This is a genomic window from Streptomyces eurythermus (assembly GCF_014649115.1).
Classification (GTDB): Bacteria; Actinomycetota; Actinomycetes; order Streptomycetales; family Streptomycetaceae; genus Streptomyces; species Streptomyces eurythermus.
The window spans coordinates 477248-532444 of sequence record NZ_BMSK01000002.1 but is presented as its reverse complement, the minus strand read 5'-3'; the positions used below and the strand labels follow the sequence as shown (position 1 = coordinate 532444).

The 55197-nt window shown below is 72.6% G+C and carries 26 protein-coding genes and 4 pseudogenes (1 of these 30 running past the window's edge); 17 read left to right on the top strand and 13 right to left on the bottom strand.

What is annotated here, in order from left to right; all coding sequences use genetic code 11:
• Positions 1-5943: pseudogene (locus IE251_RS40755) on the bottom strand (type I polyketide synthase); the annotation flags it as partial.
• A gap of 44 nt (positions 5944-5987) precedes the next feature.
• Positions 5988-28745 (bottom strand): type I polyketide synthase, encoded by a 22758-nt coding sequence (locus IE251_RS40750; protein WP_229896599.1) that lies wholly within the window; start codon positions 28743-28745, stop codon positions 5988-5990.
• A gap of 900 nt (positions 28746-29645) precedes the next feature.
• On the opposite strand from IE251_RS40750, the gene IE251_RS04965 reads away from it, so the two are divergent.
• Positions 29646-30815, top strand: coding sequence for a cytochrome P450 family protein (locus IE251_RS04965; protein WP_189751652.1), 1170 nt, complete (start codon positions 29646-29648; stop codon positions 30813-30815).
• Positions 30816-30936: 121 nt separating this feature from the next.
• Here the strand turns inward: IE251_RS04965 and IE251_RS04960 are convergent, their stop codons facing one another.
• The 3 genes and pseudogenes from IE251_RS04960 to IE251_RS40745 all read right to left on the bottom strand — a co-directional run.
• Entirely contained in the window at positions 30937-32136 is a 1200-nt protein-coding gene (locus IE251_RS04960; protein ID WP_189751651.1) for a helix-turn-helix domain-containing protein, read from the bottom strand.
• Positions 32137-32325: 189 nt separating this feature from the next.
• Positions 32326-32718 carry a hypothetical protein gene (locus IE251_RS42035; protein WP_373301971.1) on the bottom strand — a complete coding sequence of 131 codons (393 nt, stop codon included), beginning with the start codon at positions 32716-32718 and terminating at the stop codon, positions 32326-32328.
• Between the two features lie 56 nt (positions 32719-32774).
• Positions 32775-32990, bottom strand: a pseudogene (locus IE251_RS40745) (sugar phosphate nucleotidyltransferase); the annotation flags it as partial.
• Between the two features lie 172 nt (positions 32991-33162).
• Here IE251_RS40745 and IE251_RS04950 point away from each other — a divergent pair.
• Positions 33163-33585, top strand: coding sequence for a TipAS antibiotic-recognition domain-containing protein (locus tag IE251_RS04950; protein ID WP_189751650.1), 423 nt, complete (start codon positions 33163-33165; stop codon positions 33583-33585).
• Positions 33586-33736: 151 nt separating this feature from the next.
• On the opposite strand, the pseudogene IE251_RS04945 reads toward IE251_RS04950, so the two are convergent.
• From IE251_RS04945 to IE251_RS04935, 3 genes and pseudogenes are all read right to left on the bottom strand, one after another.
• Positions 33737-34375 (bottom strand): annotated as a pseudogene (locus IE251_RS04945) (aldo/keto reductase); the annotation flags it as partial.
• A 192-nt stretch (positions 34376-34567) separates the two neighbouring features.
• Entirely contained in the window at positions 34568-34726 is a 159-nt protein-coding gene (locus tag IE251_RS04940; RefSeq protein WP_229896598.1) for a S1 RNA-binding domain-containing protein, read from the bottom strand.
• A gap of 79 nt (positions 34727-34805) precedes the next feature.
• A complete protein-coding gene (locus tag IE251_RS04935; RefSeq protein ID WP_189751647.1) occupies positions 34806-35258 on the bottom strand; it encodes a VOC family protein in 453 nt (150 codons plus the stop codon).
• A gap of 693 nt (positions 35259-35951) precedes the next feature.
• On the opposite strand from IE251_RS04935, the gene IE251_RS04930 reads away from it, so the two are divergent.
• The gene (locus IE251_RS04930; RefSeq protein WP_189751646.1) at positions 35952-36110 is read left to right on the top strand and encodes a hypothetical protein; all 159 of its coding nucleotides are present in this window, start codon (positions 35952-35954) and stop codon (positions 36108-36110) included.
• 148 nt (positions 36111-36258) lie between these two features.
• On the top strand, positions 36259-36822 hold the full coding sequence (locus IE251_RS04925) for a LysE family translocator (RefSeq protein ID WP_189751645.1): 564 nt from the start codon (positions 36259-36261) through the stop codon (positions 36820-36822).
• A gap of 211 nt (positions 36823-37033) precedes the next feature.
• Here IE251_RS04925 and IE251_RS04920 read toward each other — a convergent pair whose 3' ends face one another.
• Entirely contained in the window at positions 37034-37393 is a 360-nt protein-coding gene (locus tag IE251_RS04920; protein ID WP_189751644.1) for a hypothetical protein, read from the bottom strand.
• 880 nt (positions 37394-38273) lie between these two features.
• Here IE251_RS04920 and IE251_RS04915 point away from each other — a divergent pair.
• From IE251_RS04915 to IE251_RS04900, 4 genes are all read left to right on the top strand, one after another.
• Complete coding sequence (locus IE251_RS04915) at positions 38274-39500, top strand: MFS transporter (RefSeq protein WP_189751643.1); 1227 nt, start codon at positions 38274-38276, stop codon at positions 39498-39500.
• Positions 39501-39512: 12 nt separating this feature from the next.
• Complete coding sequence (locus tag IE251_RS04910; RefSeq protein ID WP_189751642.1) at positions 39513-40007, top strand: GNAT family N-acetyltransferase; 495 nt, start codon at positions 39513-39515, stop codon at positions 40005-40007.
• 575 nt (positions 40008-40582) lie between these two features.
• Positions 40583-40999: an NUDIX domain-containing protein gene (locus IE251_RS04905; protein WP_189751641.1), complete on the top strand. Its 417-nt coding sequence runs from the start codon at positions 40583-40585 to the stop codon at positions 40997-40999.
• Positions 41000-41264: 265 nt separating this feature from the next.
• On the top strand, positions 41265-42164 hold the full coding sequence (locus tag IE251_RS04900) for an aminoglycoside phosphotransferase family protein (RefSeq protein WP_189751640.1): 900 nt from the start codon (positions 41265-41267) through the stop codon (positions 42162-42164).
• A gap of 101 nt (positions 42165-42265) precedes the next feature.
• Here the strand turns inward: IE251_RS04900 and IE251_RS04895 are convergent, their stop codons facing one another.
• On the bottom strand, positions 42266-43912 hold the full coding sequence (locus IE251_RS04895; protein ID WP_189751639.1) for an amidohydrolase: 1647 nt from the start codon (positions 43910-43912) through the stop codon (positions 42266-42268).
• A 55-nt stretch (positions 43913-43967) separates the two neighbouring features.
• Complete coding sequence (locus IE251_RS04890) at positions 43968-45464, bottom strand: APC family permease (protein WP_189751638.1); 1497 nt, start codon at positions 45462-45464, stop codon at positions 43968-43970.
• A 193-nt stretch (positions 45465-45657) separates the two neighbouring features.
• On the opposite strand from IE251_RS04890, the gene IE251_RS04885 reads away from it, so the two are divergent.
• Complete coding sequence (locus tag IE251_RS04885; protein WP_229896597.1) at positions 45658-46305, top strand: TetR/AcrR family transcriptional regulator; 648 nt, start codon at positions 45658-45660, stop codon at positions 46303-46305.
• On the opposite strand, the gene IE251_RS04880 is transcribed toward IE251_RS04885, so the two are convergent.
• Positions 46302-46862, bottom strand: coding sequence for a hypothetical protein (locus tag IE251_RS04880; RefSeq protein ID WP_189751636.1), 561 nt, complete (start codon positions 46860-46862; stop codon positions 46302-46304). The two genes, IE251_RS04885 and IE251_RS04880, sit on opposite strands and share 4 nt — an antisense overlap.
• A 184-nt stretch (positions 46863-47046) precedes the next feature.
• Here IE251_RS04880 and IE251_RS40735 point away from each other — a divergent pair.
• A pseudogene (locus IE251_RS40735) lies at positions 47047-47121 on the top strand (mycothiol-dependent nitroreductase Rv2466c family protein); the annotation flags it as partial.
• A 4-nt stretch (positions 47122-47125) separates the two neighbouring features.
• On the opposite strand, the gene IE251_RS40730 reads toward IE251_RS40735, so the two are convergent.
• Entirely contained in the window at positions 47126-47362 is a 237-nt protein-coding gene (locus IE251_RS40730; protein ID WP_200692143.1) for an NUDIX hydrolase, read from the bottom strand.
• A gap of 145 nt (positions 47363-47507) precedes the next feature.
• Here IE251_RS40730 and IE251_RS04870 point away from each other — a divergent pair, with 145 nt between their 5' ends.
• The 7 genes from IE251_RS04870 to IE251_RS04840 all read left to right on the top strand — a co-directional run.
• The gene (locus tag IE251_RS04870) at positions 47508-47747 is read left to right on the top strand and encodes a hypothetical protein (protein WP_189751635.1); all 240 of its coding nucleotides are present in this window, start codon (positions 47508-47510) and stop codon (positions 47745-47747) included.
• Between the two features lie 405 nt (positions 47748-48152).
• A complete protein-coding gene (locus tag IE251_RS04865) occupies positions 48153-50153 on the top strand; it encodes an ATP-binding cassette domain-containing protein (protein WP_189751634.1) in 2001 nt (666 codons plus the stop codon).
• 151 nt (positions 50154-50304) lie between these two features.
• Complete coding sequence (locus tag IE251_RS40725) at positions 50305-50601, top strand: hypothetical protein (protein WP_229896596.1); 297 nt, start codon at positions 50305-50307, stop codon at positions 50599-50601.
• Between the two features lie 114 nt (positions 50602-50715).
• Positions 50716-52197, top strand: a complete 1482-nt coding sequence (locus IE251_RS04855; RefSeq protein WP_189751633.1) for an NUDIX domain-containing protein — start codon at positions 50716-50718, stop codon at positions 52195-52197.
• Between the two features lie 147 nt (positions 52198-52344).
• Positions 52345-53556, top strand: coding sequence for a methyltransferase domain-containing protein (locus tag IE251_RS04850; protein WP_229896595.1), 1212 nt, complete (start codon positions 52345-52347; stop codon positions 53554-53556).
• Between the two features lie 89 nt (positions 53557-53645).
• The gene (locus IE251_RS04845) at positions 53646-54113 is read left to right on the top strand and encodes a hypothetical protein (RefSeq protein WP_189751632.1); all 468 of its coding nucleotides are present in this window, start codon (positions 53646-53648) and stop codon (positions 54111-54113) included.
• A protein-coding gene (locus IE251_RS04840; protein WP_229896594.1) for a phosphotransferase crosses the window boundary here: on the top strand, positions 54110-55197 show its 5' portion. 307 nt of this gene lie beyond the right edge of the window; only the first 1088 of its 1395 coding nucleotides appear in the window; its start codon is at positions 54110-54112; its stop codon lies off the right edge, out of view. Before IE251_RS04845 ends, IE251_RS04840 begins: the two co-directional genes overlap by 4 nt.

Below are 55197 nucleotides of genomic sequence, written 5' to 3'. Positions count from 1 at the left end.
GTCCACCCCACCCGACACCACACCCCACAACTCCTCCGCCGACCCCACCCCACCCGGATACCGGGCCCCCAACCCCACCACCACCACCGGATCACCCGACACCGCGAGCGGAGCCGACGCGGACGCGATCGTCCGGCGCTCCTTACCGAGAACCACCTCACGCAGGTGCTCGGCCAGCCGGACCGGAGTCGGATGGTCGAAGATCATCGTCGCCGGCAGCCGGGTCCCGACCGCCGCGGACAGCCGGTTGCGCAACTCCACGCCGGTCAGCGAATCGAAGCCCAGGTCCTTGAAGGCCAGGTCGCCACCGATCTCGTCGCTGCGGCCCAGCACTGCCGAGGCGTGGGTGCGGACCAGGTCGAGCAGGATCTCGCGTTGCCGGGCCTCGGGGAGCGAGCCCAGCTCGCCCACCAGTCCCGTGGTCCGCACCGGTTTGCGGGCGCGTGCCAGTGCACGCAGCACCGGCCGGTCGCCCAGTGCGGACACCTTGAGCCGGGCCGCGACCACCGCCGGTTCCGCGGTGTCCAGGCCCCCGTCCAACAGCCCGAGTGCGTGGTCGGTCGCCATCGGCAGCAGCCCCGCGCGGGCGAGGCGTTCGCCGTCGGCCTCGGACATCCGCCCGGTCAGTCCGCTGACCTCGGCCCACTGGCCCCAGGCCAGCGACACCCCGGGCAGGCCCTGGGCACGCCGGTAGGCGGCCAGGCCGTCGAGGTAGGCGTTCGCCGCCGCGTAGTTCGCCTGCCCCGCCGCGCCCAGCGTCCCGGCCGCCGAGGAGAAGAGGACGAAAGCCGCCACGTCCCGTCCGAGGGTGAGTTCGTGCAGGTTCCACGCCGCCCGTGCCTTGGGCTCCCAGACCGCGGCGAGGCGTTCGGGGGTCAGGTTCTCGACCAGGGCGTCGTCGAGCACACCGGCGGCGTGGACGACCGCGGTCAGCGGATGCTCGGCCGGGATCGAGTCCAGTACGGCCGCCAGCGCGTCCCGGTCGGCCACGTCGCAGGCGGCCACGGTCACCTCCGCGCCCAGCCCGGACAGTTCCCCGCGCAACGCCGCCCCGCCACCGCTCCGGCTGACCAGCAGCACGTGCCGCACACCCCGCTCGGCCACCAGATGCCGGGCCACACGGCCCCCCAGCACCCCCGTACCACCGGTGATCAGCACCGTACCGGCCGCATCGAGATCCGCGGGAACAGTCAGGACGATCTTCCCGATGTGAGCGGCCCGGCCCATGAACCGGAACACGTCGACCGCGTCCCGGACCCCACGCACGTCGATCGGCAGCGGTGTGAACTCGCCGTCGGCGAAGGCCCGTACGACGGCGTCCAGGATCTCGCCGAGCCGTTCCGGCCCCGCGTCGGCGATGTCGAACGCCCGGTAGAGGATGTCGGGACGGTCGGCGGCGTCGCGGATGTCGGTCTTGCCCATCTCCACGAACCGGCCGCCGGGTGCGAGCAGCCGCAGGGAGGCGTCGACGAACTCGCCGGACAGCGAGTCCAGGACCACGTCCATGGGCGGGAACTTCCGCTCGAACTCCAGGGTGCGTGACGAGGCGATGTGGTCCTCGTCCAGCCCCAGGGCGCGCAGGATGTGCCATTTGGCCGGACCGGCGGTGGCGAAGACCTCCGCCCCGAGCCGCCGGGCCAGCTGGATCGCCGCCATGCCGACGCCGCCGGTGCCGGCGTGGATCAGGACCCGGTCGCCGGCCTTCAGGCCGCCCAGGTCGCGCAGGCCGTACCACGCGGTCAGGAACACCACGGGTACGGACGCGGCCCTGGCGAACGACCAGTCGTCGGGCATCCGGACCAGCAGCCGCTGGTCGGCGACGGCGACCGGGCCGAAGGCGCCGGGGACCAGGCCCATGACGCGGTCGCCGGGCCGGAACCGGGTGTCCGGGCCGGTTTCGAGGACGACGCCCGCACCTTCGCCGCCCATCAGGGCCGCGCCGGGGTAGACGCCGAGGGCGATCAGCACGTCCCGGAAGTTGAGCCCGGCCGCCCGCATGGCGATCCGGGCCTGCCCGCGCCCCAGCGGCTCCATGAGCTCCGGGCGGGGCACCAGCGCCAGGTCGTCGATGCTGCCGGTGCCCGTGTCCTCCAGTCGCCAGGGTCCGTCCGGCGGGGTGAGGCTGGCGCCGACGCGGACCAGGCGGGGGACGCGCAGCGTCCCTTGGCGTACCGCCAGTTCCGGCTCGTCCGTGCCGGCGATCAGTGCGGGGTCCCAGGTCGGGTCGGCGTCGACCAGGACGAACCGGCCGGGGTGCTCGGCCCGCGCGCCGCGGACCAGGCCCCAGACCATCGAGTGGTGGAGGCCGACCACGTCGCCGGGCGCGGCGGCGACGGCGTCGCGGGTGACGACCGCCAGCCGCGTCCGCTCGCCCGCCAAGTGGTCCTGGATCGCGGCGAGTACGCTCCGTGCGCTCTCGTACGCCGCCTCGACGGTGTCCGCCTCGGGCTCCGGTCCGGGCACCTCGTAGACGACCAGGTCGGCGGGACCGCCGCCGGTCGGCGCCGGTGCGAGGGGGATCCAGTCGAGTGTGTACAGGCTGTCCGGGACGGCGGTGGCGTCCCGGACGGTCAGCGACGTGACGACCGCGACCGGGGTGCCGTCGGGATCGGCCACGGCCACGGTGTACGTGTCCGGCCCGGTGGCGGACAGGCGTACGCGCAGCGTCCGGCGGCCCGCGGGTCGTATCGCCACTCCGGTGAACGCGAACGGCAGGCCGGTGCGGTCGGTGAGGAACGCCATGGGGTGCAGTGCGGCGTCGAGCAGCGCGGGGTGGAGGGGAAACGATTCCTCGGCGGGAAGCTCCACCTCGGCGTAGATGGTGTCGCCGACCCGCCGGGCCGCCGTGACACCCTGGAACGCCGGCCCGTACTCGTAGCCGAGCACGGCCAGCGAGTCGTAGAGCCCATCGATGTCGAGGGGCTCACCGGCCGATGGCCAGTCCCAGGCGCTCAGCACCGGCTCCTCGCCCAGGGTGCCGGTGGCGTGCCGCACCCACTCCTCGCCGGCACGCGAGTACACCGTGAGCGGGCGGCGGCCGTCGTCCTCGGGGCCCACGACGACCTGGAGGTACACCGGGGTGTCGTCGAGGACGAGCGGCGTTTCGAGCACCAGCTCCTCGACCGCGTGGCCGAGCCGGCCGGCGGCGTAGGCCGCCATTTCCGCGAACGCGGTGCCGGGCAGGAGGACGGAGCCCCGCACGGCGTGGTCGGCCAGCCACGGGTGGGTGGCGAGCGAGATCCGTCCGCTGAGCACCGCGCCGTCGGGCAGTTCCACGAACGTGCCGAGCAGGGGGTGGTCGCCCGACGCCGCCGGGACGGGCCGCAGCCAGTACGGCCGGCGCTGGAAGGCGTACGTCGGCAGGCTGACGGGCTCGGTGTCGTCCGGGAACCGCCAGTCGACCGGGACACCGTGCACGTGCAGGCGGCCGAGCGAGGTGAGGAAGTCGTCCTGGTCGCGCCGGAGCGTGCCGGTGACGAGGAGGTCGGAGCCGTGGTGGTGGCCGGTCTCCTCGACGGCGGAGACCAGGACCGGGTGCGGGCTGACCTCCACGAAGACGGCGTGGCCGTGGTCGAGCAGCAGCCGGGTGGTCTGGTCGAACAGCACGGGTTCGCGGAGGTTGCGGTACCAGTAGGCGGCGTCGAGGGCGGAGGTGTCGATCTCCTCGCCGGTCACCGTGGAGTAGAACGGGATCGCCGCCGGACGCGGTGTGATGCCGGCCAGGTCGGTGAGCAACTGCTCGCGGATGGCCTCCACTTGGGCGGAGTGGGCGGCGTAGTTCACCGGCAGGCGGCGGGCGCGGATGCCGTCGGCCTCGCAGGCCGTCAGCAGTTCGTCCAGCGCGTCCAGATCACCGGAAACCACCACGCTGTCCGCTGAGTTGACCACCGCCACGGTCAGCCGGCCGGTCCAGCGGGCCGCGAACTCGGCGGCCTGCTCGTGCCCGAGACCGACCGACACCATCCCGCCCTGGTCGGCCAGCACCGCCAGCGCTCTGCTCCGCAGCGCCACCACCTTGGCGGCGTCTTCCAGGGACAACGCGCCCGTCACACAGGCCGCCGCGATCTCGCCCTGCGAATGCCCGACGACCGCGTCGGGTTCCACACCATGAGCGCGCCACAGCTCCGCCAGCGCCACCATCACCGCGAACAGGGCCGGCTGCACCACATCCACGCGCTCCAGCGGGGTGCCGCCGGTCAGCGCCTCCACCAACGACCAGTCGGTGTACGGCGCCAGCGCCGCGTCACACGCGTCGACCGCCTCCCGGAACACCGGCTCCGAGCCGTACAACTCCCCGCCCATACCGGCCCACTGCGCACCCTGCCCCGGAAACACGAACACCGACCGGCCCAGCGGGCGGACGGTCCCGGTGACCAGGTCCGGCGCCGACCGGCCCTCCGCGAGTGCCTCCAGCGCCTCCGCACCGCTCAGCACCGCGCGGTGCTCGAAACGCGACCGCCCCGCCAACGCCCGGCCCACCGCGACCGCGCCGGCTTCCGGATGCCCGGCCAGGAACGCCCCCAGCCGGCGCGCCTGCTCCCGCAACGCCGCATCCGACTTCCCCGACAACACCCACGGCACCACCCCGCCCGCGGGTCCCGGGGAAACCCGGACCGGCTCTTCGGCGGCCGCCTCGATCACCACATGCGCGTTGGTGCCGCTGATGCCGAACGCCGACACGGCGGCACGGCGGGGACGCCCCGTCTCCGGCCACGGCCGGGCCTCGGTCAGCAGTGAGACACGGCCCGCCGACCAGTCGACGTGGGAGGTCGGCGCGTCCACGTGGAGGGTGCGCGGCAGTTGCCCGTGCCGCATCGCCATGACCATCTTGATCACACCAGCAACACCGGCCGCCGCCTGCGTGTGCCCGATGTTCGACTTCACCGACCCCAGCCACAACGGCTCGTCCCGCCCCTGGCCGTAGGTCGCCAGGAGCGCCTGGGCCTCGATGGGGTCGCCGAGGGTGGTGCCGGTGCCGTGGGCCTCCACCGCGTCCACGTCCGCCGTCGACAGTCCGGCGTTCGCCAGCGCCTGCCGGACGACGCGTTCCTGGGACGGACCGTTCGGCGCCGCGAGGCCGTTCGACGCGCCGTCCTGGTTCACCGCCGAGCCCCGCACCACCGCCAGCACCCGGTGGCCGTTGCGGCGGGCGTCGGACAGGCGTTCCAGCAGCAGCAAGCCGGCGCCCTCGCCCCAGGCCGTACCGTCAGCCGCTTCGGCGAACGCCTTGATACGGCCGTCGGCCGCAAGTCCCCGCTGCCGCGAGAACTCGACGAACCCCGCCGGTGTGGCCATCACCGTCACACCGCCCGCCAGGGCCAGCGAGCACTCCCCGGCCCGCAGCGCCTGCGCCGCCAGGTGGATCGCCACCAGCGACGACGAGCACGCTGTGTCCACCGACACCGCCGCGCCCTCCAGCCCCAGCAGGTACGACACCCGCCCGGACGTGGCGCTGGTGGCTGTTCCGGTGGCGAGGAATCCTTCGAGGTCCGGCGGCGGCTGGTTGCCGTAGCCGGAGGACCACAGGCCGGTGAACACGGCCGTGCGGCTGCCGCCGAGCGTGGTCGGGTCGATGCCGGCGTGCTCGAAGGTCTCCCAGGCGGTCTCCAGCAGCACCCTCTGCTGCGGGTCCATCGCCAGTGCCTCGCGCGGCGAGATGCCGAAGAACCCGGCGTCGAAGCCGGCGCCGTCGGCGAGGAAGCCGCCCGACCGGCTGTAGGTCGTGCCCGGCCGGTCCGGGTCGGGGTCGTAGACGACGTCCCAGCCACGGTCCGGCGGGAATGCGGTGATCGCGTCGGCACCGTCCGAGACGAGTCGCCACAGGCCGTCCGGGGACTCCACTCCGCCCGGGTAGCGGCAGCCCATGCCGATGATCGCGATCGGTTCGCGCGCGGCCTCCTCCATGTCGGCGAGGCGCTTGCCGAGCACTCCCAGGTCGGCCGTGGCGCGCTTGAGGTAGGTGCGGAGCTTCTCTTCGTCGGACATGGCTACTCCTCAGCGTTTCGGGACTCGCCCGAGCGGATGACCTCGGTCCTGCGGTGCGCATCGTCCAGAAGGCTGAACAGTTCGTCGTCGCTCGCGTCGTCGACACCGGCCGCGGAGCCGGTGCGTTTGGCGGTCCAGGCCGCGAGAAGCGCTTCGAGGCGGGCCGCGACGGTCTCGTAGTCGGCGTCGGCGGCCGTCGCGTCCAGGGTGGTCTTGAGCTGGTCGAGTTCGGCGAGCAGGGGGTCGGGGGCGGTGCCGTGCAGCCGTGTGTGCACGAAGGCGGCGAGGCGGGCCGGTGTCGGGTGGTCGAAGACGAGCGTGGCGGGCAGGCGCAGGCCGGTGTCCGCGTCGAGCTGGTTGCGCAGTTCGACGGCGGTGAGCGAGTCGAACCCGATGTCGGTGAACGCCCGGTCGGGGTCGACCGCCTCCGGTGACGCGTGCCCCAGGACCAGGGCGACCTGGCCCACGACGAGTCGCAGCACGTCGGCCGGCGTCCACACGCGGTCGGCGGGCTGCCTGCGCCGGGGCCGTACCAGCTCCCGCAGCAGGGCGGGCGGGTCGCCGGCGCGGCGCAGCGCCGGCAGGTCGAACCCGACGGGGACGAGGGTCGGGGTGCCCGCGGTCAGCGCGGCGTCGAACAGGGCCAGCGCTTCCGTCGTCGGCAGCGGCCGTACGCCCGCCCTGGCCAGGCGGTGCCGGTCGGTGGCGGTCAGACCGCCGGTCATGCCGCTGGCCTCCGCCCAGTAGCCCCAGGCGAGCGACACGGCCGGCTCGCCCTGGGTGTGCCGGTGGGCGGCGAGGCCGTCGAGGTAGGCGTTCGCCGCCGCGTAGTTCGCCTGGCCCGCGCCGCCCAGCACACCGGCCGCCGACGAGAACAGCACGAAAGCCTCCAGGTCCGAGGTCAGTTCGTGCAGGTGCCGCGCCGCGAGGGCCTTCGGCTCCCACACGCGCGCGAACTGCTCCGGGGTGAGGGATTCCACGACGGTGTCGGCCAGTGTGCCCGCGGCGTGGATCACCGAGGTGACCGGGTGTTCGGCGAGCAGCCGTGCCACCGCCTCACGGTCGGACACGTCGCATGCCACGATGACGGCGGTCGCGCCCAGCGCGGCCAGGTCGGCGGTCAGCTCGGCCGCGCCGGGGGCGTCCGGGCCGCTCCGGCTGACCAGCAGCAGGTGCCGCACGCCGTGCCGTACGGCGAGGTGGCGGGCGATCGTGCCGCCCAGGGTGCCGGTGCCGCCGGTGACGAGCACCGTGCCCTCGGGGCTGAGCCGATAGGGCTGCGGTGCGGTCCGTGCCCGTTCGAGGCGGGGGACGTGCACGGCGCCGGCGCGGAGCGCGAGCTGGGGTTCGTCACCGGCCAGCCGGACCTCGCCGCCGTCGTCGCCGTCGCCGTCGACCAGCACGAACCGGCCAGGGTGCTCGGTGGCGGCCGACCGGACCAGGCCCCAGACGGCGGCGGCCTGCGGGTCGACGTCCTCGCCCGGCCGGACCGGCACGGCGTTGCGCGTGGCGACCACCATGCGCGGGGTGTCCGTGGTGAGGAAGTCCTGGATCACCCGCAAGGTCTCGACGGGCGAGGTGGCGTGGTGGACCGGGATGTCCGGTTCGGTGGTCGCCGCTTCCAGGACCGGCCACGCCACCTGGTACGGCACGTCCTGCGTGGTGGCCCCGGCCGGCGGGCGCAGGGTCAGCGAGGCGATCTCGGCGACCGGGGCGCCCGACTGGTCGGCGAGGCCGATCGCGCAGGTGTCCTGGCCGGTCACGGTCAGCCGGACCCTGGCGTGCTCGGCGCCGCGCCACCAGGAGATCCCGGCGAAGGAGAACGGCATCTTCGCCCGGTCGTCGGCGACGGTCACGGTCTGGATCGCGGCGTCGAGCAGGGCGGGGTGCAGGGCGAACCGGGGGTCGCCGGAGGGTACGGACACCTCCGCGTAGAGGGTGTCGCCGTCGCGCCAGGCCGCGCGCAGACCTTGGAAGGCGGTGCCGTAGGCGAATCCGGCGTCGGCCAGGTCGTCGTAGAAGGCGTCGAGGGCGACGGCTTCGGCGTGCGGCGGCCACTGCCGTGCCCAGGGCTCCCGTGGTACGACGGGTACGGCGCCCAGGGTTCCGGTGGCGTGCCGTACCCACTCGCCGTCTGTCCGCGAGTGGATCGAGACGCTGTGCCGGCCCGCGTGTTCGGGGCCGACGGTCACGGACACCTGCACGCCGTCCGCGACCACCAGCGATGTCTCCAGCGTCAGGTCCTCGACCGCCGGGCAGCCGACGTGTTCGCCGGCCCGGAGCGCCAGGTCCACGAACGCCGCGGCGGGCAGCAGGGGCGAGCCCGAGACGACGTGTTCGGTGAGCCACGGCTGCGCGGCGGTGGCGAGTCGTCCCGTCAGCACCACGCCGTTGTCGTCGGGGAGTTCCATGGCGTCCCGCAGCAGCGGGTGGTCGATCCGGCCGTCACCGGCCGTCACCGGGGTGGTGGTGGGCTGGAGCCAGTAGTGCTGGTGCTGGAAGGGATACGAAGGCACCCGCGCGTCCGCTCCGGCCGGCGTGGTGGTGGGTGGCATCCAGTGCGCGGCGCCGTCCGCCCACAACCGGCCCAGCCCCGCCAGCACCTGCTCCGGAGAATCCCCGTCACGGCGCATCAGCCCGTTGCCCACCAGCAGCGGATGCGGACCCACCTCCACGAACCCCGTAACCCCCTGACCCGCCAGCCATTCCATGGCGTCGGCGAACCGGACCGGTTCGCGCACCTGCCGCGCCCAATACCCGGGCTCCCCCATGTCCACCGGATGTCCGGCCACCGTCGACACCACCGGAATCACCGGCTCAGCGAACGACAGACCAGCCGCGACCCGGCCCAGCTCCTCCACCACCGGATCCATCCGCGCCGAATGGAACGCGTGACTGACCGCCAGCCGCCGCACCCGGCGCCCACGACCACTCCACACCTCACCCACCGCGGCCACCGCCGCCTCGTCCCCCGACACCACCACCGCATCCACGCCGTTGACCGCCGCCAGCTCAGCACCCGGCACCAGCGACCCCGTCACCTCCTCCGCCGACGCCTGCACCGACACCATCGCCCCACCACCGGCCAGCCCCTGCATCAACCGGCCCCGCGCCCCCACCAGCACACACGCATCCTCCAGCCCCACAACCCCCGCCACATGAGCCGCCGCGACCTCACCCACCGAATGCCCCACCACGAAATCCGGCCGCACACCCAGCCACTCCACCAACCGGAACAACGCCACCTGCACCGCGAACACCCCGGCCTGCGTGAACGACGTCTGCCCCAACACCCCCTCCTCGTCCTCGAACAACACCTCCACCGGCAACCCCAACAACCCACACACCTCGTCCAACACCCCGGCGAACACCGGGAACACCCGGTACAAGCCCCGCCCCATCCCCACCCACTGACCACCCTGGCCAGAGAACACAAACGCCGACTTGCCCGGGGAGGCGGTGCCCGTGACGATTCCGGGTCTTCCGTCGATCAGCGCGTCCAGGCCGGCCGGGTCCGTCAGCACGGCACGGTGCGGAAACCGAGCCCGCGCGGCCAGATCGGCGGCCACCTCTGCCGGTGTGACCTCGGGGTGCTCGGCGAGGAACCCGCGCAGCCTGCGGGCCTGGTCGCGCAGGGCCGCGGCCGACTTCGCCGACAGCAGCCACGGCATCGGCACGACGGCAGGGGTATCGGAAGCGGCCGGGGACTCGGGAGCGTGAGCGGCCGGGGACTCGGCCGGTGCCTCCAGGATGACGTGCGCGTTCGTACCGCTGATGCCGAAGGCCGAGATGCCCGCGCGGCGCGGGTGGCCGTTGTCGGGCCAGGGCCGGCCCTCGGTGAGCAGCCGGATGTTTCCGGACTCCCAGTCGACGTGCGAGGTCGGCGCGTCGACATGCAGCGTCGGCGGCAACTGCCCGTGTCGCATCGCCATGACCATCTTGATCACACCCGCCACACCGGCCGCCGCCTGCGTGTGCCCGATGTTCGACTTCACCGACCCCAGCCACAACGGCTCCGCCCGGTCCCGGCCGTAGGTCGCCAGCAGTGCCTGGGCCTCGATGGGATCGCCGAGCGTCGTCCCCGTACCGTGCGCCTCCACCGCGTCCACCTCGGACGGCTCCAGCCCGGAGTTCACCAGCGCCTGGCGGATGACGCGCTCCTGCGAAGGGCCGTTGGGCGCGGTCAACCCGTTGGACGCCCCGTCCTGGTTCACCGCCGAGCCCCGGACGACCGCCATCACCCTATGACCATGGCGACGGGCATCCGACAACCGCTCCAGCAGCACCAGACCCGCACCCTCACCCCACGCGGTACCGTCAGCAGCCTCGGCGAACGCCTTCACCCGCCCGTCGGCCGCCAGCCCCCGCTGCCGCGAGAACTCGACAAACCCCGCCGGCGTCGCCATGACCGTCACGCCACCGGCCAGGGCCAGCGAGCACTCCCCCGCCCGCAGCGCCTGCGCCGCCAGATGGATCGCCACCAGCGACGACGAGCACGCCGTGTCCACCGACACCGCCGGACCCTCCAGCCCCAGCAGATACGACACCCGCCCGGAGGTCACACTCGTCGCCGTGCCCGTCGAGAGGTAGCCCTCCAGGCCGGGCGGCTGTGCCCCGGCGCCGTAGCCCGAGGACCAGATGCCGGTGAAGACACCTGTCTGGCTGCCCCGCAACGACGTCGGATCGATCCCCGCGTCCTCCAACGTCTCCCACACCGTCTCCAGCAGCACCCGCTGCTGCGGATCCATCGCCAACGCCTCACGCGGCGAGATCCCGAAGAACGCCGCGTCGAAGCCGCCGGCGGCGTCGAGGAAGCCGCCCCGCCGTGTGTACGAGGTTCCCGGACCGCCGGCCGGGTCGTAGAGACGGCCCACATCCCACCCACGGTCCGACGGGAACTCCCCCACCGCGTCCACCCCACCCGACACCACACCCCACAACTCCTCCGCCGACCCCACCCCACCCGGATACCGGGCCCCCAACCCCACCACCACCACCGGATCACCCGACACCGGAACCGCAGCCGGCACGGGTGAGGCAGGGGCCTGGCGCCGGGCGCCGACCAGGAGGTCCCGCAGGTGGCCGGCCAGCGCGTCGGGGGTCGGGTAGTCGAAGGTCAGGGTCGCGGGCAGCCGTACGCCGGCGACCGCGGACAGGCGGTTGCGCAGTTCCACCGCGGTGAGCGAGTCGAAGCCCAGGTCCTTGAAGGCCCGTTCGGCGCTGACGGCGGCGGTGTCGCTGTGGCCGAGGACCGCGGCCGTCTGGCCGGTGACCACTTCCAGGACGCGGTTGTGCTGCTCGGTCTCGGGCAGGGCCGCCAGCTCCCTGCCCAGGCCCGGCCGGTCCGTGCGCCGGGCGGGCCTGGTCCGGGTGAGGCGGCTGAGCAGGGGCCGGGTGGACGCCGCCGACAGGTCGAGGTGTGCGGGGACCAGTGCGGGATCAACGGCGCCCAGGGAAAGGTCGAACAGTGCCAGCGCCTGGTCCGTGGGCATCGGCAGCACACCGGCGCGGGCGAGGCGCTTGCGGTCGGTGTCGGTGAGGTGTTCGGTCAGCCCACTGGACTCGGCCCATTGCCCCCAGGCCAGCGACACGCCCGGCAGACCCCGGGCACGCCGGTGCACGGCGAGGGCGTCCAGGAAGGCGTTCGCGGCAGCGTAGTTCGCCTGGCCCGGGCCGCCCAGCACACCGGCGGCGGACGAGAAGAGCACGAACGCGCTCAGGCCGAGGTCCTTCGTCAGTTCGTGCAGGTGCCAGGCGGCGTCGGCCTTGGGCCGCAGCACCTGGTCGATCCGGGCGGGCGTGAGGGACTCGACGACGCCGTCGTCGAGCACGCCGGCCGCGTGCACGACCGCGGTCAGCGGGTGCGCGGCCGGGATCGTGCCCAGTACGGCGGCCAGCGCGTCCCGGTCGGCCACGTCGCAGGCCACCACCTCGGCGTCGAAGTCCACCTCCGCCGCGGTCCTGCCGAGCAGGAGCAGGTGCCGGATGCCGTGCCGGTCGCGCAGGTGCCGGGCGAGGAGGCGGCCCAGTGTTCCGGTGCCTCCGGTGATCAGCACGGTGCCGTCCGGGTCGAGCGGGCCGGGTGCCGGGGCCGCTTCGGCCCGTACCAGGCGGGCGGCACGGGCGGCGCCGCCGCGGACGACGAGCTGCGGTTCGTCCCCCGCGACGAGGACGCGGTCGTCGGTGTCGATGAGCACGAACCGGTCGGGGTGTTCCGCCTGGGCCGCGCGGACCAGGCCCCAGACGACGCTGGACGGCAGGTCGACGGGGTCGGGCCCGACCGCCCCGCGGGTCACGACGGCCAGCCGGCCGTCCCCGTCGCGCAGGAAGTCCTGGAGCACTCCCAGCGTCTCGGCGGCGACGGTGTGCGCGGCCGCCACGGGGTCTCCCGCCGGGGGTGTGACGTGGTGGACGGCCGGGGGCTCGCCGGTGGTCTCGACGGGCACCCAGTCGAGGCGGTAGAGCTGGTTGGTCCCGGCGACCGGCAGGCCCGGCGGCCGGTGACGCACGGTCAGCGCGTCGATCAGCGCCAGCGGGCCGGACTCGTCGGCGAGCGCGACCCGGAAGGTGTCGGGGCCGGTGGGTGTGAGGCGGACCCGGGCCGTGGAGCCGGCTTCCCGCATCGACACCCCGGCGAAGGAGAACGGCAGGCGACCGGCCGCCAGCAGGGTCAGCGGCTGGAGTGCGGCGTCGAGCAGCGCGGGGTGGAGACCGAAGCGGTCGCGGGTGTCGGCGGGCAGCGCCACCTCGGCGTAGAGTTCGTCGCCCTGCCGCCGGATCTCGCGTACGCCCGCGAACACCGGCCCGTACTCGTAGCCCTGGGCGGCGAGGGTGTCGTAGAAGTCGGTCAGGTCGACGGGCTCGCCGGACGGCTGCCAGGTCTCGCCGGTGTCGTACGGGTGGGGGCCGCCGGGTGCGAGCACGCCGGTGGCGTGCCGCAGCCAGGTGCCGTCCGTCCGGGAGTGCACGGTGACGGGGCGCCGGCCCGTCCCGTCCGGTGCGCCGACGACGACCTGGACCGGCACGGAACCGTCGTCCGGCAGGATCATGGGGGCTTCCAGTACCAGTTCGTCCAGGACGTCGCAGCGGGCCTGCCGTCCGGCGTGCAGGGCGAGTTCCAGGAACACGGTGCCGGGCAGCAGCACGGAGCCCAGGACGACGTGGTCGGCCAGCCATGGCCGGGTGGCCGTCGAGAGCCGCCCCGTGAGCAGGATGCTTCGGTCCCCGGCCAGTTCGACGACGGCCCCGAGCAGCGGGTGCCCGGCCGAGTCCAGTCCCGCCGCCGACACGTTGCCCTTCGCGGCGGCGGGGTTCAACCAGTACGGCCGGTGCTGGAAGGCGTATGTCGGCAGCGGGACGTGCCGGGGCTCGCCGGGGAAGACCGGGGTCCAGTCGACGGTCACACCTTGCGTGTGCAGGCGCGCCAGGGCGAGGTGGAATTCCTGTCTGCCGCTGCCGCGGCGCAGTGTGCCGGTCACCACGCCGTCCATCACCGGGACCAGTACGGGGTGCGGGCTGACCTCCACGAACACGTCGTGTTGGTCCTGCGTCAGGGCCTCGACGGCGAGGTCGAAGCGTACGGGTTCGCGGAGGTTGCGGTACCAGTAGCCGGCGTCGAGGGCGGAGGTGTCGATCACCTCGCCGGTCACCGTCGAACAGAACGGGATCTGCGCCGGGTGCGATGTGATGTCGGCGAGGTCGGTGAGCAGTTGCTCGCGGATCGCCTCGACCTGGACGGAGTGGGCCGCGTAGTTCACCGGCAGACGGCGGGCGCGGATGCCCTCCGCTTCACAAGCCGCCAGCAACTCGTCCAGCGCGTCCCCATCACCCGACACGACGACCGAACCCGGGGCATTGACCACCGCCACCGTCAACCGGCCGTCCCAGCGGGCCAGGAAGCCGACGGCCCGCTCATGCCCGAGACTCATGGAAACCATGCCACCCTGGTCCGCCAGGGCGACCAGGGCCTTGCTGCGCAGGGCGACCACCTTGGCGGCGTCCTCCAACGACAACGCGCCCGCCACATACGCCGCCGCGATCTCCCCCTGCGAATGCCCCACCACCGCATCGGGCTCCACACCATGAGCACGCCACAATTCGGCAAGGCCCACCATCACCGCGAACAAGGCAGGCTGGACCACATCCACCCGCTCCAACGAACCACCACCACACAACACCTCCACCAACGACCAGTCCGTGTACGGCGCCAACGCCGCACCACACGCGTCGATCGCCTCCCGGAAGACCGGCTCCGAGCCGTACAAACCCCCACCCATCCCCACCCACTGCGCACCCTGCCCCGGAAACACGAACACCGACCGACCCGGCGAACCGGCCACACCCGTGATGACGCGGGGGTCTCCGTCGGCGAGGGCGGCCAGTTCCGCCATGAGGTCGGTCCGGGTGCTGCCCACCAGGGCCGCCCGGTGGGCGAGCATGGTGCGGGTGGTGGCGAGGGCCCGGCCGATCGCGGCCGGCCGGAGCCCGGGATGGGCGGTGACGTGGTCCGCGAGCCGTCGGGCCTGGGCGCGGAGGGCGTCATCCGTCTTGCCGGACAGCAGCCACACGGTGGGCTCCGCGGAGTCGTCCCCGGTGTGTTGTTCGGGGGTCTCTTCCGGGAAGTGTTCGATGACGACGTGGGCGTTGGTGCCGCTGGCCCCGAAGGCCGAGATGCCCGCGCGGCGGGGGCGCCCCGTCTCCGGCCACGGCCGGGCCTCGGTCAGCAGCCGGATGTCACCGGTGTCCCACTCGACGTGCGGCGTGGGCTCCTGGACGTGCAGCGTCGGCGGCAGTTCACCGTGCCGCATCGCCATCACCATCTTGATGACACCCGCCACACCCGCCGCGGCCTGCGTGTGCCCGATGTTCGACTTCACCGACCCCAGCCACAACGGCTCCGCCCGGTCCCGGCCGTAGGTCGCCAGGAGTGCCCGCGCCTCGATGGGATCGCCGAGCGTCGTCCCCGTACCGTGGGCCTCCACCGCGTCCACCTCGGACGGCTCCAGCCCGGCGTTCGCCAGCGCCTGGCGGATGACGCGCTCCTGGGAAAGGCCGTTGGGCGCGGTCAACCCGTTGGACGCCCCGTCCTGGTTCACCGCCGAACCCCGCACCACCGCCAGCACCCGGTGACCGTTGCGACGGGCGTCCGACAACCGCTCCAGCAGCACCAGACCCGCGCCCTCACCCCACGCCGTACCGTCAGCCGTTGACGAGAAGGGCTTGCACCGGCCGTCAGGGGCCAGGGCACGCTGGCGGGAGAACTCCGTGAACTGCAGGGGGGTGACGCTCACGGTCACCCCGCCGGCCAGGGCGAGTGTGCACTCCCCCGAGCGCAGTGCCTGCGCGGCGAGGTGGATCGCCATCAGTGACGAGGAGCAGGCGGAGTCGACGGACACGGCCTGGCCCTGGAGGCCCAGCAGGTAGGAGACCCGGCCGGAGGTGATGCTCGGCGAGATGCCGGTGGCGAGGTAGCCCTCGGTGTCGGGTGGTGCCTGGTCGGGGCTGCCGACGTAGCCGGAGGACCAGATGCCGGTGAAGACGCCCGTCTGACTGCCCCGCAACGACGTCGGATCGATCCCCGCGTCCTCCAACGTCTCCCACGCCGTCTCCAGCAACACCCGCTGCTGCGGATCCATCGCCAACGCCTCACGCGGCGAAATCCCGAAGAAATCAGCATCGAACCCCGCCGCATCCTCCAAAAACCCACCCCACCGCGTATACGACGTCCCCGCATGATCCGCATCCGGATGGAACAACCCCTCGACATCCCACCCACGATCCGACGGAAACCCCCCGATCCCATCCACCCCACCCGACACCACACCCCACAACTCCTCCGGCGACCCCACCCCACCCGGCAACCGGCACCCCATACCCACGATCACCACCGGATCATCCCCACCACCTACCCCACCCACCGACACCACCGGCACCACCGGCACCACCGGCACCACACCCCCGCCCGTACCGGAGAGTTCGGCGGTGAGGTGGTCGGCGAGGTCGGCGGGGGTGGGGTGGTCGAAGACGAGGGTCGCGGGCAGCCGCAGGCCGGTGGCGCCGGCGAGGCGGTTGCGCAGTTCGACGGAGGTCAGGGAATCGAAGCCGAGGTCGCGGAAGGCGAATCGGGGGGTGATCGCGGCGGCGTCGGAGTGGCCGAGGACGGTGGCGGTGTGTGCGGCGACCAGGGACAGCAGGTCCGACGCGGGGGGCTTGGGCGTCGGCAGGGTCCGCGGCATCGAGAGGTCGGCCGTGGTCAGCGCGGGACGTCCGGCGGCCAGCGCGGTGTCGAACATGGAGAGGGCGCGTTCGGTGCTGATGGGACGGATGCCCTTGCGGGCGAGGCGTTGGCGGTCGGCCGCGGTGAGGTGGGCGGTCATGCCGCTCTCCTGCTTCCAGTAGCCCCAGGCCATCGACACGGCGGGCAGTCCGAGGGTCTGCCGGTGTGCGGCGAACGCGTCGAGGTAGGAGTTCGCGGCCGCGTAGCCGGCCTGGCCGGCGTTGCCGAGGACACCCGCGGCCGCGGAGAACAGTACGAAGGCCGCGAGGGGGTCCTCGCGGGTCAGCTCGTGCAGGTGCCAGGCGCCGTCGACCTTGGGACGCAGCACCCGGTCGAGCTGCTCCGCGGTCAGCCGCTCCACGACGGTGTCCTCGAGCACGCCGGCCGCGTGGACGACGGCGGTGAGCGGATGCTCGGCCGGGATCGTGTCCAGTACGGCCGCCAGCGCATCCCGGTCCGCGACGTCACAGGACACGACCCGGACGTCGACGTCCCCCCGCGATTCCAGGTGCGGCACCGCGCCGCCGCCGCGGCTGACGAGCAGCAGGTGCCGTACCCCGTAGCGGGACACCAGGTGCCGGGCGACGGCCCGGCCGAGGGTGCCGGTGCCGCCGGTGATCAGCACGGTGCCGTCGGGGTCGATCGGCCGGGGGACGGTGAGGACGATCTTGCCGATGTGGCGGGCCTGGCTCATCAGCCGGAAGGAGGCGACGGCCTGGCGGAGGTCCGCGGCGGTGACCGGCAGCGGCTCCAGCGTCCCGTCGGCGACCATCGCCACGACCCGGGAGAGGATGTCGCCCTGCCGCGCGGGATCGACGTCGTTGAGGTCGAAGGCCCGGTAGATCCGGCCCTCGGGCGAGCGGACGTCCGTCTTGCCCAGCTCGACGAACCGTCCGCCGTCGGCGAGCAGCCGCAGGGAGGCGTCGGTGAGTTCTCCCGCGAGCGAGTTGAGGACGACGTCCATGGCCGGGAACCGGTCGGCGAACCGCGTGTCGCGGGACGAACCGATGTGGTCGTCCGCCAGTCCGAGGCGCCGCAGGGTGTCCCACTTGGCGGGGCTCGCGGTGGCGAAGACCTCCGCGCCGCTGTCCAGGGCCAACCGGATGGCGGCCATGCCCACTCCGCCGGCGCCGGAGTGGACGAGGATCCGGTCGCCGGGGCGTAGTTCGCCGAGGTCGAACAGCGCGTACCAGGCGGTGGTGAACGCGATGGGCACCGACGCCGCCGTGGTGAAGCTCCAGCCGTCGGGGATCGCCGTCAGGAGCCGGTGGTCGGCGACCGCGCGCGGTCCGAAGGCGCCGGGCATCATTCCCATGACGCGGTCGCCGGGCCGCCAGGCCGTGACGCCGGGGCCGACCTCCAGGACGGTGCCGGCCCCTTCGCCGCCCAACGGGGGCCGGTCCGGGTACATGCCGAGGGTGATGAGCACGTCGCGGAAGTTCAGGCCGGCCGCGCGTACGGCGACCCGTACCTGGCCGGGTTCCAGCGCGGCCTCGTGCCAGGGCAGCAGGACCAGGTCGTCCAGTTGCCCGGTGCCGGACTCGCTGAGCCGGTACGCGCCGTCGGGGGCGGTCAGTTCCGGCGCGTACCGGGCCTGCCTCGGCACGAGGACGCCTTCGGGGCGCAGGGCCAGTTCGGGTTCGCCGCCGGCCGTCATGGCGGCCCGGACTGCGTCCTCCTCGGACGCGTCGCCCATGTCGACCAGGACGAACCGGCCGGGGTGCTCGACGGCGGCACTGCGGACCAGGCCGCGTACGGCCGCGCCGGCCACGCCGCGGGTCAGGACGGCCAGGCGCGCGGCCGTCCGTTCCGGCTGCTCGGCCAGGAAGTCCTGGACGAGCGCGCGGGCCCGCTGGAGGAGGGCGTGCACGGAGTCCGCGTCGGCGTCCGCGGTGAGTACCGGGCTCGGCACCACCTCGGTCGGCGTGCTCGCGGTGAGGGGCACCCACTGGGTGTGCAGCACCGCGGCCCGGGGCTCGGCGGCCGGGCGGACGGTCAGCGCGGTGATGTCCGCGACCGGGTTGCCGGACAGGTCGGTCAGTGTCGCGCGGTAGGTGTCGGTGCCCGTGCGGGCCAGGTGGACCCGGGCGGACGACACCCCGGTGGTGTGCACGGTGACGCCGGAGAAGGAGAACGGCAGCCGGACCCGGGTGTCGGGGCCGAGCAGGATCAGCGGCTGGAGTGCGGCGTCCAGGAGCGCGGGGTGGATGCCGAAGCGGGCGCCGTCGGGGACGGACACCTCGGCGTACAGTTCGTCCTCGCCCTGCCACAGTTCCCGCACGCCCCGGAAGGCGGGTCCGTACTGGTACCCGAGTCCGGCGAGGAAGGCGTAGAACCCTTCGGGGTCCACGGGTTCGGCGTTCTTCGCGGGCCAGTCGAGGCGTCCGGCCGTGACCTGGCCGCCGAGCGTTCCGGACGCGTGGCGGACCCAGCCGTCGCCGCCCTTGGAGTGCACGGTGACCGGGCTGCGGCCGGCGTCGTCCGGGGCGCCGACCGAGACCTGGATGTCCGTCGGTGTGTCCGAGAGCGCGAGGGGCTGGTGCAGGACGAGGTCGTCAAGGGTCCCGCCGGCCAGGGTGGCGAGTTCGAGGAAGGCGGTGCCCGGCAGCAGAATCGTTCCTTCAACGGCGTGGTCGGCCAGCCAGGGATGGGTGCGGGTGGAGACGCGGCCACTGTGCACGGTGCTCCCGTCGGGCAGTTCGACGGTGGTGCCCGCCAGCGGGTGCCCGGTGCCGTGGTCGCCGGCCGCGGGGGTGAGCCAGTAGGTGCTGCGCTGGAAGGCGTAGCGCGGCAGGCTGACGCCGTGCGGGCGGTCGTGCGGCCAGGTCACGGCGACGCCCTGGACGTGGAGGCGGGCCAGGGCGGTGTGGAATTCCCCGATGGTGCCGTGGTCGCGGCGCAGGGTGCCGGTCGCCACGCCGTCCAGATCCTGTACCAGCACCGGGTGCGGGCTGGCTTCCACGAACACCTCGTGGCCGTCGGCGGTGAGCCGGGCGGTGGCCAGGTCGAACCGTACGGGCTCGCGCAGGTTGCCGTACCAGTAGCCCGCGTCGAGTGCGGAGGTGTCGACCGGCTCGCCGGTGACCGTGGAGTAGAACGGGATCGCCGCCGAGTGGGGCCGGACGTCCGCGAGGTCGGTCAGAAGGCGCTCGCGGACGGCCTCGACCTGGGCCGAGTGTGCCGCGTAGTCGACGGGGATGGCGCGGGCGCGTACGCCGTCCCTGGCGCAGGCTGCCAGCAGTTCGTCCAGGGCCCCGGGTTCGCCGGACACGACGACGGTCGAAGGGGAGTTGACCACCGCGACGGTGATCCGGTCGCCCCAGGGGCTCAGGTAGCCGGCGGCGTCGTCCGCGGACAGTGCGACCGAGACCATCCCGCCCTGGCCCGCCAGGGCGACCAGGGCCTTGCTGCGCAGGGCGACCACCTTCGCTGCGTCCTCCAACGACAACGCGCCGGCCACGTACGCCGCCGCGATCTCCCCCTGCGAATGCCCCACCACCGCATCCGGCTCCACACCATGAGCACGCCACAGCTCCGCCAGCGCGATCATCACCGCGAACAGGGCGGGCTGCACCACGTCCACCCGCTCCAGCCCACCACCACCGGTCAGCACCTCCACCAACGACCAGTCCGTGTACGGCGCCAACGCCGCACCACACGCGTCGATCGCCTCCCGGAACACCGGCTCCGCCCCGTACAACCCCCCACCCATCCCCACCCACTGCGCACCCTGCCCCGGAAACACGAACACCGACCGACCCAACGGGCGGACGGTCCCGGTGACCAGACCCGGCGCCGTGCCACCCTCGGCCAGAACGTCCAGCGCTTCGGCGGTGCCCACCACCACCGCCCGGTGCTCGAACACGGTGCGGGCAGCCAGCGCGCCCCCGACCGCCGCCGGACTCACCTCGGGATGCGCGGCGGTGAAGGCGACCAGCCGGCGCGCCTGCTCCCGCAACGCCGCATCCGACCTGGCCGACAGCGGCCAGAGGACGTGGTCGTCCGCGTGGCCCCGGGGGGAGGGTGCGGCGGAGCCGGCCTCGGCGGGCTGTTCGAGGATCACGTGGGCGTTGGTACCGCTGATGCCGAAGGCGGAGACGGCCGCCCGCCGTGGCCGCCCGGTGACCGGCCAGGCGACCGGTTCGGTGAGCAGGCGGACCGCGCCGGAGGCCCAGTCGACGTGCGGGGTGGGCGCGTCCACGTGGAGGGTTCGCGGCAGTTCGCCGTGCCGCATCGCCATGACCATCTTGATCAGTCCGGCCGCGCCGGCCGCCGCCTGGGTGTGGCCGATGTTCGACTTCACCGACCCCAGCCACAACGGCTCCACCCGCCCCTGACCGTAGGTCGCGAGGAGTGCCTGGGCCTCGATGGGATCGCCGAGGGTGGTACCGGTGCCGTGGGCCTCCACCGCGTCCACCTCGGACGGCTCCAGCCCGGCGTTCGCCAGTGCCTGACGGATCACCCGCTCCTGGGAGGGGCCGTTGGGCGCGGTCAGGCCGTTGGAGGCGCCGTCCTGGTTGGTGGCGGAGCCCCGGACGACGGCCAGTACCTCGTGGCCGTTGCGGCGGGCGTCGGACAGGCGTTCCACCAGCAGCAGGCCGGCGCCCTCCGCCCAGCCCGCCCCGTCGGCCGCGGCGGCGAAGGACTTGCTGCGGCCGTCGGGCGCGCTCGCCCCCTGCCGGGACATCTCGGTGAACAGGGTGGGTGCCGCGTTGACGGTGACGCCGCCGACCAGGGCGAGGGAGCATTCTCCCGAGCGCAGCGCCTGGGCGGCCAGGTGCAGGGCCACCAGGGACGACGAGCAGCCGGTGTCCAGGGACAGTGCCGGACCGAGCAGGCCCAGCTGGTACGCCAGCCGGCCGGACCCCACGCTCGACGCGGTGCCGGTGACCTGGTAGCCCTCCAGGTCGTCGGGGACCGGCCCGGCGGCGTAGCCGGTGGACCAGATGCCGGTGAACACGCCGGTGGGTGTGTCCTCCAGCGTGGTCGGGTCGATACCGGCGTGCTCGATGGTCTCCCACGCGGTCTCCAGCAGGATGCGCTGCTGCGGGTCCATGGCGAGCGCCTCGCGGGGGGATATCCCGAAGAACGCCGCGTCGAAGTCGCCGGCGGCGTCGAGGAAGCCGCCCTGGGACGTGCTCGACGTGCGGGGGCGGCTTCCCGTCGGGTCGTAGAGGCGGTCGAGGTCCCATCCCCGGTCGGCCGGGAAGTCGCCGACCGCGTCCACGCCGTCCGCGACCAGCCGCCACAGGTCCTCGGGGGTGTCGACACCTCCGGGGTAGCGGCAGCCCATGCCGATGACGGCGATCGGTTCGTCCGTCGGAGCCGGGGCCTGCGGCGCGTCCTGCCCGCCGGACTCGCCGGCCAGGTGGGCGGCCAGCCGTGCCGGGGTGGGGTGGTCGAAGACGAGGGTGGCGGGCAGTCTCATCCCGAGCGCGGCGGTCAGGCGGTTGCGCAGTTCCACCGCGGTCAGCGAGTCGAAACCCAGGTCCTTGAACGCCTGCCGGGGGTCGAGCCGCCCGGGGGTGGTGTGTCCCAGCACCCCGGCGACGTGGGTGGTGATCAGCTCCAGCAGGTCGGTGCCGCCGGCGGGGGGCGCGGGCCTGGGGGCCTGCGGCCGGCTGTGGGCCTCGGGCAGGTCCCGCAGCAGCCTGCTCGGCCGCGCGTGGGTGTAGGCGCGGGCGAACTGTGCCCAGTCGGCCTCGGTGACGACCGCGAGGGCCTCGTCGTGGTCGAGGACGTCCTGGAGCGCGTCGAGTGCCCGGCCCGGGTCCAGTTCGCCGAGGCCGAGCAGGGTGCGCTGGTGCTGCACGGACTCCAGGGCCGCCATGCCGCCTTCGGCCCAGATGCCCCATGCGACGGAGGTCGTGGCGCGGCCCTGGGCGCGGTGCTGTGCGGCCAGGGCGTCGAGGAAGGCGTTGCCGGCGGCGTAGGCCGCCCCGTGGCCGTCGCCCCACACGCCCGCGGTGGAGGAGAACAGGACGAGGGCGTCGAGGTCCGGCAGGAGTTCCGCCAGGTTCGCCGCCCCGGCGACCTTGGCCGCGACGACCTCGGCGAACTCCTCCGCTGTCGTGTCGGCCAGCCTGGTCGCCCTGATCACGCCGGCGGTGTGGAAGACCGCGCGGATGTCGCCGACGCGCTCGACGAGGTCCCGCAGGGCGTCCCGGTCGGCCACGTCGCACGCCGCCACGGTCACCCGGGCCCCGGCTGCCTCCAGTTCGTCGCGCAGGGCGGCCGCGCCGGGTGCGTCGGGGCCGCGGCGGGCGGCCAGCACGATGTGCTGCGCGCCCTGCCGCGCGAGGCGGCGGGCCACGTGTCCGCCGAGCGCGCCGGTGCCGCCGGTGACCAGCACCGTGCCCCGCGGCCGCCAGGGCCGCGCGGCCGGGCCCGATGGGGCCTTGTGGCGCAGCCGCTTGGCGAAGCGCCGGGTGCCGCGGATCGCCACCTGGTCCTCGCCCGTGCCGGCGAGCACGCCGAGCAGCGCGTTCACGCTGTTCTCGTCGGGCACGGCGGGAAGGTCGACCAGGCCGCCCCAGGCGTGCGGGAACTCCAGCGCCGCGGACGCGCCGGTGCCCCATGCCAGGGCCTGGGCCGGGCTGGTGACCGGGTCGGTGCCCGAGGTGCTCACGGCGCCGCTGGTCGCACACCACAGCGGGACGGCCGGTGTCCGCACCGGGTCCAGGGTGCGGACCAGATCGAGGGTGCGGACCAGGCCCGCCGGGAGCACCGGGTGGTCGGGGTGCGGCTGCTCGTCCAGCGCCAGCAGCGACAGCACACCGTCCGGCCGGGGCCGGGCGTCCGGGGTGTCGGCCGCGTCCCAGGTGTCGGCCACCGCGAAGCCCCGTTCGCGCAGGGCTTCGGCCCACGGGTGCCCGGTCGTGGCCAGGACGAGCCAGCGAGCCGGGTCCACCGGGGCCGCAGTGCCGCTCGTCGGCGCCCACGCCACCTCGTACCGCCAGTCGTCGCAGGGCACCGGCGGGGTCGCGGTCACCCAGTAGGGCTCGCGCTGGAAGGCGTACGTGGGCAGGTCCGCCCCGGGTGCGGTGCGGGGCAGGACCGGGGTCCAGTCGACGTCGGCTCCGGCGGCGTAGAGGCGTCCCGCGGCGGCGAGGAACTCGGTGAGGCCGCCGTGATCGCGGCGCAGTGTTCCGGTGGCGGCGACATCCAGCGCGGGCACCAGCACCGGGTGCGGGCTGACCTCCAGGAACAGGTCGTGGCCGTCGGCGGTGAGCCGGGCGGTGGCCAGGTCGAACCGTACGGGCTCGCGCAGGTTGCGGTACCAGTAGCCGGCGTCGAGTGCGGAGGTGTCGAGCGGCTCGCCGGTGACCGTGGAGTAGAACGGGATCGCCGCCGAGTGGGGCGTGATGTCCGCCAGTTCGGTGAGCAGTTGCTCGCGGATCGCCTCGACCTGTACGGAGTGGGCGGCGTAGTTGACGGGCAGGCGGCGGGCACGGATGCCGTCGGCCTCGCAGGCGGCCAGCAGTTCGTCCAGCGCGTGGGTGCCGCCGGACACCACGACCGCCGCGGGTCCGTTCACCACGGCGGTGGTCAGCCGCTCGCCCCAGCGGGCCAGGTAGCCGGCGGCCTGCTCGGCGGACAGCGCGAGGGACACCATGCCGCCCCGGTCGGCGATGACGGCCAGTGCCCTGGACCGTAACGCCACGAGCTTGGCGGCATCCCGCAGCGACAGCGCGCCGGCGACGTAGGCGGCGGCGATCTCCGCCTGGGAGTGGCCGACCACGGCGTCCGGCCGTACGCCGTAGGACCGCCACAGGTCGGCCAGCGCCACCATGACGGCGAACAGGGCCGGCTGGACCACGTCGACGCGGTCCAGTGGGCCGTGGCGCAGTTCGTCGACCAGCGACCAGTCGGTGTACGGGGCCAGGGCGGCGGCGCAGGCGTCGATGCCGACGCGGAAGACCTCGGACTGCTCGTACAGGTCACGGCCCATGCCCGCCCACTGCGCGCCCTGTCCGGGGAAGACGAACACGGTCCCGCCGGTACGGTCCGGCAGTCCCGGCGGGAGCGCGGCCAGGCCGCACAGCAGGTCGTCCCGGTCGGCGCCGACCACTGCGGCCCGGTGCGCGAACCGGGTGCGGGCGGCCAGTGCGCGGCTGATCGCGGCGGCCGGGACGTCGGGGTGGGCGGTCGCGTACGCGTGCAGCCGCTCGGCCTGGGCGCGCAGCGCGGCGTCGGTCTTCGCGGACAGCAGCCAGGCGGTGGGGGCGGTCCGGTCGGCGGGTTCGGGAAGGTGGCCGGGGTCCGGGTCGGGGGACTGCTCGATGATCAGGTGGGCGTTGGTGCCGCTGATGCCGAAGGCCGAGACGCCGGCGCGGCGCAGGTGCTCGCGCTCCGGCCACGGCCGGGCCTCGGTGAGCAGCCGGACGCCGCCCAAGGCCCAGTCGACGTGCGGGGTGGGGGCGTCGACGTGCAGGGTGCGCGGCAGTTCGCCGTGCCGCATCGCCATGACCATCTTGATCAGGCCCGCGACGCCGGCGGCGGCCTGGGTGTGGCCGATGTTCGACTTCACCGACCCCAGCCACAACGGCTCCACCCGCCCCTGACCGTAGGTCGCGAGGAGTGCCTGCGCCTCGATGGGATCGCCGAGGGTGGTACCGGTGCCGTGGGCCTCCACCGCGTCCACCTCGGACGGCTCCAACCCGGCCTGGGCGAGTGCCTGACGGATCACCCGCTCCTGGGAGGGGCCGTTGGGCGCGGTCAGGCCGTTGGACGCGCCGTCCTGGTTGACCGCGCTTCCCGCGACGACCGCCAGCACCCGGTGGCCGTTGCGGCGGGCGTCGGACAGGCGTTCCAGCAGCACCAGGCCGGTGCCCTCGGCCCAGCTGGTGCCGTCGGCCGCGGCGGCGAAGGGCTTGCTGCGGCCGTCCGCCGCGAGGCCGTGCTGGCGGGAGAACTCGGTGAAGCCCAGCGGCGTCGCCATGATCGTGACACCGCCGGCGAGCGCCAGCGAGCACTCGCCCGCGCGCAGGGCCTGGGCGGCCAGGTGGACGGCGACCAGTGACGACGAGCAGGCGGTGTCCACGGACAGCGCCGGACCGCGCAGCCCGAGGTGGTAGGCGACCCGGCCGGACGTGACGCTGGTCGCGACGCCGGTGAACAGGTAGCCCTCCAGGTCCTCCGGCAGGCCCGGCCCGGTCGCGTAGCCGGACGACCAGACGCCGGTGAACACGCCGGTGTGGCTGCCGCGCAGCGAGGCCGGGTCGATCCCGGCGTGCTCGAAGGTCTCCCAGGCCGTCTCCAGCACGACCCGCTGCTGCGGGTCCATGGCGAGCGCCTCGCGGGGCGAGATGCCGAAGAACGGAGCGTCGAAGCCGGCCACCGCCTCCAGGAACCCGCCCCGGGTGGTGTACGTGGTACCGGCGCCGCGCAGTTCCGGGTCGTACAGGCCGCCCAAGTCCCAGCCGCGGTCGTCCGGGAAGTCACCGATCGCGTCCACGCCCTGCGCGACGAGCCGCCACAGGTCGTCCGGCGAGGCCACCCCGCCGGGGAAGCGGCAGCCCATCCCCACGATGACGACCGGGTCGTCGTGGGGAGCCGGGGCGGCCGCCGGCCGGTCGCCGGGGCCCCGGCCGCGCAGCCAGTCGATCAGTTCCGCGGGCGTCGGGTGGTCGTAGACGAGACCGGAGGGGAGGTGCCGGTCCAGGGCGCCGGCCAGGCGGTTGCGCAGTTCGAGCCCGGTGACCGAGTCGAAGCCGAGGTCCTTGAAGGTGAGCGCGGGATCGATGTCCGCGGGGTCCTCGTGGCCCAGCACGAGCGCGATCTGCGCGGTGACCAGGGCGGCCGCGTCGACCGTGTCGACAGACCCGGGGTCGTCCGTGTCCGTGCCGCCCGCCCCGGTGCCGCGGAGCTCCGGGCCGTCGTCCGGCCGGCCGGGCACGGTGGTCTCCGCCACGTGCGTCCCCGGGCCGGCCGGGGTCCGGCCGCTTCCCCCGGCTGCCGCGTCGGGCAGCCAGTACGAGCGGCGCTGGAAGGCGTAGGTGGGCAGGTCGACCGGCGTGGCCTCGGTGACGGCCGGGGACCAGTCGACCGGCACGCCGGCCACGAACAGCCGGGACAGCGCGGTCAGGAAGACGTCCGGCCCGCCCCGGTCACGGCCCAGCGTGCCGGTGGCGACGCCGGGCGCGCCGGTCCGCTCGCGGGCCTGTTCCAGGGTCTGTTCGAGGGCGGGCAGCAGCACCGGGTGCGGACTGACCTCGACCACGACGTCGTGCCCGTCCGCCAGCAGGGCGGCGGTGGCCAGGTCGAAGCGGACCGGCTCGCGCAGGTTGCGGTACCAGTAGCCGGCGTCGAGCTGCGTGGTGTCGTCGAGGAGGCCGCCGGTGACCGCGGAGTAGTACGGGGTGGTGCCCTGCCGGGGCCGCACACCGTCCAGTTCGGTGCGCAGCCGCTCGCGGATCGTCTCGACGTGCGCGGAATGGGAGGCGTAGTCCACCGGGACGACGCGTGCGCGGACACCGTCGGCCGCGCAGGACTCGACCAGTTCGGACAGGGCCTGCGTGTCGCCGGACACCACGACCGAGCCGGTGGCGTTGACCACGGCGACCGTCAGCGCGCCGCCCCAGCGCGACACGTAGTCCTCGGCCCGCTCGGCGGACAGGGCCACGGACACCATGCCGCCCCGGCCGGTCAGCGCCACCAGCGCGCGGCTGCGCAGTGCCACGATCCGGGCCGCGTCGGACAGCGGCAGCGCGCCCGCGACACATGCCGCGGCTATCTCGCCCTGCGAGTGCCCGACCACCGCGTCGGGCTCGACACCGAAGGAGCGCCACAGTGCCGCCAGGGACACCATCACCGCGAACAGGGCGGGCTGCACGACGTCCACGCGGTCGAGCGGGGCGCCGTCCAGGACATCGGCCAGGGACCAGTCCGTGTACGGGGCCAGGGCCTGGGCACACTCGTCCATGGCGGCCCGGAAGACGGGGTACGCGGCGTACAGCTCCCGGCCCATGCCGGCCCACTGGGCGCCCTGGCCGGGGAACACGAAGACGGTACGGCCCGGGGTGCCGGCCCGGCCGGTGGCGACCTGGGCGGAGTCGAGCAGGACCGCGCGGTGCGCGAAGCGGGTTCTGGTGGTGGCCAGCGCGTGCGCGACCTCGGCGCCGGTCAGGTCCGGGTGGCTGCGCACGTGTTCGCGAAGGCGCTCGATCTGCGCTCCCAGCGCCTGCCTGGTCCGCGCCGTGACGATCCACGGCGCCGGTCCCCCGGGGGCGGGCCGCCGGACCGGCGGCGCGACCGGGTCGGGCGGCTGCTCGACGATCACGTGCGCGTTGGTGCCGCCCATGCCGAACGACGACACGCCGGCGAGCAGGGGCACGTCCGGCCGCGGCCAAGGGGTCAGGGCGGTCTGGACCCGCAGCGCCAGTGCGTCGAGCGGGATGCCGGGGTTGGGGGTCTCGTAGTTCAGGCTCGGCGGCAGTGCGCGGTGGTACACGCTGAGGACGGCCTTGAGCAGCCCGACGATGCCCGCGGCGCCTTCCAGGTGGCCGACGTTCGTCTTGGCGGATCCGACCCGCAGGGCGCTGTCGGCGCCGCCCTCGGTGTCTGTTGACCCGGCCGGAGCGCGGTAGGCCGCCGCGAGGGCCGCGGCCTCGACGGGGTCGCCGACAGTGGTGCCGGTGCCGTGCAGCTCCACGTACTGCACATCCGCGGGACGCACGCCAGCGCGGGCCAGTGCCTCGCGGATGACCTGTTCCTGGGCCTGCGCGCTGGGCACGGTCAGGCTCTGGGTCGCGCCGTCGTGGTTGACCGCGCTGCCCCGGATGACACCGTAGACGCGGTCCCCGTCGGCCAGGGCCCGGTCCAGCGGTTTCAGGACGAGGAAGGCGCCGCCCTCGCCGCGGACGAAGCCGTTGGCCCGGGCGTCGAAAGTGAAGCAGCGGTCGTCCGGGGACAGGCCGCCGAACTCCGCCGCTCCCTCCTCGCGGGCGGCGGTCAGGTTGAGGTTCACCCCGCCGGCCAGGGCGAGCGCCGACTCGCCGCGGCGCAGGCTCTCGACCGCCAGGTGCACCGCGACCAGCGCCGACGACTGGGCCGTGTCGACCGTCATGCTCGGTCCGCGCACACCGAGGAAGTGCGAGACGCGGCCCGCGATGACGCCCCGGTTGGTGCCGGTCAGCGTGTGCGGCGTGATGTGACCGGGGTAGGCCAGGGATGTGTAGTCCTCCCACATGGAGCCGACGAACACCCCCGTCGGGCCGCCCGTCAGCGTGCCCGGCACGATCCGGGCGTCCTCCAGGGCCTCCCAGGCGAGTTCGAGCATGAGCCGCTGCTGCGGGTCCATGCCTGCGGCCTCACGGGGGGACACACCGAAGAACGCCGCGTCGAAGCCGTCCACCCGGTCCAGGTAGCCGCCGTGCCGTACGCCCTGCCGGCCCACGGGCGGCGCGGTGATCGCGTCGGCCCCGTCGCACAGCAGTCGCCAGAACGCCTCCGGGTGCGGGGCTTTCGGCAACCTGCCCGCCATGCCGACGACAGCGACACGATCAGCGTCCGAATCCAAGGGGAAGCGCATCACATCGACACCTCGTGAGCCGGGGAATGAAGGAAGGCGGGCTGCTTCCGTAGCAGTCCCCACGGTGCGGCTCCGGCCGCGCGTGCGGCCGGATGATGGAACGCGCGGGCAGCCCGGCGACCCGGTCGTATCCGAACCCGGACTCGACAGCGCTTCGGGCGCCTGGAGCAGTGGAGCGGACCTCGAAAGCGACAGCATTGGCGGTCTTCGAGGAAGATGCACTGGTGCGCTGAGCGTAGGGGCGAGGCGATGATCGCCTCGCTGCGCAGACGAGCATGGCAGCAACATCACGCCATTGCCATAGGCCGAGGGAAGGCTGTCTGAAACGCAGCACATCGCAATGTCATATGCCAGCCTGACAAAGGCACCGTGGCGAGATTTATCCCATCTCCCCGTGAGGCGCGTCGTTTCGTACGGCCGTCCCGACGCGGTGTCCTCCGGCGAATCCGCCGGTGAACCGCCCCTGGGGTAGCGGGAGATCGTCCACGCCCTGCACCGCCGTGGCCGGGCCGGATTCATGGGCACCGTCGACGCCGCCGCTGACAACGCCCTAGAATCCCCCATCGCACTCGCGCACGAGAACGTCCTCGACCGCCATCCGGCCACCCGGGGAAACCCCACACGGCGATCACCACGCGGATCGAGCGAACCGGCCACCGGCGCCATTCACAGTTCCGACTGAACCGTTCGACCTCATCGACACCGTTCGACTCCCTCGACTTCGAGACGATCGCGAAGCGCCACCTCCCCCGGCGGCACGAAACCCAGCTGTCACCGACCCGTGCGTCGGTCCCGGCCGTTCGCGCCCGGCACTCGATGCCCGGCCCTGGTGACATAGATCAGGAGGCAGCGATGCAAGCCACGTTCCCCTTCACCACACCACACCACCTCGACAACGAGCCCGAAGCCGAGGCTCTGCTGGCACAGGCTCCGGCCGTCCTCGCGACGATGGGTACGGCAGACGTCTGGCTCGCCCTTTCCTACAAGGCGGTGCGCCAGGTTCTGAGCGACAGCCGGTTCAGCCGGGAGGCGGCCACACTTCCGGGAGGCTCGCTGAAACTGTCCGTCGCCGCCGACCCGCTGCTGGTCTCCAGCCAGGACGGCGAGCGCCACGCCCGCCTGCGCAAGCTGATGTCGCAGGCGTTCAGCCCACGCATGGTCGATCAGCTCGAGCCACGCGTGCAGTCCATCGTGGACTCCTTGCTCGACGGCCTCGAACCCACCGCGGACCTTGTGGCAGGGCTGTGCGCTCCACTGCCGTTGATGGTCATCTGCGAGCTGCTCGGCGTGCCCTACTCCGAGGCGCCGGCCATCCGCAGGTGGACCAGACGGCTGTTCGTCACGGACATCACTCCGGAGGAACTGCGGGCCGCGCAGAGCGAGATGCAGGACTGGCTTGCCGATCTGGTGCGCCAGAAGCGGGCGCGGCCGGACAACGGGTTGATCTCGGCGATGGTCGCCGCCAACGACGAGGGCGACCACCTCACCGAACCCGAGCTGCTGGCCAACCTCGAGGGTCTGCTGATCGCCGGCCACGAGACGACCGTCAACCAGCTGGGCAACTCGTTGCTGACCCTGCTGCGCCACCCGGACCAACTCGCGCTGCTGCGGTCGTCGCCGGACCTGATCGGACCGGCGGTCGACGAACTGCTGCGCTACAGCAGGCTCTTCACCTCGGCCGAGGTCCGGGTCACTACCGAGCCCGTCGCGCTGGAGGGCGTCGAACTGGGGGCGGGCGCGGCGGTGTTGCCGGTCATCGTCGCGGCCAACCGCGACCCCGGTGTGTATCCGGACCCCGGCCGCTTCGACATCACGCGCGAAGGACCGGCAGCGCACCTCGCCTTCGGGCACGGGCCGCACTTCTGCCTCGGCGCGATACTGGCCCGCCGGGAGATGCGGGTGGCGATCGGGTCCGTGGTGAAACGGTATCCGGGACTCCGCCTCGCCGTCGACGAGTCCGAGCTCACCTACGTGCCGGAACTGGTCTTCCGCGGCCTGCAGGCGCTGCCGGTCACCTGGTGATCCGTGGTCTCTCGAACCAGCTCCGTTCCGACTGCGGAATGACGGACGGGCTGTCCTGGTCACCGGCCAGTGGACGGCCTCGACGGATTGCGTCGATGTTCGCCTGACTGCCGTGGCGGCTTCACCTCGCATCGCCTTCGGTGCGGTCCGGCAACGCCGGTTGCCGGACCGCACCACGGGCTCGGTCGTGCGCAGCCGACCATCTGTCCGTACCGCTCGGCCACCGCGGCCGACACCGCCTGCTCCTGCTGTTCAGCCATGCCGCCTCCTCTTCACCTACGAGTCGGATGCGAACGGCCGCTGCACGACGGGCTGTAGCGCAGTTGGACGGTACGTCCTGCCGTGGAGGCCACCGGCCGGCCGCGCGCCGTCGCGGTGGTCGGTCCCGGCGGCCGGGCGAGGTCGGGCGCAGCTCGCCCGGGGTCCGCCCGTAGCGCTCGCGGAAGACGCGGGAGAAGTGCGACTGACTGGCGAAGCCCCACACGTCGGCGATGTCGGCCACCGTCAGCCGCTCCGAGCCGGGGTCGGCGAGCTGCTCGTGGACCCGGGTCAGGCGGCTCTCGAGGATGTGGCGGGAGGGGCTGAGCCCGGCTTGCCGGAAGACGCGGCACAACTGCCGGGTGGAGACGCCCACCGCGTCGGCGACGTGCTCCACGCACAGCCGGGGGTCGGACAGGTGCCGGTCGATGTACTCCTTGGCGAGCAGCAGCCGGGCGCCCTGGTCGTCCCCGGGCCGCCCACCGCCCACCCGGAACGTCGCGAGCGAGCGCACCAGGCCCAGCACGGTGTCCTCGGTACCGGCCGCGTCGCCGGGCTCCCGCTGGGCGAACCAGCCGGACAGCACGGACTCCAGGGCCCGCACCGCCGGGGCGTCGGCCGCCGACCGCCGCCCGAAGACCAGCGGCGCCGGAAGCTCGGCGGACAGGCAGCCTTCGGCGAAGACCTCCCGGGGGATGTCCACCAGGAGCTGGCGCATGGTGGTGGGGAAACCGAGCAGGCAGGAGCGGCGGGTGTCGTACAGCACCAGGTCGCCCGCGCCGAGACTGAGGCAGCCGCCGTGGAAGAACACCGCCTGCCCCGAGGCCAGCAGGGTCGCGAAGACGGAGTCCTTGGGCGTCTCCCGGCACGGCCGCGCGTTGCGCTCGATGACGTGCTCGTTCCCGGCGATGTCGGCCAGGCGCAGGCTGCCGAGGCCGACGTTGGTCTGGGTGGCCAGCAGCCCGTCGTGGGAGTACGGGGAACAGGTCAGGCCCACCAGGGTCTGCTGGTAGTCCTCCCAGAGGTCGACGCGGTCCGCCTGGTCGACCGACCGTGTCGACACTCGGGAGAACACGGTGGCGGTGTGTCCGGTCGACTCGGCCTCCTTGCCGACGTGAGCCAGTGTGCTGTGCGCCGCGGAGGATCGCGTCTTCGAAGCCGGCACCGCCGAGCCCGACGCGCCGGGCGGGTCCCGCCGGAGCGGTTCCGCCGAGATCGGGCCCGGCCCGGGTGCCCGCGCACACTGTGCCCGTCAGCGAAGGGTACTCGGCGACGCGGCTCGATCACGACCCGACGGCTCACCCCCGTCCGACGGCCCGCCGCGGGGAACCGGGGCGGGCCGTCGGACGGGGGCGGCAGGGCGGAGCGGGTGGGGGGATGAACTGGGCGGGGCGAGTGGGGGTACGGCGCGGGCCCGGACCGGCCGGAGGGCGGGTCTCAGACTGCCGAGTAGCCGCCGTCGACGGGGATCACCGCTCTGTTGACGTAGGCCGCTGCGGGGCCACACAGGAACGCGATGACCTAGGCGACCTCCCGGGGGCAGCTCGAGGCGCCCCATCGGAACGCGCGTGAGCACGGCACCGGCCGCCGCCGGGTCGTCGAGCACGCCGCGCGCCAGCAAGGTGACGACGAAGCCCGGCGCCACCGCGTTCACCCGGATACCGTGGGACGCGTACTCGGCCGCCAGGAGCGGGTGAGCTGGACGTAGCCGCCGATGGCCGCGAACGCGGACGGGGCAACGGCCGGCTCCGGTTTCTCCACCAGGCCTGTGATGCGCAACTGGCCCTGCCCCAAGTCCTCCTTGACGATGGGCACGCCGTAGCGCTAGGAGTCGGCCCGGTCCATCGGCAGCAGGGCCCAGACCGGGCAGCCGGTCTGTTCGTAGGCGCGGATCAGCTGCTGGGCGCGCGGCACTTCGGGTCCGCCGAGTCAGCGGCCGCTTACGGAGCGCCGGAGGGTCCAAGAAATGGTTTGCCGACCCGGTGGCTGTGTGTCACCGTTCGGCCTGGACCGGCAGTTGATCATCGGCGGCCGGTCGATGTCGACATGTCGCGGCCTCTCGGGGTTCCACAGGAGAGGTGACGAAACGATGGGAACCGGTGCCGTGGGGAACAATTACGAGGACGAGTGTCGCCGGTCGTTGGCCGAGGATCAGGCGAAGAGCCTCGCCGGGACCAACAACTGGGAACACGTGGACAGGGAGCAGGTCCACCGGGACTGGGACGTCCTGTACCAGGAGATCACGGCTTTGCTGGACGGCGGCTCCCTGCCAGGGGACCAGCAGATCCAGGAGCTCGTCCGCAGGCACTTCGACATCGCCTGCCGGTTCTACACCCCCTCCAGGGAGGCTTACGTCGGCATGTCGCTCTTTTACGCCGAGGACGAGGCCATGAGGGCGTTCCACGATTCCTACCACCCCGGTCTGGTGGATTTCCTGGGCGCCGCGATCAAGGTGTTCGCCCAGCAGGGGAACGGGTTCGGCCCCAGCGCAGGTGCCGAGGCTTGGGCGTAGTCGGGCGGCACGGGCCAGGACATGCGGTCTGGGGGCAGCCTCTTCGATGGGGGCACGGGCTTGAGGAGACGCGCGCTCTTGTCCCAGTCCTGGCCGGCGGCATAGGAGTACTTCCGGTGAGGTGAACCGGCTGGTACTCCCCGAGTGCCGGTCAGTCGGACGCTGCGGTGAGCGCGTCCAGCTCAGCCTGGGACAGGGTGATGTCGCTGAAGGCAAGCAGCTGCCCGAGTTGTTCGAGGGTGCGAGCGCTGGCCAGTGGCGCGGTGACGGTGGGGCGGGCGGCCAGCCAGGCGAGTGCGACTGTTGCCGGCTGGACGTGGTGGGCAGCGGCGACGGCATGGAGGGTGGCGAGCACTCGACGGCCCCTGGGGGTGTCGAGGTATCGGGCGGCCTGGCCGCTCCGCGCGCTGTCCGTCTTTTCGCCGGGACGGTACTTCCCCGTCAGGAACCCTTTGGCGAGCGCGAAGTAGGGGACCACAGCGAGGCCGTGCCGAGCCGTGTCCTGGGCCAGCCCGCCTTCGTAGAGGTCCCGGACAACCAGGTTGTAGTGCGGCTGGACGGCTCCGTAGCGGGATATCCCCTCCTTCTCCGAGAACGCCAGGGCCTCCCGCAGCCGGGAGGGGGAGATGTTGGAGGCTCCGACCTCCCGGCCTTTACCGGCTGTCACCAGGTCGTTGAGTGCGGTGAGGAACTCCGGGACAGGGACCGTCTCGTCGTCGACGTGTGTGTAGTACAGGTCTGTGTGTCGGATGATCTTGTGCCTGATGCTCTGTGGGATCGTGTCGCTCCGCTGCTCCCTCCTCGTCCGCCGCGGCGTCGGCGGCATCCGGGTCGGCTGCCGGCGGATGACCGCGCGGCTCTGCGCGGGATCGTCTGCGTGCTGCGCACGGCTGGGGTGGAGCGGTACTTCCTGAGCGTCTGAGCGGGCGCTCAGACGCTCAGGGAAGCTCGCGCGAGGAACCGTCGCGGGAGCGTAGAGGAGTCACCGGTGGTCGGATGAGCTTTGTCGTCGAGAGAGAACCAGCCTGCGCCGCTCCCGCTCGATCCCAGTGACGACGACCGTGACCTCGTCGCCGGCCTGGAGGACATCTGACGGCCCTTCCACGGGCGTCGGTGTGAGCTCCAGGCTCGGCCACCGCATCTGCAGCAGTCGGATCGGATGGCACCCCCACATCCAACCGCCGCGACCACCACCCCGGTGAACCTATGCGGTCAGAGCACTAGCTCGTACCGGCGGACGGGTCGGCGTAGACGCCGTGCAGCATGCCGGTGGCCTGCCCGACTTCGATGAGATAGCCGTCCGGGTCGCGCAAGTAGCACCGCAGCTCGGCCTTGCGATCGATGGGTGGCGTGAGGAATTCGGCACCCTTTGCACTCCACTCTCGGTGGCACGCCTCGATGTCGGCGACGCGGAGGTTGAGGAAACTGCTGACCGTGCTCGGGTCGGTGGGCGGGCGCAGGGTGACGCCTGGCTTGTCGGGGGTGGGCCCGCCGCCCGGGTTCATGATGATCCATCCGTTGGCGAGCTTGATGGTGCAAGGGTTCTCCTCGAGCACTACCTCACCGCCGAGAACGTCGGTGTAGAAAGCGCGGGATCGGGCTACGTCGGCCACCGTCAGAAAGTGAGTGAGGAGGAGCCCGGAGTCCGGGGCAGGAAAACCATGACTGTGCATGCAAGACCTCCAGGCAAATCAGATGTTTCCTTCCATAGTGGTGTATGAGTGTCCCTGGGCAGGAATGAACACGGCCGTGAGGGGAGCAGCCTTGCCGGCAGCCGGGCCCTCCACTCCCCTCGAGCCCGTGTACGTCTGCTTCACCCAGTCCCTGCGGGTGAAGCTGCCGGACACCGTGATCGCCTTACCTTTCACCCGCAACGTCCTCACAGCGCCGTCCACCCTGTGGCCGAGCACAACGGACCGGGTCACCTCACCCTCTGCCACCGCAACGGGCGGAACCGTCACGAGGCGGTGCGCATACGGCCCGATACCCCGGTCTGCTGCCGCTGGTCGTGATCCGCTGCGCCGACTGGGCCGAACCGGGACACGAGGGCGCCCGGCAGCTGTTGCACGAGGTTTTGGCGCGGGTTCCGCCGTCGCTCTCGCGCCGCTCATCCTTGGAGTCGGCCGTCGTGACCGCGATGCCTTCGGCATCGATGTGCTCGGTCAGGGTCCTGTGTCGCGCCTCTCGCGAACGGTTCGCCGCCCCGTGCTGGCCTGCGGCGGCGACGTGGCCGAGTGGGAGCGGCGAACGCCGACGGCGCCCTGCGGACCATCACGCGGGTGCTCAGCCTGGACACGTGACCTTTTCCTGCCCTGCCTGCCCGGCGCGGGAATGATTCCGGCCGGGCGAGCCATGAGAGGGGGAGGGTGGGAGGGAAGGAGCTCGGGTTGTTACGGGCGTCGGTGGGCACGACGGTACTGGCCTACAAGGGGTTCGGGGGTGCCCCGACCTGGCTGGCGGGCGTGATCGCCATCCTCGGCTTCGTCGTTTTCGGGATCGCACAGGTCCTCCGCAGGAGGAAGTAGGGCACCTTGGGCCGCCGCCCGCGCCGAGGGGCTGCGAGCGGCCGGTCAGGGTTTGACGGTTGCCTCCCGTTCGGTGCCATCCCTGAGGCGGGCAGCAGGCCCAGCGGTGGCGGCGAGGAGGCGCGGGTGGACGTGGCCGGCTGCGTCGGTGGCCGTGCTGCACAACGTGCCGGCGTTCACCGTGACCGCGTTCGCCATCGTCGCGATCCCCGGCCCGAACGCGCTGTTCATCATCGGGCGCTCGCTCGCCCGGGGGCGGCGCGGCAGCGTGCTCACCGTCGCCGGAGACGCGCTCGGCCTGCTCCCGCAGATCGCCCTCATGGCCATCGGCGTCGGGGCGGTCGTGGCGGCATCGCCCCCGTTGTTGCTCACCGTGCGCCTCGCCGGAGCGGCCTACCTCGCCTGTCTGGGCACGCAGGCGATCGGGCACCGGCGGGCAGGGCTCCCGGGCCCGGAGTCCGCCATGGCCGGCACCGAAGCGTCCGCAAGTGCCGTCCGTACGAGAACACACCCGGCTGCTGTCCTGCGCCAAGGCTTCGTCATCGAGGTCACCAACCCGAAGTCCACGGTCCTCTTCATCGCCGTGCTCCCACAGTTCGTCGACCCGGCAAACGGGCCCGTGCCCCTGCCTGCTCGTCCTGGGCTGCGTGTTCGTCGTTGCGACCCTCGGCGTCGGGACGGCGGTCGCGCTCGTCGCGGGCTCCGCCCTTGACCGCTTCATGAGCTCCCCGGGCCGCCTCGCCGCGGCAACCGGCGCCAGCGGGGCACTCATGCTCCTGCTCACGGTGATCCTCCTGGTGTCGGCCCTGCTCTGCTCGCGCACCTGCGCGCGGATGTCCTCGCCCATTCCTGAACCTCCCGGCCGGCCGTGGCCTGGTCTTGGGCCGCGGCGGCCCCGGAGGGCCATCTGCCCGGCAGCGTCATCACAGCCAGGCGCCTGAGTGCCGCATCCTGGAGAGAGCGCGGACGTCGCGGCGCGCGGCCGCGATGCCGATCCGGCGCTGCCTGACGCGAGACCGGTGCGAGTTCCTCGCGGCAAGGCGGCGCTTGGCGGCTTCCTGGAGTCGCTTCCGCTGCTTGCGCAGCCCCACCTTCTTCGCCGCCTTCGACTTCCGGCTTCCGGCTTCCGGCTTCCGCGGGCGCTTCCAGACCCGCTGCCACCCCACGGGCTCGTCGACTCCGGGCTCCTGGCCCTCGTCGAGCGCGGCAGCCATCTGCTCGCGGGCGGCACGGGCGCGGGCGAGAGCTTCATCGGGATGGGGCTGGTCTTCCGGGGTGTTCACCTGACTCCTCCAGTGGTCGGGCCCGGTGTGTGCTGGGTGCCGGGCTGCTGGGTGTGCTGTGGCGGGGCTGCCGCCGGGGCGGGCTGCGGCCGGGGGCCGTGGGTGAGGGCGCGCTCGCGGATGCCGTCTTGGAGGGCGGCGACGACGGATCCCACGGGCAAGGGCCAGGCCCGCTGGACCATGCACGATGTATCCGTCGAGACGCGCTTCCGCCGTGGTGTGCGGTGCCTGGGCGCCGGGCAGTTCGGGCGCGGGCGGATCGGGCCGCAGTGCGGGCGTGTCGGCCGGACTGGCGGCCACCCGCCAGGCCCTGGCCAGCATCACCGGACCGGCGTCCGAGCTCGTGCACGTCCGGCCAGGCCGACACCACGATGGTGTGCGCCTTGCACACGGCAGGCATCGCAGTTCCCGGCATCGTCCGGGGTCCAGTCGGCGAATTCGTACCACGGGTCGACCAAATCGGAACGGTCGACACCAAAAACCTCACGGGCTGCTGAGGTGTCCAATCCGGCAACTACTGAAGGGAAAAGCAGGGCCACGGATATCGGCATGGCGCCCTCCCTCATCCGCCTCTCCGTACCGGTCAACGCAATCTTGCCGAAGTCGCACGTGAGTACGTCCGCAGCACACGTATGGACGGCAATGTGCGTGCGTCGCAGAGGGGACTGGCCCAAGTCGCGCATGAACTGAGCGGCGCCGGATTCCCGCCGTAGAGCCCCCTTGCTGAACCGGTTACCTGCGATGACCGCGGGGACGCCGATGAGCGGGTTTGCGACGCCACCCTTCGCGACGGCGCTCATGTCGCAGATCTGCCAGCCCTCGCCCCGCCGCTCCTGCTGAACTGATCAAGCAACAGCACACTCATCACAGGACGGAATTCATGGCTGCATCCACCACCGCCACCACGCGAGATCCTGGCGGGGCAAATCCACCACACCACTCCCCGGTGATCGGATGGCTGGCCGTCGTCGCGGTGATGCTGGGCATCTTTTCCGTCGTCACCACGGAAATCCTCCCCATCGGGCTTCTGACCAAGATCGGTGCGAGCTTCACCATCTCCGACGGCATGGCCGGACTGATGATGACCTTGCCCGGCTTCCTCGCGGCGATCGCCGCACCCGTCGTCACCGTCGCGACCGCGCGGATCGACCGCCGCCTGATGCTGTGCGCCTTCATGGTCCTGCTCGCCGCGGCGAACTTCCTGGCAGCGGCAGCCCCCGACTACTGGCTGGTCCTGCTCTCCCGCGTCATCGTCGGCATCGTCATCGGCGGCTTCTGGTCCATCGGCGCCTCACTGGCCGAACGCCTGGTCCCCGCCTCATCCGTCAGCCGAGCCACCGCGGTGATCTTCTCCGCGGTGCCCCTGGGTTCCGTACTCGGCGTACCCGCCGGCACATTCATCGGCGACCTGGCCGGATGGCGTACCGCGTTCGTCGCCATGGGCGGCCTCACTGCTGGCGTACTGATCATGCTGCTGATCGTCACACCGCCCCTGCCACCGCAGCGGACCACCCGCCTGGGCGTCCTGCGGGGCATGCTCCACCGCGTCGCCACGCGCTTCGCCCTGCTCCTGACCGTTCTGGTGGTGCTGGCGCACTTCGGCACGTACACCTACGTCACCCCGTTCCTCGAACAGGTCACCGACGCGGGCTCCGGGCTCATCACCGTCTTCCTGCTCATCTACGGCGTGGCGGGCATTCTCGGCAACTTCCTGGGCGGCTCCCTGGTCGCACGCCACCCGCGGGCCACCTTCGGCACCGCCGCCGGCATGATCGCCGCCGCCACCCTGCTCCTGCCCGTCCTGGGTCAGTGGAAAGCCGGAGCGGTCGCCCTCCTGATCGTCTGGGGCGTGGCGTACGGGGCGGTACCCGTCTCCTCCCAGACGTGGTTCACCAAGGCGAGTCCCGACAGCCCCGAGGCCGCCTCAGTCATGTTCACCGCGTCGTTCCAGGCCACGATCTCCCTCGGCGCTCTGACCGGCGGAGTCGTCGTCGACGCCAGCTCGCCCTCGACGGTCATGACCCTGGGCGGCATGACGGCCGTCCTCATGGTCATCGCCGTATGGGTCCAGTACACCCGACGCCTGACCTGGCCGGACAACGCCTGACCCGCCCCGGCCTTGCCCAAGGTTGCCTGGGCCCTCGGGGCACACCTGCACCGACTCCCCGTCGGCGAACGTGCCGCCCGGCGGCTGCGCACCCGCCTGGCGGCCTGGTCCGAGGGCGTTCCCGACTTCGCCATCGCCGATCCCCACACCGACGACCTCACCGGCTACATCGGCCTGCGCCGCATCCACACCGGCAACGCCGAGGTCGGCAGCTGGATCGCCCCATGGGCCCGCGGCCGGGGCTTCGCGGCGAACGCCCTGCTGACAGCGGCCGGATGGGCCCTGGCCCCCACCGACCACGGCGGCATGGGGGTCCACCGCATCGCCCTGCACCACTCCACCGACAACCCGGCCTCGTGCACCGTCGCGGCCAAGGCCGGACTCCTCTTCGAAGGCACCATGCGGCAGGCCACCACCGACCACACCGGCACCCGCTACGACTCCCACCTCCACGCCCGACTGGCCACCGACCCCGACCCCCGCGAGCGCGTTCCCACCCCATCGTGAGCACGGTCGTGGGACGATTCCGGAACCTACCGGCCTGCCGCCATCACCCGCGTCACCCCGAGGTTCACCTGTGTTCAGCCGAACCGATCTGCGTACCCTCCTCGACTCGTATCTGCTCCGTCACCCCACCGAGAACACCCGCCTGGCCCCTGTAGCCGCCGCCCTCGACGCCACACCCGGCACGCCCGACCCGGTACCGGTGGCGTGCAGCGCCGTCGTCATCGACCGCGCCCACCGCATCCTGCACGCACCGAACGCCCCCGCCGGCCCCGGGCTGCCAGGCGCCAAACCACGGGACGAGGACCGCAGCCCACTGGCCACCGCCCTGCGCGCCGTACGCGAACAGACCGGCATCCACCCCGACGACCTCTGCCTCACCCCCGCAACACCTCCGCGCTCCCATCGACATCGCACCCGGCCCCGGAGCGAACAACCGGGCATCCGGCGCACCGATCGCCGACGTCCGCTTCGCGTTCTACCTCGCCCACACCCCCAGCACCGCAGCGCACTGGCAGCCCGCAGCGGATGTCGCCCTTGCGGAGCTGAGGGCCAAGGTGGCTGGTCTGGACGGCCAGGTGACCCCACTGAACGCCTCGGCGCTGATCTACAACCACCACGGTGAGTACCTGCTGCACCTGCGCGACATGCGGCACGGCATCTGGGCTCCGGGGTGCTGGGCCCTGCTCGGCGGCGGCCACGAGCCCGGCGACCGCACCCCACAGGCCACGATCCTGCGCGAACTGAAGGAGGAGGCGGGCATCGCTCCCCAACGACTGGAAGCATTCCTGGACGAAGAAGTCCACGACGCAGACGGCCTGACCGTCCCGGTCCGGATCTTCGCCGCGCTCTGGGAAGGCGACCCGTCCCGGCTTCCTCTCACGGAAGGCGTAATGCTCGCCTGGTTCCCCCCGGCCACCGTGCCCCGCCTCCGTCTCGGCGGAGGAACTCTCGATCTCGTCCAACGCCACGCACGCCTCGCCGCAATGAAATAGCCTGCAAAAGCTCTCGACGCCGAACCTCCGCGGGTTCGTGAAAACCGAAGGTAGTTCAGCGTGAGCCCGAGCGTTCGGTGCGGCTGTTCCCAGGGATGGATCCGTGGGTTCAAAGGGGCACGCTGGGTCGGCTTCCAGAAGCTGTCGCGCGGAGCCCCGTAGCGGTGACGCCGGCGGGGAAATCCGGTCGACAGGCGAGCCTGCGACGCACTGTGATGGCCCCAACTGCCTGCCGCACGGGGCGGGCCGACTCCAGGAGCCGCTCTTGGCAACCGAGAGAATCCCAGACGCCCGTCCCGCGATTGATGCCGCGCTGGTCAGGCGCCTGGTCGATACGCAGTTCCCGCAGTGGGCCGAGATGCCCCTGGAGTTGCTTGACCCGGCTGGCTCGGACCATGTGATCTACCGGTTGGGCGAGAAGCTGTCCGTCCGGCTGCCCCGCCATGCCGGCGCAATCGGGCAGGCCCAGAAGGAGTCCGAGTGGCTGCCGCGGCTCGCCCCGCACTTGCCACTGGCCGTCCCCGTGCCAGTGGGGGTAGGGGAGCCCAACTTCGGTTATCCGTGGCCGTGGGCGATCTCCCGCTGGCTGGACGGCGAGGTGGCGACTGTCGAGGCACTGGCCGATTCGCCCGAGGCCGCCGTCGAACTGGCCGGGTTCCTGACCGCTCTCCAACGGTTCGAGCCCGAGGAGATTCCGGCCCAAGGCGCCCGCGAGGACCTCACCGTCCGGCCGCTGGCCGCACGGGACCGGGCGACTCGGGCCGCCATCGCGGAGGTCGACGGCGCGTTCGACGCCGCGGCCATGACCGAGCTGTGGGAGGCGGCGATCAGTGCCCCCGATTGGGACGGCCCACCGGTCTGGTTCCACGGCGACTTCCACACCGGCAACCTGCTGACCGTCGACGGCTGCCTCAGCGCGGTCATCGACTTCGGCGAGCTCGGCATCGGCGACCCGGCCTGCGACCTGGTGATCGCCTTCACCCTGATGTCGGCGAGGAGCCGTGCCGCTTTCCGCGCCGCGCTCGGCGTGGACGACGCCACTTGGATCCGGGGCCGCGGCTGGGCGCTGGCCACGGCCCTGAACGCCTACACCCACTACGCTGCCGTCAACCCGAGGGTCGCCGCGCAGACCACCCGTCAGATCACCGAGGCCCTCATCGGCTAACGAGCTAGTTAGGCGTGCTGTCCCGGGAGCCGCCCGCACCCGCAACACTCCAGACTCCCGCAGCGGGCGCTGCGGTTTCCGTTGCGCCGCCGACGCCTGACTCAGCCGAACACCCGCTGCCCGCCCACGAAGGTCTGCTCCACTCGCGTCGCACCTATCTCCTCGGGCGGCCCGGCGAACGGATCACGGTCGAGTACCACCAGATCCGCCAGGAACCCCTCGGCGACCGTTCCCGTCTCGTGGTCTAGGTGGTTCGCGTAGGCACTGCCGGCCGTGTACGCGGTCAGCGCGTCGTGCAGTCCTATGCGCTCCCCGGGCAGGAAGACCGGCGTCCCCGCGGGCGCGTCCGGCGCCACCCGATTCACCGCCACGTGGATGCCCTGGAGTGGATCGGGGCTGCTCACCGGCCAGTCGCTGCCCGCCGCGAGCGTCGCCCCCGACCGCAGCAGCGCCCCGAACGGGTACTGCCACGACGCCCGCTCCGCGCCCAGGAACGGGATGGTCAGCTCGTCCATCTGTGGCTCGTGCGCCGCCCACAGCGGCTGGAGGTTGGCCGTCGCGCCCAGCTCACGGAACCGGCCGATGTCGTCCGGGTGTACCACTTGCAGGTGGGCCAGGTGCGGCCGGGTGTCCGTACGGCCGTTGGCCCGCCGGGCCGCCTCCACCGCGTCCAGCGCCTCCCGCACCGCGCGGTCGCCCAGCGCGTGGAAGTGCACCTGGAAACCGTGGGCGTCCAGCTCGGTGACGTACGTCTTCAGGTCCTCCGGCGGCACGAAGCTGATCCCGCTGTTGTCGGACACGCACCCGCAGCCGTCCAGGTACGGGCTGAGCAGCGCCGCCGTGCCGTTCTCGGCGACGCCGTCCTGCATGATCTTCACGGTCGTCGAGCGGAGCCGCCGCCGGGTGCCCGCCGCGCGCCGGGCCAGCAACTCCTCGATCTGCTCGGTGCCCCGCGCCCGGTCCCACCACAGCGCGCCGACGACCCGCGCGGTGAGGGTGCCGTCCTCGGCGCAGGCCAGGTACGCGTCGGTGGGGTCGGTGAGATTGGCGTGCTCGCCGAGGAGGGCGTCCTGCCAGGCGGTGATGCCGAGCGAGTGCAGCAGTTCCTGGGCGCGCAGCAGCCCGGCCACCCGTTCCTCACGGGTGACCTGGGGGACCAGACGGCCCACCAGGTTGGCGGCTCCCTCCTGGAGCATGCCCGTCGGCGTGCCGTCCGGGTGCCGCTCGATCCGCCCGTCGGACGGGTCGGGCGTACGGGCGTCGAGTCCCGCCCGCTCCAGGGCACGGGAGTTGACCCAGGCGCCGTGGTGGTCGCGGTTGACCAGGTAGACCGGCCGGTCGGACACGAGGGCGTCCAGTTCGGCAGCCGTCGGCAGGCCGCCGGGGAACGCCTCCATCGCCCAGCCGCCGCCGGTGATCCATTCGGCGTCGGCGTGCGTCCGGGCGTACGCGGTGATCCGCTCCCGGTACTCGGCCCGGGTCGTCGCCCCGCTCAGGTCGCACTGGCCCATCTCCAGGCCGCCGCCGACGGGGTGCGCGTGCGCGTCCTGGAAGCCCGGCACCAGCAGGCGGCCGGCCAGGTCCACGACCTCGGTGCGCGGGCCGATCAGCTCGCGCACCTCGTCGTGTCCGACGGCGACGATCCGCTCGCCGCGCACGGCCACGGTGGTCGCCCGGGACCGGGCCGGCGAACCGGTGTGGACCGGGCCGCCGGTGAAGACCAGGTCAGCGGTAGCGGTGTCGGACATGAGGCAACTCCTGGTGTCAGTAAGGCTGTTGCGAGTTCTGCCGGTGTCCCGGGTTCTACGGGTGTCGGAGAGCTTCGGTCGCAGTCGACGAGACGGTGTCGGTGCCGACACCGGTGCTGTGTCCGGCGACGAAGTACGGCGAGCGGCGGCGGTACTTGGCGACGGCCGCCATGACGAGCCCGGACAGCAGGATCGCGGCGGGCACCGAGAGCATGAACCAGCCGTTGTCCGGGCTGAGTTCGAAGCGGTCGCTCATCGTCGCGTAGTCCCGTCCGAGGTAGCAGCCGATGCCCAGCAACGCGAGTCCGCTCACGCCGGGCGCGATGACCGCGCGCAGCGCCTCGCGGGGCGCCGTGCGCAGCATGCCTCGGAAGCGCACCGCGCAGGCGAGTGCGGTCAGGCCGTAGTACAGGGCGACCACGAGACCGATCGAGTTCACGGCCGCGAGGATCATCTCGTTCAGCTTGGGGATGGCGAGCGCCAGCAGCGCCACGGCCGCGGAGATCGACGTGACGAGGACGGTGCCGACCGCCGGGGAGCCGTAGCGCGGACTCACCCGCGTCCACACCTGGCCCATCGTGCGGTCCCGGCCCATCGCCAGCAGCCCGCGCGCCGTCGGGATCACGCCGGACTGCAACGACGCCACCGCCGACAACAGCAGCGCCAGCAGCGGCAGGCTCGCCCACGGCTCGTCCGCCAGCTTCGCGCCGAGGTAGGTGAGTGCCTGCGGGCCCTGCTCCAGGAGTTCGGGCAGCGACATCTCGCGTTGGAAGGCCACGGACCCGTACAGGAACAGCGCCAGCATGGTGAACAGCGCGATGAATCCGCCGCGGCCCGCGTCCCGTACGTCGTGGGTCTCCTCGGTGACGCTGAACGCCGCGTCCCAGCCCCAGAAGAAGAACACCGCCAGGACCAGGCCCTGGGCGAAGCCGGTGCCGTCGTGCACGGCGAACGGGTTCAGCCACGACCAGGAGAAACCGTGCGCGCCGGTGGCCATCGCCCAGCCGCAGAAGCCGAGCAGCACCGCGTACTCGAAGACCAGCAGCCACGCCTGGAGCCGGGTCGCCTTGCGCACCCCGGTGACGGCTGTGACCGTGACGGCCGCCAGCACCATCAGGCCGACCACGGTGGACAGCGCCGTCGAGTTCGGGTCGAGGCGCAGCCCGCCGATCGCGTGCAGATGGGCCTTGTCCGCGAACTGGAGGAACACCGAGCCGGTCACCGCGCTCGTGTACGCCATGAAGATCAGGGTGCCGACCAGGGTGACCCAGCCGGTGAGGAAACCGAGCCAGGGACCGAGCGAGCGGCCGACCCAGACGTAGCCGCTGCCCATGTTCCGCTCGTGCCGGTTGAGCCGGGCGTACGCCGTCGCGATGCCGAGGATCGGAACGAACGCCACCAGCAGGATCGCCGGCGCCTGAAGGCCCACGGTCGCGGCGAGCGAGCCCATGCCGATGCCGATACTCGTGGTGGCGGCCGTGCTGGAGGCCGCGATGGCGATGCCGTCGACGACGCCGAGGGAACGCCGCAGGCCGGGGGGTTCACTTCTCATGGACAGACTCCTGGAACCGGAGAACGGGAGGTGCGGGAGGAGGCTGCGATCAAACCGGCCTTGTCAACATTGCGTCAATGGTGTTGACATAAGGCGCTCATGGAACGGTTCAGAGCCGAGGGAAGGGGTTCGTACAGTGACGGGCGGGCGGATTCCGGCGGAGCGGCGACGGCGCAGACCGACCAGGTCGGGGGTGCTGCTGTCCGAGGACGTGATCGTCGACTGCGCGCTGCGGCTCGTCGGGCAGCACGGTCCGGACGCGCTGAGCGTGCGGCGGCTCGGCGCCGCCCTCGGCTGCGATCCGAGCGCGCTGTACCGGTACTTCCACAACACCGACGATCTGCTGCTGGCCGTCGCCGACCGGATCATCGGCGACGCGATGGCCGGGTTCGAGCCCGACCGCATGCCGTGGCGGGACGCGCTGCGCGAGATGGCGCTGCGGATCCACCGAGGCTACCGGGAGCAGCCGCGGGTGGCCGCGCTCGCCGCGTACCGGGTGACGCGGCGGCCCCACGAGATCAAAGCCGTGGACGCGGGGATCGGGCTGCTGCGCCGGGCCGGGTTCAGCGACGCCGACGCCGTGCGCCAGTACTCGGCGTTCGTGGACACCGTGCTGGGCCACGCGGCCCTCGACGCCGCCCACCTGGCGCTCCCGCCGGAGCGCCGCGAGGCCGACAACCGGGCCTGGACCGGCGCCTACGCCGAACTGCCCGACGCCCGCCATCCGCACCTGACCGCGGTGCGGGCGGAGTTGCCTCTGATGGCGGGCAGCTCGTTCGAGACGGCGCTGGAACTGATCCTGAGCGCGCTGGGCGCGGCGGCACCGGGGGACACACCCTAGGCTCCGCGATGGCCTGGGCTCGACGGCCGGAGCGTTGCTCTGCTCGTGACCGTGCACCCGCGTCGCCGCCCCTCGGAGCCGACGTGGGTGAGGGCGATGGTGGTGAACTCGGGTGCCAGGAGGCGGCGTCCGGCCAAGGCCGTGCCCCACAGCGACCAGTCCGTGCCGCCCATGACCGCGATGGTGGCCTGCGTCTCCTCCTCGGTGCCGGGCTCCAGCCGGATCCTGGACACCGCGGGCTCGGAGCCGGTGAAGTGCAGGGCCGGGGCCTCATAGCGGTCCCCGAGCGGTTTGATCACCGAGTGGTGGACAGTACCGGCGACAGTGTCGGTCCGGAGGGGAGCGGCGAGGCTGTAGATCAGGTAGTCAACGGGCCCGTAGCGCTGCTCGACCAGATCCAGGACCTGCTTCTTGCCGTCCTCGGAGAACGCATCGACGTTGAGGAACGCGAAGTCGCCGCCTGCCTGCCGGGTGAGGCTGTCAGCGGCCGCGGTGCGGTACCAGCCGGCCGAAGCGGTCCGCCGCCCGGTGTCCGCGCTCTCGAAGGCGACGCCCACTCCCCTGATGTCGTGCTGTCGCAGACCGGCCAGAAGCGTGGCCGGCCCGTACCCGGCGGGTGGCCCAGGATGAGTGCGACCGGCTGGCGCCCGCCGGCCGGTGCGGGGATGTGCTGCCAGGTACGGCGCACGGTGGCCGCGGCGCCCTCGGGGTGGGAGTTCAGCCCCCTTATGGTTCGACCCACTGTGCTCGTGGGCGTGGGTCACCTCGCGCCGGCTCCTGGAAGTCGAGAAGGTCCGGCCGGTCCGCGCGAACTGGCGGTTCATACCTCGGCCCCTGCCGTCTGGAAGGCGTAGCCGACGTCCAGGTGATAGTGCTCCGGCTCATCCTTCGCAGGCCTGGCAGGCACCCTGCCGTACTCGACGTAGACGGGAGTGGGCGAGACCACGGAGACCTGGCTGGGACCGCCGGGCTGCAGGGTGATCCCGTAGGCGAGGTGCTCGATGAGCAGGATCTCGGTGCCATCACGGACCAGGAGAGCACCGACCGTCACGTGCATCGGGAAGGTCCGCCGCGAGGCGAAGTCCGTGCTCTGGGACAGCAGACGCAGCGGCTCACACAGCAGCGCAGCCTCCTCCGGGTGCAGGTCAAGGTAGGCGGAAAGGGTGCTTGAGATGTCTGCGTCATCAGCTCCATGGGGGCGCATGGCGTACGAGGGGCTCGCACCCTACAACCTGAACGGGAACCAGCCGTGTCAGAACCCGTACGCCATCGTCAGTGCTTCGGGCAGCTCTTCCCCGCCGTGCTCCCTCTTCCCCGGCCGTGCCGGAACCGCAGGCCTGTACTTCGTCGAGCACGAGCACCTCAACGCCCCTGTCGCTCCGCCCCTCGACCCGGACGGGGTCAACGCCTGGAACGAGGCATTGGAGCGCCCCACGCCCTGACTCCCCCAGTCCCGGCTCCGGTCAGAGGCAGCACGCGCCCGGCGCCACTGACTCTCCAGCCACGCCTTCAGAACCACAGGACAAGTCCACGAACGGGTGACACGAAGCGTTCGAGTGTCTTCCCGCACCCGTCGAGCCGCACTGAAGCGCCGCCCATCCATCAATAGAACCTTTGTTCACGATCTGCCCCGGGTCTGCCCGTTACGGGTCCATCCTGGGGCCGTTGTTAGAGCACCAGTACCCGTCATACGCCCATCTGGAGGGCCCCGTGAGTCCTGTGCCCGCCCTCGTGCATCCTCCCGCCACATTCGAACATCTCCAGCTTGCCGCCCCGCACCTGGCGCAGCCCCGACGCCGGGTTGACGCCCTTCGCAGCGCAGCACGACCGGATACGAGGTGGGGGGCATGAGCGACGGCAGTGATGCAGACGCCATCCGGCAGAGTGCGGTCCCCGCCCCGCGCGGCGCGGAACTTCCGTTGCCGCCCGCCAGCGTGCCGGCCGGGCCGCACGACGGTGACATCGCCGACGGCCTGGAGGAGACGTACTGGTCCGTGTACGACGGCGCCGCGTCCAAGGCCACGGTGAGGCAGATCCTCGCGCGCCTTCCGCGGATCGTGCGCCGGATCGGCCGGCTTGCCTGGGCTGCGGACCGGACCGCGACCCTCGCGGTCGTGGTCCTGCAGCTGGCGTCGGCCGCGATGACTGCGTTCGGCCTCATGGCCTCGGTAGCGGTACTGCGGGAGCTGTTCGCTGAGGGGCCCACGCCGGACCGGGTGCGGGCGGCCGTCCCCCAGCTGCTGGCCGTGGTCGGCTTCCTGGCCGCACGGGCTCTCCTTGAGGCGGGTGTCGCCGTCGCGCAGGCCAGGGTGACACCGAAGATCCGCACCGCGCTGGAGTGCGAGTTCCTCACCCTGACCGCCCATGTGCGGCTGGAGGTCGTCGACGACGCGGACTGGCACGACGGCGCCTACCGGGCCAACGACCGCGGCTTGTTCTACGCCCGGCAGATCGTCGCCCAGGTCGTCTCCCTGGCCGCGGCACTGCTCGGGCTCCTCGGCACCGCCGGCGTCCTGGGCGTCCTCCACCCGGCCTTGCTGCCTCTGCTCCTGCTGTCCGTGCTGCCGGTCGGCGCGGCCGCCGTACGCACCGCCCGGGCGCGCTTCCACTCCTTCAAGCGGTGGAACACCTTGCAGCGCAGGGTGCGGGTCTTCTCCTGGCTGCTGCTGGAGAGAGACGCTGCCGCCGAGCTCCGCTCGGACACCGCCCAGGGCGCGCTGCTGGAGGAGCACCGCCGGCTGACGACACGGATCGCCGAGGAAGACACCCGCCTGGGCGTGAGCTCGGCCGTGCTGACCCTGGCAGGCCGGGCCATCGGCGGGATCGGCACCGGCATCACCTACACGGCGCTCGGCGCCATGCTGATCGCGGGCTGGCTGCCTCTTGCCGCAGGCGCGGGCGCGGTCCTCGCCATCCAGGCCGCCCAGTCCTCGCTGACCCGGCTCGTCGATGTCTCCCACCTGGTCTACGAGCACGCCATGTGGGTGGATGACCTGCTCGCTTTCCAGGAACGCTGTCGCACTCTCCAGCCACGCCGCAGCGGACTGCCCGCCCCCGACACAGTGAAGACCGTCACGCTCGACGACGTGTCCTTCACCTATCCGGGCAAGGACACCCCGGCACTCAACGGCATCTCCATGACGCTGCACGCTGGACAGACGGTGGCGTTCGTCGGCGTCAACGGCTCCGGCAAGTCCACGTGCGCGCGGCTGCTCGCAGGGCTGTACGAGCCGCAGGACGGGGGCACGGTCTGCTGGGACGGTGTGAACGTGCTGGACATGGACGCCGAGTCGTTGCAGGCCAGGGTGGGCTGCGTGCTCCAGGACCCGGTCCGGTTTCCGTTCAGCGCGCTGGCCAACCTGACGGTCTCCCGAGGCACCCTCACCGAGGCCGACCCGCAGCGGGCCCTGGACGCCGCGCGGGCCTCCGGCGCCGAGCAGGTCATCGCCGGCCTGCCCGGCCGGTGGGAAGCGCTGCTGTCCAAACGGTTCCGCGGCGGTCAGGAACTCTCTGCCGGCCAATGGGCGAAAGTCGCCGTCGCCCGCGGCCTGTACAAGAACGCCCCCGTACTGCTGCTGGACGAACCGACCGCCAGCATGGATCCTCGGGCCGAGCACGCCGTGTACGAGGCGGTCCTGCGGGACAACCCGCGCCCCGATCAGATCACGGTGCTGATCTCCCACCGCCTGGCCAGCGTCGTCGCCTGTGACCGCATCTTCGTCTTCAACGGCGGTCGCATCACCGAGAGCGGCACCCACCAGGAGCTGATGGACCTCCGTGGCGAGTACGCCGGCATGTTCACCCTCCAGGCCGACGGCTACCGCGCCGGGGCCGGGGAGGCGGCGTGATGCCCGACCACGTGAAACGGGCCCGGCAGCGCCGTTCGCCATCGGTGCCGCCCTGTTCCTTCAGCTGGCCTGTGCCGGGGCTGCGGGGACGACCCAGCGCACCATTCGCCAGGTCGTCACCGCCGACGGCATGCAGGCCCGGATGCAGGCCGTGAGTACCTGGCTCACCTCCGGCGGGCGGCCGGTAGCCGTGCTTCTCGCCAGCGGACTCGGCACCTGGATCGGCGTGCGCCCCACCCTGGTCGCCGGCACCTGCCTGCTCCTCGTCCCCCTCGCGGTTCTCCACCACTCCCCGCTGCGCGGTCTGCTGGACATGCCCGGCTCACACGCCGTGGCTTCTCCTTCAGCCGAGGCCGTCACACCTGCGACGCCGTCAGGGCCGTCCGTCCCCCATCGCGCGGTCGCCGTGGATGTGCCGCACGACCACGCCTCGGAAGGCGGCCCGTGACCATCCACCCGCACACGGCCCCCGGCCCGGAGCCGCCATCGGCGAGCCCGCCGCCAGGCGCGCCCCTCCCTCCCAACCCGTACATCCCGTCCCACACGTCCCGAGGTGATCAACGTGCCGCCCTCCCGCTCTGATATCCGCGCGACCATCGAGACCTATCTCAGCCGGCATGCCGAGGAACGACCCGCCCTGGATGTACTGCTGGCTGTCCTGGACGGTGCTGAGGAGCCGACCAGCCGCGTCACGCTGCCCGGCCACGTGACCTGCAGCGCCGTGGTCATCGACCGCGACCGCCGGGTGCTCCACATCGGCCATCGGGTGACAGGGCTGCTTCTTTGTCCCGGCGGCCACGTCGAGACGGATGACCGTACGCTCCTGGCCGCTGCCGTGCGCGAGGTGTGCGAAGAGGCCGGGCTGCGCCCCGGCGACCTGTGCCTGACCCCGCAGCTCCTCGACGAGCCGATCGATGTGGACGTGCACGACATCGACGCCGACCCGGCCAAGGGCGAGCCCGCCCATCAACACTTCGATGTCCGCTTCGCTTTCTACCTCACCGCCGAGCAACCGCCGGCGCTCGCTCTGCAGGACGAGGAAGTCGCCGGAGCCCAGTGGCTCCCGTACGCCGACGTGCGATCCCCTACGCTGCGGGCCAAGCTCCTGGACGCCGAGGCGGCCGGCCTCGACGGGCGCCCGGAGCTCGTCAGCGCCAACGCCCTGATCCACGACGGAGCCGGCCGGTACCTCCTTCATCTACGAGATGACCGGGAGGGCATGTGGGAGCCCTGGGTCCTGGGCCTCGTGGGAGGCAAACGGTCGCGGGACGATGCCGGCATCGAGGCGACACTGCGACGTGAGCTTGCCGAGGAGGTACCGGGTCTGGAGCCCACGGAACTGGTGCCGTTCGCCGTCCAGGAAGCCACGAGTGTCGACGGTTTCGCCGTGCCCATCGGCGTCTACGCCGGGCGCTGGAGCGGGGATGCAGAAGCGGTGGATCTCCGCGAAGGTGTCCTGCTGAAGTGGTTCACCGTCGACAGCCTCGACCGGCTCCGGCTCAGCCCCGGACTCGGGGACCTGATCCGCCGGCACGCGGCCGAACACCCCGCCGTGGAAGAGCCTCCGGCCGCGGCTCGTCCGCTGCCCGGCGAGGCCCCGTCCGGGACCGAGTTGCACGTCATCGGTGTCCACCTCCACCTGGAGCACGAGGGCAAGGTCCTGCTGGGGCTGCGTCATCCGGACTCGGCGTACGCGGGCGGATCGTGGCACGCCCTTGCCGGACACCTGGAGGCGGAGGCGGCGACCATCGGTCTTGCCCGCGAGGCGTTCGAGGAGGCCGGGCTGGTGATCGATCCGGCCGACCTCGAGCTCGTCCACACGGTGCACATGGTGGGCCTGCCCGGCGCCCGGCCGAGGATCCAGCTCTTCTTCCGCCCCCGCCACTGGGAGGGCACCCCCGAGGTACGCGAACCCGACCGATGTCTTGCCTGGGAGTGGTGGGACGTGAAGGACCTGCCGGAGCCGATCGTCCCCTACACCCGTGTCGCGATCGAGGGCATCCGGGCCGGCCGCTCCTACAGCGAGCTGGGGTGGGAGCGTTGAGCAGCTTCGCGGCGGTCGGCGCCGCCTGCGCCTCCCCTTCGCGCGGCACGCGGAACCGCCTGCTGCAGGCGTCTCGGGCGCGCTGCCTGACCGCCACGTCCGGTGCCCCGGCACCCTGCCCTCCACCGCGTCAGGAAGAGGACAGTCATGCCTGCTGACCCGTCCACCACGACAGGTGCCCACCTCGCCGCGATGGTGGAGCGTCTTGAGGCCGAGGGCGTGCTGACCGATGTCCGACTGCGCGAGGCGCTGCTGTCGGTGCCGCGGGCGGTGCTGCTGCCCCACGCGTACGTACGGGTGAGCGATCCGGGCGTCGAGCCGATCGAGTGGCGCCTACTCGACGGCTCGCACCCGGTCGACCGGGAGGAATGGCTCGACGTGATCCACAGCGGTGAGTCGGTCCTGCTGCAGCGTGACGGGGAGCAGCTCGACGCGCTCGAACGCGGGCCGGTGACCGGCGGGAACATGACGTCGATGTCCACCTACACCCCCGCCACCGTCGAAATCCTCCAGTCGCTCGCGCTCACGCCGGGCCTGCGCTACCTGGAGCTGGGGGCCGGCCCGGGCGTCTCTCTCGCGCTCGCCGCCACCCTCACCGGCTCCGGACTGGCCACCGGCGTGGAACGGGACGGCCACATGGCGGCCTGGTCGCGGCACAACCTCGACCGGCTCAACGTCGGTGCGGCGGTGGTCCAGGGCGACGCACTCGACGGGCACCGGGCCCGGGCGCCCTATGACCGGATCCACTCCGGGATCGGCGTGCCGAGCGTCCCGCCCGCATGGGTGGAGCAGCTCGCGCCCGGCGGCCGGCTGCTGACGACCCTCACGACCCGGACCCCGAGCTGGCCCGGACAGCTCCTCGTCACTCGGTCCGGTCACGGCCGGACCGAGGCCGTACTGCGCGGCAGGCCCCGGGGATACCGGCCCATGCTGGGCTACCGATGGCTCAGCGCCCTGGATCACCGTGCGCGGATCAAGGCCGACCCCGGCAGGGCACGGCCCACCAGGCTCGCCCCGCCGCCGGACGACGCCTACGGGTTCTGGCTCGCCGCCGCCTACCTCGCCCCCGGCCTGGTGCGGGACTTCCAGGCCGAGACGATGACGATCGTCGCCCCCGAGGACGACTCCTGGGCCGTGGCCGGCCCCGGCGACGGGACGGTCCGCGTGCACGGGCCGCGCGATGTGTGGGCCGAACTCGAAGAGGTGCACGCCCGGTGGGAGACGGCCGGCCGGCCCGAGACGTACCACGTCGACCTCACCGGCGGCCCCGGGCACCAGCACGTCGCCTCCGGCCCCGGGCGGAAGGCGCTGACTTGGACACTGCCGCCGCTCACCACCGTTCCCCCGCAGACGACCTGACCGCGCCGCCGGTTGCCGTCGCCGCTTCCGCCGAACGCACAACCTCATCGCCTTGAACAGAACAGCCGCACAGCAGCAAGGAGCTATCCGTGCCCCCGCAGCACGCCTCTCTCCCCCAGACCGGTGGCGCCGCCGTTCCGGCCGGCCGGCCGCAGGACTTCTTCTCTCCGGGCCGGCCCGCCGTCCCGGCGATGTCCGGCCGTGTCATCGCTCCGGGGGCCCATCCGGCGGTCGCGGGCGACGGCAGCCTCTGGACCCGACAGACTTCGTGGACGGCTGCCCTCGAGCAGTTGATCCGGTCCTGTCTGGGCATAGAGGGCCGCGCGGGCAGCAACGGTGTCCACGGCGGGCCGGGCCGCCCGTACGAGGACGACCTCGCCGAGTCGCCGTACCCTCAGGTCACCCCACACACGGTCCCCGTCCGGCTGGCCGACCACCACGCTTCCTTCGAGGCAGAAGCCCGGCAGGTGCCGGAACAGTACAGCGGGCGTGGCGGGCTGGTCGTGGAGGCCGTGTTCAGCGTGCTGCTCGCCCGTCGGTCGGGAGGCGGCGCGTGAGCGGCGGGCGGTACATGGTGCCGGTCGACGTGCACCTGCTCGCGGTCCGGGACGGCGAGCACGGCCCCGAGGTCCTGCTGTCACGCCGCGCGGGCGGTGTCTACGCGTCGGGGCTCTGGCACCTTCCCTCCGGTCACGTGGACGGAGCTTTCGAGGACATCGTCACCGCTCTGGTTCGGGAGGCTCTTGAGGAGACCGGCATCGTCGTGGATCCGGCAGACGTGCGTCGCCCAGTCACCGTTCACCACCGTTCCCCTGTGGGCGGGGCTCGGATCGGGGTCTTCTTCGAGGTGCGGCGCTGGCGCGGCACGCCGCGGGTCATGGAACCAGAGGTGTGCGACGCGATGGGCTGGTTCGCGTTCGACGAGTTGCCGGAGCCGATGGTCGCGTACTGCCGGGCCGGACTGGACGCCTACCGGACCGGCGCGCACACGAGCGTGCACTTCCAGGAACCCGGCGACCCGATCGCCTACGACCCGGCCCTCGACCGGACTCTGCTGGTCCCCGGTCCCGGCAGCCACGACACTGGCCCTGAGGGTGCGGTGTGTGCCTTCGTCGAGCGGGCGGTGGGCCGGATCGCCGGCTGGACGGACGTTTCCGTTCGCGAGGAAAGCCGCGTCTGGCGGGCACATGGCGCCGAGGGCGGCGAGTGGTACGTCAAGATCCACCAGAACCAGCGCTTCCATCAGCGTGAAGTAGCGGCCCTGCGTAGCTGGGTGCCCTCTCTCGGTGCGGCCGCGCCCCGCCTGGTCGCCGCCGATGCCGCGCTGCGGGCCGTGGTGCTCACCGCGGTGGGCGGCCGGCCCCTGCACGGCGCCGTCCATCCGCCCGCCGGCCGGCGACGCATCTTCCACCGCATCGGGCAGCTCGCGGCCGCCATCCACACCAGCGCCCCGCCGCGGCCGGGCGACATGGCGCTGCCCCTGGGGAAGCTGGAACGCCACCTGAACGGAGCCCGGCCCCATCTCGCCCCGGGCGACGAGGAGTTCATCCGGGCCACGGCCCGGGAAGCCGCCGCGCTACCCGCCCCAGACCAAGTCGTTCCGACACACGGTGACTTCCAGCTGCGCAACCTGCGCTGGGA

Excerpts from the sequence above, each read along its gene's own strand:
- IE251_RS40730 (WP_200692143.1), bottom strand. The coding sequence starts at position 47,362 with ATGCACGTGACGGTCGGTGCTCTCCTGGTCCGTGATGGCACCGAGATC.
- IE251_RS04865 (WP_189751634.1), top strand. The coding sequence starts at position 48,153 with ATGAGCGACGGCAGTGATGCAGACGCCATCCGGCAGAGTGCGGTCCCC.
- IE251_RS04950 (WP_189751650.1), top strand. The coding sequence starts at position 33,163 with ATGGGAACCGGTGCCGTGGGGAACAATTACGAGGACGAGTGTCGCCGG.
- IE251_RS04935 (WP_189751647.1), bottom strand. The coding sequence starts at position 35,258 with ATGCACAGTCATGGTTTTCCTGCCCCGGACTCCGGGCTCCTCCTCACT.
- IE251_RS40750 (WP_229896599.1), bottom strand. The coding sequence starts at position 28,745 with ATGGCGGGCAGGTTGCCGAAAGCCCCGCACCCGGAGGCGTTCTGGCGA.
- IE251_RS04915 (WP_189751643.1), top strand. The coding sequence starts at position 38,274 with ATGGCTGCATCCACCACCGCCACCACGCGAGATCCTGGCGGGGCAAAT.
- IE251_RS04870 (WP_189751635.1), top strand. The coding sequence starts at position 47,508 with ATGGCGTACGAGGGGCTCGCACCCTACAACCTGAACGGGAACCAGCCG.
- IE251_RS04890 (WP_189751638.1), bottom strand. The coding sequence starts at position 45,464 with ATGAGAAGTGAACCCCCCGGCCTGCGGCGTTCCCTCGGCGTCGTCGAC.
- IE251_RS04940 (WP_229896598.1), bottom strand. The coding sequence starts at position 34,726 with ATGCGGTGGCCGAGCCTGGAGCTCACACCGACGCCCGTGGAAGGGCCG.
- IE251_RS04850 (WP_229896595.1), top strand. The coding sequence starts at position 52,345 with ATGCCTGCTGACCCGTCCACCACGACAGGTGCCCACCTCGCCGCGATG.
- IE251_RS04965 (WP_189751652.1), top strand. The coding sequence starts at position 29,646 with ATGCAAGCCACGTTCCCCTTCACCACACCACACCACCTCGACAACGAG.
- IE251_RS04895 (WP_189751639.1), bottom strand. The coding sequence starts at position 43,912 with ATGTCCGACACCGCTACCGCTGACCTGGTCTTCACCGGCGGCCCGGTC.